The sequence below is a fragment of the Gordonia sp. (in: high G+C Gram-positive bacteria) genome, assembly GCF_049647785.1.
In the GTDB taxonomy this organism is placed as follows: Bacteria; Actinomycetota; Actinomycetes; order Mycobacteriales; family Mycobacteriaceae; genus Gordonia.
In genome coordinates this window covers 52,526-108,432 of sequence record NZ_JBARYI010000029.1, presented here as the reverse complement: position 1 = coordinate 108,432, position 55,907 = coordinate 52,526, and the positions used below count along the sequence as shown (strand labels likewise).

Here is a 55,907-nt window from a genome sequence, read left to right as displayed (position 1 = left end):
GAGGCGCGCAAGTCGCGTTTGGTGAGCTGCCCGTCGTTCTCGAAAACGCTGTCGGGCAGTCCGGCAACCCACGATCCGTGGGGCGGCCCGATCAGCTCGAGGCCGATCACATTGAGCCTCGACGACGGTCCGGTCCAGGTGGCGACGGTCCCGTCGCGTCGGCTGAAATCGGCCGATCCGAGGTCGCCCAGCACGTGCATAACGCTGGCGCCGTAGCCGAGGTTTCGCAGCAGGTCCGCCACTGCCGCGGGAGTGTTCTCGTCCGACGACAGCACCACCACCCGTCGACCCGCAGACAACTCTCGGACCACTAGCGAAACATCGCGACCCACCAGCGAGACGACCACACACGACTCGGCTGACCACCCCAACTCAGCCCGGGCCAACGCGACTGACGACACTGCCGGGATCACCCGCACACGGTCGGCACCGAGCACGTCGATCAATGTAGAACCGATCCCCGAGACCAGCGGATCACCCGACGCGAGCGCCACCACGGAGCCGCCTGCGACCTCGCCAAGAAAAGCCCCGAGCTGCTCGCGCAAAGGCGACGGCCAAACGTGCCGCCGCTGGTCGGGACGGTCGGGGAGCATCGACAAGTGTCGTGCGCCACCGATAACCACGCTGGCGTCGAGTACTAGTTTTTGCTGTTCAGCGGGCATCGCCGCCCAACCTTCGGCGCCGACGCCAACAACGGTGATCGGCGGCGGGGTCGCGGGGCTCGTTGTCTGGGACACGAACGCTGACGCTATCGTAGGCACTAGGCACGAGGTGCCTTGGAGGCTTCGGCATCGGAAACGGTGGCAACTGCCGACAAGGAGAATCTGGGAAGCCGGTGAGATTCCGGCACAGGCCCGCTGCGGTAAATCGGGCCCCTCCATGCGAGGGGATCCGACAAGTCCGAAGACCGGCCTCGCGCCCGACCCTATTGTGTGGCGGCGTTCTGAACGCCGACCACGTGTGCATGAGCGGGAGCCTCAAATGCCGGTGCAGTACCCCTTTTCTGCTGTCCTCGGATGCGAGACGGCCACCCCCGAGAACGCCGACGTCGGTCGCCGCATTGGCGATATGGGACTGGCGTTGATCCTCACGACAATCGCCCCGGAAATCGGGGGCGTCCTGATTCGTGGGGAGAAAGGGACCGCAAAGTCGACCGCAGTCCGCGCGCTCGCCGCCGTGCTGCCGCCGATCGACGTGTACGCGGCGGACCGCTTCTCCATCGACCCGGCCGACCCCGCAGCCACCTCACCCGACGCCCCGTTCGCTGATACGACGACTCTCACCCGGCCGGTTCGCCTCGTCGAACTGCCGGTCGGTGCCACCGAAGACCGCGTCCTCGGGTCCCTGCACCTGGAACGGGCACTGTCGGAAGGCAAGGTCGAGTACGAACCGGGACTCCTGGCCCGCGCGCACCGCGGCATCCTCTACGTCGACGAAGTGAACCTGCTGCACGACCACCTCGTCGACCTCCTCCTCGACACCTCCGCCATGGGACGCGCGACGGTGGAACGCGACGGCGTCTCGATTGAGCATGCGGCGCGATTTGTGCTGATCGGCACCATGAACCCCGAGGAAGGGGAACTGCGCCCCCAACTCCTCGACCGGTTCGGCCTCACCGTGGAGGTCGCGGCCCCGCGTGAGCCGACTCTGCGCGCCGAAGTGGTGCGGCGCCGGATGTCGTTCGACGCCGACCCCGCAGCCTTCAATGCCAACTACGCCGCCAGCGAGGCTGCGCTCACCGACGAGATCGCAGCGGCCCGAGAACGCGTTGGTGCGGTACGACTCGGCGATCCTGCGCTATTGAAGATCGCCGAAGTGTGCGCGGCGTTCGAGGTCGACGGGCTGCGCGCCGACATCGTGACTGCTCGCGCGGCCGTCGCACATGCTGCATGGTTTGGCCGCGACACCGTCACCAAGGCCGATATCCGCCAGGCAGCTCTGCTCGCGCTGCCGCACCGGCGACGCCGCAACCCCTTCGACGCTCCCGGCATCGACGAGGAACTTCTCGATCAGATCCTGGGCGATGATGAACTGCCTCCGGAACCGCCGGAACCCGAGCATCGTCCGGACGGTCCCGACAATCTCGACGAGTCGACGCAGACCGACGGGGCAGACAACGACCGGGCAGGCAAGGACGGGGCAGAAAAGGACGGAACTGACAGCGGTGAATCCACACCCGCGCCAGATCCCGCTTCCGACGACCAGCAGCCGTCACCGGGCTCGGTCGGTCCCGAGACCGTCGCTGCGGCGACGGACCCCTATCGACCAAAGCACCTGACTGTTCGCGGTATCGGTGCCGGCACAGCCGGACGCCGCAGTCGCGCAATCGCCACCACCGGCCGTCGTATCGGAGCCACCGTCGGCGCGACCGGATCCCTGCACCTGGTGGAAACCATCAAAGCCGCAGCGGGCAAACAGGCGGTACGCCGAGCGACCGACGATCGACGAGAGCGGATCGACCTGCGCGGTGAAGATCTGCGGATCGCCGTCCGAGAGGGGCGCGAAGCCAACCTGGTGCTCTTCTGCGTCGACGCCTCCGGTTCGATGGCCGCACGCAAACGCATGACGCAGGTCAAGACCGCCGTCCTGTCACTGCTGCTGGACGCCTATCGTCGCCGCGACAAAGTTGGCCTGATTTCGTTCCGCGGGAACGCCGCTGATCTCGCCCTACCGCCCACGCACAGCGTCGACGTCGCCGCAGCGCGACTGGACAACCTCCCGGCCGGCGGACGTACGCCGCTGGCTGAAGGACTCCTCGAAGCGGCGCGTGTGGTGACGCGCGAACGGTTGCGCGACCCGCGCCTGCGGCCGCTGTTGGTGATTGTGACCGATGGTCGTGCCACGAGTGGTGCCGATGCCGTCGCGCGGTCGCTGCACGCCGCCGACTACGTCGCGAGCCTCGGCGTCACGACCGTCGTCGTTGATGGCGAAAGCGGTCCGCTGCGCTTGGGCCTCGCCCGTCAACTCGCCGCACGACTGGGTGCCGAACATCTGCCGGTCGCCGAAGTGAGCGCCGAAGCGCTGACGGCCTCGGTTCGCCGGCACACCCACCACTTGAATGGAGCCGCCTGATGCCGCAAGGAGTACCAACGACGGTCCCCAACGACGGTCTCACCACTCGCCAGCGTCGAAACCGACCGCTGCTGATGGTCCACACCGGAGACGGCAAGGGAAAATCCACCGCAGCCTTCGGGCTGGGCCTGCGCGCCTGGAACCAGGGCATGAACATCGGGGTCTTCCAATTCGTGAAGTCCGCCAAGTGGCGCATCGGTGAACAGACCGTCCTGGAACGCCTCGGCCAACTGCACGAGGAGACCGGCGAAGGCGGGCCCGTGCAGTGGAACAAGATGGGCTCGGGATGGTCGTGGAGCCGCAAGCAAGGCGACACCGAAGACCACGCGGCCGCCGCCGTCGAAGGCTGGGAGGAGGTGAAGCGTCGGCTCGCCGACGAGACCCACGACCTGCTGATCCTCGACGAATTCACCTACCCGATGAAGTGGGGATGGGTCGACGTCGACGAGGTAGTGCAGGTCCTTGCCAACCGGCCGGGCCACCAACACGTCATCATCACCGGCCGCAATGCGGCCGCCGCGCTCGTCGACGCTGCCGACTTGGTTACCGAGATGACCAAGGTCAAGCACCCTATGGACGCCGGGCAGAAGGGGCAGCGGGGCATCGAATGGTGAGCCGATGAAGCTACCGCGACTGGTGATCGCGGCACCGTCGACCGGGCAGGGTAAGACCACAGTCGCCATGGGCTTGATGGCGGCGCTCCGTTTGGCCGGACAAGAGGTCAGCGGACATAAGGTGGGACCCGACTACATCGACGCTGGCTATCACTGCCTCGCGACGGGACGCCCGGGACGAAACCTCGATCCGCACCTGGTCGGGGAAGATCGCATCGTGCCGCTACTGCTGCACGGTGCGGCGGGCGCAGATATTGCGATCGTCGAAGGCGTTATGGGCCTCTACGACGGTCGGCTCGGCACCGGCGGATTTGCTTCGACGGCACATGTCGCGACGTTGACATCCTCGCCGGTGGTGCTGGTGATCGACGTGGCGCGACAGTCGCGGACTGTCGCCGCCGTCGCAGCGGGCATGGCGGCCTTCGACCCGACCATCAACATCGTCGGAGTGATCCTCAACCGGACCGGATCGGTCCGCAACGACGCCGAGATTGTCGCGGCCATGGAAACCGCGGGACTACCGGTTTTTGGATTGCTGCCGCGCGACGAGCAACTCGCCACGCCGTCCCGGCACCTCGGCCTGGTGACAGCAAGCGAACGGGACGACTCGGACGAGTTCGTGGACCTGCTGGGGCGCGTCATCGCCGCGCACCTCGACATTCCGGCGCTCCTCCACGCTGCCCGCACCGCACCAGACCTGGAAGCACAGGCGTGGAATCCGGGGACCGAGGTTGTCGCGGAGGGGACTGAGCGTCCCGTTGTCGCAGTGGCTGGCGGTCGTGCCTTCACCTTCCGCTACGCCGAAACCGACGAACTCCTTCGGGCGACCGGATGCGATGTGGTGGGTTTCGACCCGCTCGTCGACACCGCGCTGCCCGCCGGAACCTGCGGACTCTACCTCGGCGGCGGGTTCCCGGAGGTCTACGCCAGCGAGTTGGCCGCCAACCGTGAACTCCTCGCAGACCTGCGGGGTGCGGTCGAATCGGGAATGCCGACCGTCGCCGAATGCGCGGGGTTGCTGTACCTGGCGAACACGCTCGACGGCGCACCGATGGCCGGTGCCGTGCATGCCTCGGCGGAGATGTCGGGTCGGCTGACGCTGCGATACCCGGTGGCCACGGCCACCGCAGACTCCCTGTTGACACGCACCGGCGAGCAGGTGACCGGGCACGAATTTCACCGCACTCAAACCAGTCCGGCGAACGGGCCGGTCGCGGCATGGAGTATCGACGACGCGCCGACGGGCTTCGCGACCGACACCCTGCATGCGTCGTACCTGCACGTGCATTGGGCAGGGCACCCGCAGCTGGCGCAGCGGTTTGCCGACGCGGTGCATCAGCGCGCCGTGAATCAGCTCCGGCCGAGGATGCAGTCGGCGCAGTAACCGCCGCCGGGGATTCGGTAGTACAAGCAGCAGGAGCGCCGCACATAGCTCGGCGTTGTTCCTTCGCTCAGCGTCCCCTTCCCGACGAAAGGACCGTTGAGGAGGTGCCGTCCGACGGCGGTCGCAGCGTCAGCGAGTTCGGGGCGGACCAGATTAATCATGGCGATCGCGCCGAAGGCCGCCGAGGCGATGTTGCCGTCTAACACGGTCGAAGAAAGTGCGTAGTGCGCGGCAATCGCCTCGGCGAGGGGTCTCATCACCGTCGTCAACGCCGCCGAAATGTCGGGCACACCAACAGGTCCGGTGACGACGATCGGCCACGGGCCCGCGGCGGCCGGCTTCCAGAAAGTCGTGTCCAGATCGAGGGCGGGAATATCGATCCCCAAAACTGTTGCTGCGACCTGCGGCGCTAGTAGGCGGGCGAAAAGCCCCAGCGACATCGTCGACGCCGCGACCCGACGATCAATATCTGCTCCGGCCATCTCGGCCAGCAACGCCTGCGTGAATGTGACCCGTTCATCGAGCACGGCACCGTCTTCCACGAGAGCGCGGAGTGGCGTCCAGGTCGCATCGTCGACCGTGTCGTCGAGGGCAAAGAACCCGCCGAGTTCAGCGAGCTTCGATTGCATAGTGCCCAACTTGTATCCCCGACTTTCAACGTGAAGAGGCGCGCCGACCCCACGGGCTGGTCACGCGATCGCTGGGGATAGGATGCCAGGTGCAAGCATGCATGAGGAAGCCGGTGAGATTCCGGCGCAGTCGCGCTACTGTGACATCCCTTTTCGAGAAATCATCAGGGGTGAAGCCAGACCCGAATGCCTGTCACCACCCAATGATCAAGGGCGCATGAACCCTTGAGGAGGACACATGTCGCATTCTGTTGCGGTACCGGTTGCCGGTGCCATTCCCACGATCCCGTTGAAAGAACTTGCTCCGTGGGTAGTGTTTTTCGGTCTCCTTGCGATGGTGGTGATCTTTTTCGTCAGCACCACTCAGGGTGCAGTGTCGGTTCCGCCCGGCACCGGTGTCCACGAGTGGCTCCACGACGGACGTCACCTGCTCGGCTATCCCTGCCACTGAGTTGCGGAGGGATACGCCATGAACGCACGAGCATTTCTTGTCCGTGGCCTGATCGCGGGACTTCTCGCTGGCATCGCCACGTTCTTTGTGGCCTACGCGGTCGGTGAGAGCCAAGTCGAAACCGCGATCGGGATCGAAACAGCCGCCGAGGCCGGACACACCCATTCCCACGACGACAGCGCCGCTGAAGTCTCTCGGGAAACGCAAAAAACCTGGGGACTCTTGACCGGGACTGTTGGCGTCGGAGTCGCCCTCGGAGGCATCGTCGCGCTCATCGCGGCGGCTACTCTCGGTCGCCTAGGGAGACTTCAGCCTGGCGGTTCGACCGCATTGATCGCCGCGATCGGGTTCGTCGCCTTTGCTTTGGTCCCATTTCTGAAGTACCCGGCGACGCCACCGGCCGTCGGTAGCGGCGACACCATCGGCGGTCGCACAATTCTCTACTTCGGGTTCGTCGCGATCTCCGTCGCAGCCGCGGCAGGAGCCACCTACGCGGCAGTCAAATTGCGTGAGAAGTTTGGGACCTACACGGGAGTCGTCAGCGGAATCGCGATCTACCTGCTGGTGGTCGTGGTGGCGGGCAACCTGTTCAGCACGGTCAATGAGGTGGGGGATTTCCCAGCCGATACCCTGTGGTTCTTTCGTCGCGCATCTTTGCTGACCCTCGCCACCATGTGGGGCGTCATTGGTGTCGTGCTGACCGGGCTCGTATCACGGCTCTATGCCGAACAATCGGCGCAAATCCGGCGACAGGAGTTCGCGGCGAGCCTCTGACCCGGGCGGGTAGTTGCGTTGGTCTGGCTACTGAGTCAGCACCCAGACCAACGCTTCGTCGACCGTACTCACGGTGGCGACCCCGGAGGGGGACGGCGGTCGCGCGACAACTACGACCGGTACGCCGAGTTCGGCGGCGGCAGCCAGCTTCGGCCAGGTAAAGCTGCCACCGGAGTCCTTGGTGATGAGGACGTCGCTGGCGTGCGACCGCATCAATGCCCGCTCGCCGTCGAGCGTGTACGGGCCGCGGCTGGTGATTAGTTTCCACGACGACGGAATCGTCACGTCCGGTACATCAACCACTCGAGCCAACACGTGGTGCTCACCGAGGTCTGGAATGAACTGCGCCAACTCCTGCCGCCCAATTGTGAGAAAGGGGCGGCTGCCGAGACGCGCCGCTACGACAGCCGCGTCGGCGTGCGAATCGACATAGCGCCACGACTCCTGCGGTTCCCAACCGGGGCGAGCCAATCGGATCAGGGGCACGTTCTCCGCATCGCAGGCGAGTGCGGCGTTCGTGCTGATGCCGCGGGCGAACGGATGCGTGGCATCGACCACCGCGTGGTACTCGGCCAGCGCGCGCCGCAGGCCATCGACACCACCGAAGCCGCCGATCCGGACTTCGCCGACCGGCAGTCGTGGCCGCGCGACGCGGCCGGCAAGAGAACTGGTGACGTCGATACCGGTGGCGACCAGGTGTGACGCCAGCGCGCGGGCCTCACCGGTGCCGCCGAGCAGAAGCACCTTCATGGGGTACCTCCCGGCGGGAGAATCGGTTGCGACTTGGGTGCCCCAGACCTGGCCAATTCGATGAGTGCTTCCACGTCAAGGTGTTCTTCGACGAGATCACCGAGACGGTCGAGTCGAGCTTCGCGGGCCTGCGGAAACGACACCGTCGAGGGTGCGATACCGAGGGCCTCGCTTAAGAAGGCGCGGCGGAAGTCGTCGCCTTCTAAACTTCCGTGCCACATGGTGCCGAACACCTGGCCCCACCGCGCTCCGCCGAGGAAGTCCTCGCCGGACGCGACCGTCATGTGACCGTGGTGGATCTCGTAACCATTCGCGAGGGCACCCAAAGCGAAACCGCTCGGCAATCGCAGGTTCTTCTCTGCCTGGAACTCGGTCCGGACATCAAGGAGCCCCAGGCCGTCAACCGAGACACCCGCCCGGGATTCCACGCCGTGAGGATCTGCGATGGTGTGGCCGAGCATCTGAAACCCGCCGCAGATGCCGAGGAGCGGGCGGTTTTGCCCAGCGTGCTTCATGAGGGCCCGATCAATTCCGCGGGAACGAAGCCACGCCAGGTCGGCGATGGTTGAGCGTGTCCCCGGCAGCACCACGAGGTCGGCATCGGACACCTCGCGCGGGTCGGTGGTGAATACCACGTCAACGTCCGGTTCCAGACCGAGCGCGTCGACGTCGGTGAAGTTGCTGATCCGGGGGAGTCGGATCACGACGACCTTCCGCGCTCGATCGGTACGGGCGCGACGGCCCGCGAGATCGAGGGCGTCCTCGGAATCGAACCACAGGGTCGAATCCCATGGCAGCACGCCAAACACCCGTCGGCCCGTGAGCTGTTCCAGCGAGTCCAGTCCGGGCGTCAGCAGTCCGACGTCGCCGCGGAACTTGTTGACGACGAACCCGCTGACCAGCTGTTGATCTGCGGGTTCCAAGAGGGCAAGGGTGCCGAACATGGCGGCGAAAACCCCGCCGCGATCAATGTCGCCGACCACGATTGTCGGCAGACCGGCGTGTCGAGCCAAACCCATGTTGACGTAGTCGCCCGCGCGCAGGTTGATTTCGGCGGGGGAGCCGGCACCCTCGGCGATGACGACGTCGAAACGCGAGGCGAGGCCGTCGTAGGCGGCATGGGCCGCACGGGCGAGATGCCGTCGGCCGGTAGTCCAGTCGGCGGCATCCACCTCGCCAGCGGGCTGTCCCATCACGACGACGTGGCTGCGCCGGTCGGTACCGGGCTTGAGCAAGACCGGGTTCATCGCCGGTTCCGGCGGAACCCCGGCCGCCAACGCCTGGACCCACTGGGCACGACCAATCTCGGCGGTCGTGCCGTCGGTCGCCACGCACACCATCGAGTTGTTCGACATGTTCTGCGCCTTGTACGGGGCCACGGAGATGCCGCGTCGAGCCAAGGCTCGGCAGAGGCCGGACGTGACGATGCTCTTGCCCGCGTCGGAGGTGGTTCCGGCCACCAGCAAACCCGCCATCAGGGTGCCCTCAGCAGGTACACGTCCATTGCCCAGCCGACCTTCTGCTTGGCCCTTGACTTGGCCCGGTCGATCTCTTCGGCAACGTCGGCGACCCGCCCAGCGACCAGTTCTTCGGAGGCATCGCCCAAATTGGCACCCCACCAAATTGACCAGTCACCGAGCCCCGAAAGGTCCGGACTGCCGCCGAGCATGACGCACACATTCCGCTGACCGGCGGCGATGTCGTCATGCAACCGGCGGGCGGTCGTGATGTGGACGGGAACACCCACCGGATGCAGCACCATGCGATGCCGAGCCGCAAGCAGTTGCGGCGCGCTGATGCCGGGGAGAACGTCGTACTCCAGCGGCATCCGGTCGGCGAGTTGCTCCACGACGCGGATCGTCGAGTCGTAGAGCGAGGGGTCGCCCCACACCAGGAAGGCGGCGGTGCCGCCGCGTGCGCGCAACACCTTTTCGTAGGCATCGACGCGGGCCTCGTGCCAGTCGCGGACAGCGGTCACGTAGTCGCCGGAGTCGCCAGAGTCGCTGCGATCGCGCTCTGGATCGGGGACGGCCACCACGGGAATCCGCGATGACTGCGCGACGGCGCGGCGCACGGAAAGGAGCGGATCGTCGTCGGACTTCGCGGCGGCGATGACGTAATCGCAGGTCCGTAAGGCCTCGGCGACCTCGGCGGTTACCTGCGACGGACCCATCCCAATCCCGAGGATGCGTACTTTCGTCGCCGTCATACGTGTACTCCGTCCTCCAGATCGCCCTCGACTTCGAGGTACACCTCGGCCATCGCGGTGAGGGTGTCCGGGTCCGGGTCGGCCCACAGACCGCGCTCGGCCGCCTCATGTAGTCGTTCGACGATGCCGCGCAGCGCCCACGGGTTCGACGTGCGGAGGAACTCTCGGTTGGTCTCATCGAGGACGTACTCGTGCGAGAGCTTCTCGTACATCCAGTCGTGAACCACGCCCGCTGTCGCGTCGAAACCGAAGAGGTAGTCGACGGTCGCCGCCAGCTCGAAGGCGCCCTTGTAACCGTGGCGCTGCATGGCGGCGATCCACCGCGGATTCACCACGCGGGCACGGAAGACGCGGGCGGTCTCCTCACTGAGCGTGCGCGTCCGGATGGCGTCGGGCGTGGTGGAGTCACCGACGTAGGCCTTCGGGTCGCTGCCGGTGAGCGCGCGGACGGTCGCGACCATGCCGCCGTGGTACTGGAAGTAGTCGTCGGAATCGGCAATGTCGTGCTCCAGGGAGTCGACGTTCTTGGCAGCCACCGTGATGCGTCGATAGTTTGCGCGCATATCGTCGGCCGCCGGAGCGCCGTCGAGGTCACGTCCGTACGCGAAACCACCCCACGCGGTGTAAACCTCGGCGAGGTCAGCATCGTCGCGCCACGATCCGGATTCGATCACCTGCAGGATGCCCGCGCCATACGAGCCCGGCTTCGACCCGAAGATTCGCGTTGAGGCGCGGCGCTTGTCTCCGTGCACGGTGAGGTCGGCCAGATAGTTGGCCCGCGGGAAGTTGGTCTCGGCGTCCTCGTCCAGGTTGACCACCATCGCCACGGCGTCGTCGAGCATCGCCACCACGTGGGGGAAGGCGTCGCGGAAGAACCCAGAGATTCGGACGGTCACGTCGATCCGCGGGCGTCCGAGGTCGGCGGGTGAAATCACGGTAAGGCGACTGACGCGCCGCGAGGCTTCGTCCCATTCGGGGCGAACGCCCAGGAGTGCGAGGACCTCGGCGATATCATCGCCGGAGGTACGCATGGCGCTGGTGCCCCACACCGACAGGCCCACCGACTTTGGGTACGTCCCGGTCTCATCAAGGTGCCGGGCGATGAGCGAATCGGCCATCGCCTGCCCGGTCTGCCAGGCCAACCGCGAGGGGATAGCCCGCGGATCCACGGTGTAGAAATTGCGGCCCGTCGGCAGGACATTCACCAGGCCGCGCAACGGTGAACCGGACGGTCCGGCCGGGATGAAGCCGCCGTTCAAAGCGTGCGTGATCGCGTCGAGCTCGTCGGTGGTTTGCGCCAACCGGGGAACAACCTGCTCGGCCGCGAACGTCAGGACGCCCTGCACGCCGACGTCGTCGTGCAAGGAGGCGACGACCGTCGGATCCCAATTGGCTTGTTCCATCTGCTCAACCAACCGGCGAGCCTGCGCCTCCACGGCATTGACCTCCGCGAGTTCGGCGCCCTCAGCCAAGCCGAGGGCCGACCGCAACCCGGGCAGCGCATTTCCGACCCCGCCCCACACCTGTGCGGCCCGCAAGATCGCGAGAACCAGATTCACTCGGGCTTCACCCGTCGGTGCCGCACCCAAAACATGCAGGCCGTCGCGGATCTGGGCGTCCTTGATTTCGCACAGCCACCCGTCGACGTGCAGGAGGAAGTCGTCGAACTCGGTGTCTTCCGGGCGTTCCTCCAGGCCGAGGTCGCGATGCATTTCCGCAGACCGCATCAACTGCCAAATCTCGCCGCGGACCGCGGGCAGCTTCGCCGGGTCCATCGCGGCGATGTTGGCGTGCTCGTCGAGAAGCTGCTCGAGTCGGGCAATGTCGCCGTAGGCTTCGGCGCGCGCCATCGGCGGAATCAGATGGTCGACGATCACCGCGTGCGCCCGCCGCTTGGCCTGCGCACCCTCACCGGGATCGTTGACCAGGAACGGGTAAATCAGCGGCAGGCTGCCGAGCGCGGCATCCGGTCCGCACGACGCCGAGAGCGCCGCATTCTTACCCGGCAGCCACTCCATCGACCCGTGCTTGCCCAGGTGAATGATCGCGTCGGCACCAAAGCCGTGCTCAATCCACCGATAGGCACCAAGGTAGTGATGACTCGGCGGCAGGTCAGGATCGTGGTAGATCGCGACCGGGTTCTCACCGAAGCCGCGGGGCGGCTGAATCAGGATCACCACGTTGCCAGCCTGCAAGGTGGCCAAGACTAACTCGCCCGAGTCGTTGACGAACAAGCTTCCCGGCGACTCGCCCCACGCGTCGACCGTCGCCTCGCGGAGGTCGGTCGGCAGATCGGCGGTCCACTCGTCGTACTCGGCCTTGGTGATCCGCACGTGCGCGTCGGTGAGTTGTGCCGACGTCAACCACTCTTCGTCTTGCCCGCCCGCTGCGATCAGCGCGTGAATCAGCGCATCGCCAGCCCGGGTGTCGTCGTCGGAGTCGAGAAGTCGAGTGACGGGATTGTCGCCGCCGAGGTCGTAGCCTTCGTCGCGCAGGCGGCGCAGCACCCGAATCGCCGACACCGGGGTATCGAGACCGACCGCATTACCGATCCGAGCGTGCTTCGTCGGATACGCCGACAGCATCACGGCCAGCTTCTTCTCTGCGTTTCCCACAGCGCGCAGTCGTGCATGGTTGACGGCGATTCGGGCAACGCGGTTCGCCCGTTCGGGGTCGGCGACGTAGTGCGGGAGACCGCGGTCGTCGATCTCCTTGAAAGAGAACGGTGCGGTGATGATCCGGCCGTCGAACTCGGGGATCGCAATCTGGCTGGCCGAGTCGAGCGGGGTGACGCCGTCGTCGGAGGCCTCCCATTCGGCGCGGCTCGACGTCAGGCACAGGCCCTGCAGGATCGGGATGTCGAGGGCGGCCATGCGCGCGACATCCCATGCTTCATCGTCGCCGCCGGCGCTGGCTGTTGCAGGCACCGAGCCGCCTGCTGCCAAGACCGTCACGATCAGTGCATCGAGGGTGCCGAGTGCGTCGAAGAGGTCGTCCGGCGCGGATCGCAATGAGCCAGCAAAGATCGGTAGGCCAACAGCCTGTCCGGTCGCGTCGATCGCATCGGCCAAGGCGTGCGCGAACGCGGTGTTGCCGCTGGCCTGATGAGCGCGGTAGAAGAGGACTCCTACTCGTGGACGCTGGTTGTCGATGGGCTTCCGGTCGACGAATCCCCAGTTCGGGATGGGTTCCGGGGCCTCGAATCCTTCGCCCGTGAGGAGGATCGTGTCGGAAAGGAAGGCGTGCAGTTGGGCGAGATTGTTGGGGCCGCCTTCGGCAAGGTAGCGGTGGGCCTGTGCGGCAACGCCCATCGGGACGGTGGAGATTTCCATCAGTTCGGCGTTGGGTTCCTGCTCTCCGCCAAGAACCACCACCGGTGTGCCGCGGTCACGGACTGCGGCAAGACCGGGCCAAAGGTCGTGGGGCGAACCGAGGAGTCTGACAACGACTAAGTTCGCGTCTTCGACGGCCGCTGTCAGTTCGGCGTCGTTGCTGCGGGTCGGGTTGGCCAGTACATAGGCGGCATCGCTTGCGCGCGCCGAGAGCAGATCGGTGTCGGACGTGGACAGCAGCGCAATGCGTGCCGAGGGCACACCAGTTGATGCCATGGCGGCAGTTCCTCCTCCGGGGTTCGCGCCCCGTCGTATGTCGGATCAACCCGCGCGCAGTATCTGGCTTCGTCGACAATGCGACGTCACAGTGGCGGAACCGCCCCGGATTTGAACCGGGTTCCTGCCGCGCGGGAGCAACCTGCAGCCTACGTCAGACCGCTATCGCCACCCCGCGCCGCCCTTCTCGCATGATGCGTTGATTCCCGCACTATGTCAGACGTAGTGCGGGAATCAACGCATCATGCGAGAACCAGTTAGCGCGGGGTTGGGCTGGGCATTGCCTGGGCGACGATGGCACCCACCGCGAGGAAGGCGACCATGATGGCGAACGACGCGCGGTAGCCGGCTTCCAAACCGTGGGTGGTGCCAACGCTGCTGTAGACAGTGCCGATTACGGCCGCACCAATCGCGACCGACAACGCCTGCACGGTATTGAAGACGCCCGAGGCGGCACCGGCGAGATTGACCGGCACCTCGTCGAGCACCAGAAGGCCTGCCGATCCGACGATGGCACCGAACCCGAGGCCCGAAACAGTCAACGCGACGGTGAACCAGAGCGCCGGATGCGCCGAAGACTCGGCGAAATCCATCGTCAGCATGCCCGCAATGAAGACGACGGCACCGTATTGCAAGACGCGCTTGCCGAAACGCGGGGCCCACATCGTGGCAGCCAAACCAGCCGAAGCGGGAACCGCGAGCGAGAACGGGATCCACATCAATCCCGTGTGCAGCACCGACCAGCCCAGGGCAAGCTGCACGTGCAGCGACTGCACCAGAAAATAGCCGCCGGTCGGGATCATCAATGCGCCGAACGTTGCAAGGCCCGCGCTAAACGATCGCGTTTGGAACAGGGCTGGCGGAATCATCGGCTCAACGCCGCTTCGCTGCGCGTTGATCTGCTGCTGGGCAAAGACGCCCAAACCGAGAACTCCGGAGCCGATGAGTCCGAACCCCCAGGCAGGCCAATCGTTCTCCGGGCCGAGCGTTATCGGCAGCATGATCGCCGCCAACGACAAACCGAGGACGATGGCCGATCCGGCGGTGATGGGTGCCGGTTTGTCGGCGCGAGTCTGGGGGACAAAGGCGCGTGCGGCGATGATCGCGAGGACTGCCAACGGCACGTTGATCAGGAAGATCGGCCGCCACGACATGCCGAACCAGTCGCCGCTCGTGATGAACGCACCCAAGACCGGGCCGCTGACGGCGGCCAGCCCAATGATCGAGGTGAACAGGCCCATCGCCCTGCCTCGTTCTTCGGGGGCGTACATCACCTGGATGCTGGTCAGGACCTGCGGCACCATGAGTGCTGCGGCGACTCCCTGCACGATCCGGAAGGCGACGAGTTGGGTGGGATCGGCGGCCAGTCCGCAGGCGAGCGAGGCGGCCCCGAACGCGGCGAGCCCGATGATGAAGAGGCGGCGTCGGCCGAACCGGTCCCCGAGGCGAGCACCGAGAATCAGTCCGACGGCGTAGGCCAGGGGGTATCCGGCAACAATCCACTGCAGGGCGCTCGCTGAAGCACCGAGGTCGTCGGTCATCGTGTGGAGGGCGACGTTGACGACGGTGGCATCCATCAACTCCATGAATGAAGCCGCGAGCAGGCAGATCAACGCGATGGTCCGGGCCCGCGGACTGAGTGTCGGTAGCGCAGTCTGAGACGTGGTCTCAGTGAGCTTCGCGATGGGTCCGCTTCTTGCGTCTTCCTCGGACGTGACAGTCATTTCGGGCTCCTTTGGTCGGATCGCAACTTGGTGTGACCATGACGTTAGGGACCTCAAAGGACAGGAAGTGTCCGCAATCAATTTCAGCTTTCCGGACAGTTTCTGTCCGCTGAATCCGGCACCATGAACCCATGGCCGCTACGACGACACGCACCCTTAAGCTGCTCGCGTTGCTTCAGGCACATCGACTGTGGGCCGCAGCGGAACTCGCCGCGCGGCTGGAGACCACCGAGCGAACGGTGCGCCGCGACGTCGAACGTCTGCGGGAGTTGGGGTACCCGGTGGAGTCGGTGCGTGGCACGGGCGGCGGATACCAGTTGGCACCGGGTGGATCAATGCCTCCGCTAGTGGTCGACGAAGCCGAAGCCGTCGCAATCGTCGCGGCTTTGCGGAGCGCGGCCTCGGGGTCTGCGGCAGGGGTGGCGGAAGCGTCGGTGCGCGCGTTGGCGAAGGTTACGCAGGTGCTGCCGCCGAAGCTTCGCAAGCGCGCCGACGCTTTACGCGCGATGAGCGTCGCCATCCCCGGACAGTCAGCGCCACCGTTGGACGCCGAAGTCATCACGACGGTGGCGCTCGCCTGCCGCGACACCGTCGAAATCGAATTCGACTATGCCCCCGCTGCGCGGGCTGGCCGTACGCCCGGCCGTCGTCGCGTGGAGCCGAACCGCCTGGTCCCGGTAGGTCAACGATGGTATCTGCTGGCCTACGACCTGGGTCGCCAGGATTGGCGAACCTTCCGGCTCGACCGGTTGAAGAATGCAACACCGGGCAAGCGGAGTTTCCGGCCGCGGGCGATTCCCGGTGGTGACGCAGGCGAGTTTGTTCGCGGCAGCCTCCGCGCCGTCCACCAATCGCACGAGGTCACCGCCGTGGTCCATGCCTCGCCCGAGGTGGTACGGGCGAAGATCGGCCGCTGGGCACAAGCGGCCGATCATCCCGAGGGTTCTTTGGTGACGCTGCACGTTGAGGACGCCCGCTGGGTGGCGATGGCGTTCGGTTCGCTTGACGCCGACTACGAGTTCGTCAGTCTGCCGCCGGAGTTGCTGCACGACCTCCGCGGCCGCAACGCCCGTGAGTCACGAGCCCTCTACCTGATGGAACGTGAGCGTCAGGCCGACTAGGGGGCACCGTTACGGGCGGAGGCCGCGTTGCCATGACGACTCCAATCGTGCGAGCGACTCGCGGAATCCCGGATTCGGGTTAGCTCCGGAGACGGCGGCAGCTACTGCTTCGGTCGCTGCTTGGCGGTTCACGCCCTTGGTAATTGCGTACGCAATACCGACCGCCGGGGTCCGACTTTGCGCGGCGACGCAGTGCACCAGTACCTCGCGTCCCTCGCTGCGCAGCGCCGCTATGGTGGCGGCCGCGTCGGCGAGGACGAAGTCGAGGTTGGGGTTTATCTGTGCACCGGGTTCGTCGATTAGGCGGAACGGAATGTGCTCGACATCGGGTGCGATCTGGTCTGTTCCGACGAGGCAGAGGCTGATCACCGCGCTGACGTCGGCGGGGAGCGCGCCCAGCGCGGTGACGTCCCCGAGCCACACGCCATCGTCGTGCGGGTGTTGGACGAGAATCGGCGGGCTGGCGGGGTAGTCGATCCGGGTGGCGGTGGGCCATCCGTGCGATTCGGGTCCGCCGGTGGCGGCCAGGTGTACGAGACCGACGAGCTGTTCGCCGCTTAGTCCCGGGTAGCCGTGGAGGATGCGACGCCACCGTGCTGGTACAGCGGATGCACCCCACCGGGCACCGAGGAGGGCGCCGGCGATCGCGGCGACGGTATCGGTGTCGTTGCCGATGCGGATGGCGGTGGTCAGTGCTTCTCCGAAGTGTCGGCACGGCTGATCGATAGGTACCCGGGTGTGGACGATGGCCGACCATGCGGCCTGAAACGCGGCAACCACCCAGCCGTTCGGGGTGAACTCCGCGGGCTCGCGCTGTTCGGCTTCGTCGATGCGCTCACTCCAATAGGCGGCGGCCTCGTCGTCGAGGGAGTTCAGGCCGGCGCGCACGTCGAACCTGGCGTCGACAACCGCGCAACGAATGGCCAACGACCACAACGTGCACGCCTCCTGAGCGCGGCGGTCGTAGTGCGTCAGCGCGCTGACTTTCCGCGCTGCGTCGGCGACGGCGGCGGGGTCGTGCAGGTATGGAAGTGCGACGGCGGCGGTGCGCATGAGGGATCCGTTACCGCCGGAGTGAGTGACAGACTTGCAATGCTCGATGGACGCGGCAGTGGCGGCTGTCCCTGTCGGGTTTGGCCCGACAGCGCGCAGTACCGCGCGGGTTTGGTTGCCGATGTCGGCGGGCCCGGAGTCGTACCAGTCACGGAAGCGGCGGGCGACGGCGGTGAGGCCTTCCTCGGAGCGTAGATCGAGACCGGATGCCGATGTGTCCAAGATGGCCCAGGCCATCGTCGTATCGTCGGTCCACTCGCCCGGGGCGAAGTTCCCGAGGCCACCGCCGAGCATCTGCGGGCCGTCGGGGCCTGGCCGCAGGTAGTCGAACTCGTAGGGTGCGCCAAGTGCGTCGCCGACGGCCGAACCGAGGACCGCGCCACAGGCGCGATCGAGTTGTGCGGGAGTCAATTTCATTTAGGCCACCTCCGAGCCGGTGCGATAAGCGAGGTCATCGCGGGTTGACGTCATGGTTGAGAAGAACTGGTCGAGCAGTAGCGATAGGTGCTGTGGAGCGAAGGGCGTGCAGATCATCGCACTTTCCAGCCAGATGGACCGATTGACCAGTGTCCACTTGGTGACCACGCTGCGGCGGTTGAGAATTCCCAGTTCCACCTCGGTCGCTCGCCGTGAGTACACACCGTGCGCGACACGGCTGAAGGCAACGATGAGCGGGGCGTCCGGAAGTACCCTGACCCACACTTTGTGGCCCAGATGGTCCAGGACGCAGTCGCCGTCGTCATCGACCAACGGTTGCTGCCCGAACTTGTCCCGCAGGGTGTCCTTCACCAGTCCGATCAGATGGTCTCGGTTCCTTGGGTGGTGGGCCGCGGCTTCGGATTTGCGGTCGGCCGCCTGGAAATCTGCCCACAGTGCGTCGCTGCTGCCGTCGCGCTCGAAATTCTTGTCCTGCGTCATCCCAACTCCTTTAGCATGTCATCATAGCTAAACATTAGCACTCGATACGCGCTAATGTCTTGGGGGTGGCGAACAGTGCATTGGAGAAGTACCCGCGACCAGGCGTGACGGTCGACTTAGCGATTCTCACGGTTGTCGGTGCGACAGCGGCAATCCCTGAACTGCGCGTGCTAATCCAAGACCGCACGGACCCGGATGGTCGGGCGCTCCCCGGAGGATTCGTGCGCGAACGCACAACCGTTGCCCAGACCACCGCCGAGGTTTTTCGACGCAAGGTGGGGGTCGAGTTCGGCAGAGAGGTGCACCCAAGACTGCTGCGCCTGTTCGACGACCCGAACCGCGACAGTCGTTCCTGGGTGATCTCGGCGGCACACGCCATCTCGGTGCGGGAAGCGGATCTGACTTCGGCGCATGGCCATCTGGTTCGAGTTGATCACGACGGCCGACTCGACGGGGAGAGCCCACTGCAGTTCGACCACGACGAGATCGTTGCTGACGCAGTCAGGGAACTTCGCTCGCGTTACGAGTTTCGCCACCGGTACGCCGATACGCTCCCGGATCCGGACGGCTTCCTCGACGAGCCATTCACTCTCCATCAACTACGCAAGGTGCACGAAGCCGTGATTGGCGAACGCCTTCACAAGGACAACTTCAACCGCCGCATGAAACCGCTCCTGGACCCGGTCCTTCTCGACGGCGAACCAGTATTGGCGGAGAGCCTAAGGGGGCGGCCTGCTGCGTTGTATCGGCGGCTGACAGAAGCTTGACCGGGAATCGGCGAATCGTCTTTAACGCTAACCCCGGGCCACGATGATCAGCGGAGTTCGTGACACCAGCGGCGTCCAATTGTCGTAGGTCGGGTCTATGTTGTTGAGCATCGGGGCACCGGGAACGACGTAACCCCGGCGATGTGGCTTGTCGCCAGGGATCGTTCCGGGGTCTTCGTCAACCAACGATACGGGGGTGTTGGGAGATGTCAACGACTAATCGGTGGGGCGCGCCCACAGGGCTGACCGGTGTGCCACGACTGCTCACCGCGGTGCGGTTGCGGTCGTATCTAGACGCCGCGCGTGGCGACATTGCTGCGGCACTCCGGCTCTACGATTGGAACATCATGGCGTCGGCTGCCGTGATGGCGACTGTCGCGATGGTCGAAGTGGTGACCCGCAACGCGATGGACACGCAATTGGTGGATTGGGCGCGCCACCGAGGCGACGACTCGTGGTTCGAGATCATTCCGATCGAAGCGCGGGGGCTCGAAGACCTCGATCGCGCACAGCGCAGCGTCGAGAATCGCGGGGTGAGCACCGAGTACCACGACCAAGTTGTTGCCGAACTGACCATCGGTTTCTGGCGTTACCTAGTGGCGCAGCGCTACCTGACATCGCTGTGGGTGCCCGCTCTCCATAAGGCCTTTCCCTCCGGTTACCGGGACATTCGGGAACGCCGCAGGGGCGTCGAACGCCACCTCACCACACTCGCTTTCGTTCGGAATCGGGCCGCTCACCACGAGCCGATCCATCGGCGAGACCTACGCGCTGACCTGCGGGCCGCCGTAGAACTGGCCACCTGGGTGCACGTCGATGCCGGCGACTGGGTTGCCCGGCGCTCGCCACTGGAAGCGGTAGCTGCCCGCCGCCCCCGCGTCCGTTAGGTGCCTACTCGGCGGGGTGACGATCGGCGTCGACTTCGGCACGACGCTGTCCGCGCCACCACCAGAACAGCACTCCGCCCACGGCGAGCACGATCAACGCAATATCGACTTCCGGTCGCGACAGCGTTTCGGCAATCGTCGCCAGTTTGTCCGTGACGCCGCCGCCCACCGGGTCGGCGACGCCGACGAATCCGTCGGTCAGCCAATAGAACAAACCGGCGGCGATCAGCAAAATCCCCGTCAGAACCGACGATGTATGCCACGTTCTGCCCAGCGCGGTGAACTCGCGTCCACGGATAATCGCCCGACCACGGTCCGACAACCGTTGCCAGGTCAAAGCCAACAGCATCATCGGAACCACAATGCCCGCCCCGTACACGGCCAAGAGAATACCCGCGCCAACTTCATCGCCCTGAGCGGCAGCCAGCGTCAACACGGCACCCAGAATCGGGCCGGTACAGAACGTTGCGGCTCCGGAAGCCGCACCGAGGACCGCGCTCTTAACTAACCCCGACCGGTTTTGCGCGGCGTGGCGTAATCGGTCCACTCCGGGCATCTTGCCCGCCAAATCGAAGCCGCGACCGAACATCGCAATGACGCCGAACACGACCAACGCGAGACCGGTGAGTGCGACGATCGCCGATCGATGCTCCACAAACATGCGCCCCGCGGCGCCAATGCCAATTCCCACCGGAACCAGGGTCAGCAGCAGCCCAGCGTAGAAGACACTCGTGTGGAGAACTAGGCGCGCCCCAGATCCGACCGCCGACGCAAAATAGGCGGGCAAAAGCAGCGCGCTGCACGGGCTAATCAGACTGAGGGCACCACCGAGAAACGCGGTCGCGAGTCCAATATCCACAGGTCGCCGCTAGTTTCCGGAAGCGTCGAGCACGCTGTCGATTTTGTCGGTAAAGACGCTGGTCGGCTGCGCACCAAGAATCGGTTGGTTCGCCAGGATGAAAGCCGGTGTCGAGACGGTACCGGCGGTAAAACCGTCGCTCGCCTTGTCACGAATAGCTGACAGCACCCGTCGTGAACCGTAATCGGTCTTGAATCGTTCGACGTCGAGTCCGGCCTGGCTTGCCAGGTCGGCCAAGGCGTCGTCGTTCAACTGGTTCTTGGGGCGATGCTTGCCCTCCGGGAACAGGAGGGCGTGATACTCGCGGAGTTTGCCCTGCAAGCCGGCCGAATAGGCGGCGCGGGCAGCCTGCTCGGATTCGGCACCGAAGATGTTCATTTCGCGGAACTCAATGCGGAGCTTGCCGTCGTCGACGTATTTCAGGAGCTCTGGGAGGGTCTCATGTGACCACTTGGCGCAATACTGGCACTGGAAATCACTGAAGACGACGAGCCCGACGGGCGCATCAACGTCGCCAAGGGCCATCGGGTCTTCCGGGTCGCGGTGCTCCCACTCTGATTGTTCGACCGCAGCAAAGCCGTGGTCGGACTGTTGCTTGGCGGCTTCCTCCTTGTCCGATGCCTGGAAGAGGACGAACGCAACCGCAGCAATGCCCACGATGACGGCGACCAATGGCACGAGACGAGAAGAGCGCATCCAAGTTTGTTGGGGGGCCATGACTGCACCGTAGCAACGGTCCGCCGTAGACAGCCAAAGCCGACGGTGCGCGAACTGTTAGGTTCTGACTCATGACATTGTCGCTCGCGACCCAAGTCGGAATGATCGCAGCCGGCCTCATTTTTCTTTGGGCCTTGCTCCTCGGAGTGTGGAAGTACTGGCAGATCATGCACAGTGCGACGGGGCAGGCGCACATCTACGTCGACATCGCCCACCGGGCAGCCCTGATGTACTCCTTCGCAACCGCGATGCTCGCAATTTTTGTGCAGTTCAGTGCCTGGCCCAGTGTCGTGAATGTCACCGCTCTGGTCATCGTGGTGGCGTTCTTCGTCAGCGCGATCGCCGCGTACTGCCTTCACGGATACAAGCAAGACACCACGAACCAATTCCATCCGACATCGCCAGCCCTATCGGCGTCGATGGTGGCGCTGATCATCGCCGAAATCGGCGGCAGCGCGGTGATCATCGTCGGATTTATCGTCGAACAAGCCCGCACCTGGGGATAGACCGACGCCTAGGGCAGTTCGAAGAGTTGGTTCTGGTGCGGAACCACCGCGGGCCAGCCGAGATCGTGGTCAAGTCGGTGACGGAGGGACTCTGACGCATTGGGTTCGCCATGCACCAAGAATGTCCGCTTGGGTGGATGAGCGAAGCCGCGCATCCACCGGATGAGTTCGTCCGCGTCGGCGTGCGCCGACAGCATGTGCAGATTTTCGATCCGTGCGGAAACTGGAATCCACTCGCCATACAACTTGAGGTAGCGGGCACCGTCGGCCAACGACCGTCCCCGGGTTCCCACCGCCTGGTAGCCGACCAGCACGATGGTGTTCTGCGAGCCGGGTGCGAACGCCGCGAGGTGGTGGAGGACGCGCCCACCGGTCGCCATCCCGCTGGCCGACAGCACGACCTTCGGTTTGCGATCGGCGGAAATGGCCTTCGACGCTTCGGGGTCGCGGACGTAGGTGGCGATGGAAAACATGTCATCGGTGTGGGCGACGTCAAGGCGATGCGCGGCCGGGTGTGTGCGCATCAGTTCGCCCGCGTTGATCGCCATGGGGCTATCGACGTAAATCGGCACATTGGGCAATTTGCCTGCGCGTTTCAGCGTCCACAGGTAGTACAGAATCATCTGCGTCCGGCCGACTGCGAAAGCCGGGATGACGACTGTCCCGCCGCGGTCGGTGGTCGCAGTAATGATGCGGCCCAGTTCGATGGCTGGGTCGGCTGCGTCGCGGAGACGGTCGCCATAGGTGGATTCGCATACGAGGTAGTCGGCGCTCGGAATGGGTTCCGGGTTGTACATGAGGGGATCGTCGTACCGGCCAAGGTCGCCGCTGAAGGCGACGGTGACCCCGCCCCACTCGATTTCCAGTGTCGCTGCACCGAGTATGTGCCCGGCACCGCGGTATAGGGCGCGAACGTCACGGATGGGTGCGAACGACTTTCCGGCTGCGCGCGTGTGGATCTGGCTGAGGGTTTGCTCCACGTCGGCGACGTCGTACAGCGCTCTGGCGGGGGAATGCTTGGTGGACTTGTGCTTGTTGGCGAGCATCGCTTCGCGTTCTTGCAGGTGAGCGGAGTCGCGCAGGATGATCTCGGCGACGTCGCGGGTCGCCGGGGTCATGAATATGGGACCGCGGAAGCCGTCGCGGATTAGCCGAGGTAGGTAACCGGTGTGGTCGAGATGCGCGTGCGTGATGACGACGGCGTCCACGGCAGTCGCGTCGATGGGGAGCGGACGCCAGTTGGCTTCGCGGAGATTCTTAATGCCTTGGAACAGTCCACAGTCGACGAGAATTGTCGCGCCGTCGCGCTGCAGGAGATGTTTGGACCCGGTGACGGTGCCCGCAGCACCGAGACTCGTAAACGAGAGCGTCGACATGATTGGCCTGACCTTCTCCCACTCGTGCTGGTTGTCCTTCGACCATAGGTCAAGCAAGAAGCATGCGGTCTAGACAGCGTTGAACCCGGCCGCGCCGTGCGCGACCGGGTTCAACCAACGAACTAGTTTTGGTGCTTACAGGTAGGCACCGCAGGTAGGCCATGCGCCTGCGCCCTGGGTAACAAGGACGTTCTCGGCAATGCGGATCTGCTCTTCGCGCGAAGCGTTCGCAGCGTTGCCGGTACCGCCATTGGCTTCCCAGGTGCTCTGCGAGAACTGCAGGCCGCCGTAGTAGCCGTTGCCGGTGTTGATGGACCAGTCGCCGCCCGACTCGCACTGTGCGACAGCATCCCAGTTGTGGCCGGCGTCAGCCGAGGCGACACCTGCGGCGAGGGTCAGCGGGGCAATGGCGATGGCGCCAGCGATAGCGGTACGTGCAGCAAGCTTGGTGAAGCTCATAAATCAATTCCTCCTGGGGCGCGGCTGGCGTAAATTCATGCCGCGTTCGTGGACTGAAGTGACAGTACTGGCTGCAAAACCCGAGGTCACGCCGAAAAAATGTGGCTGCCATCACATCGGGCCGACAATTGCAGGCGTGTAATTTGGGAGTATCGCCTGGTCGCCGCGCAAACGGGCTGTTATCGATCCGTGACCAAAAATTTAGTGAATGTGAGCGGTTCCACGCTCAAAAAGTGATGGCCATCACCGATGGATTAGTACCGTGGCGTGCATGGCCAACTACGCAGACGCCTTTGCGCGCAGTATTGACGACCCCGATGGCTTCTGGCTTGAAGCGGCCTCCGCGATCGACTGGATGACCCCACCCACGAAGGCACTCGACGATTCCGCTCCGCCCATTTACCGATGGTTCCCGGACGGCACCCTCAATACCTCCAGCAATGCCCTTGACCGCCACGTCGCCGCCGGCCGTGGCGACCGTGACGCCCTTATTTGGGATTCGGCGATGGTCGGCGAGAAGCGCACCTATACCTATGCGCAATTGCTTGATGAGGTCTCCCGGTTCGCCGGTGTGCTGGCGGGGCAGGGCGTCTCCAAGGGTGACCGCGTCATTATCTATATGCCGATGATTCCCGAAGCGGCGATCGCCATGCTCGCCTGCGCCCGCCTCGGCGCGGTGCACTCGGTGGTGTTTGGTGGATTCGCTGCCCCCGAACTTGCCACGCGCATCGACGACGCCGCTCCCGTTGCCATCGTCACCGCATCCGGTGGTCTGGAACCGGGGCGCACCGTCGAATACCTGCCGATGGTTCGCGATGCGCTGGGACTGTCGGAAATGGCGCCGAGCACGGTGATCGTTAAAGACCGCCCGCAAGTTAGTGGATCGGCCACGGACTTCGGCTGGCTCGACTGGGATCAACAGATGGCGACCGCCGAACCGGCCGACGCCGTCGAAGTGGCAGCCACCGATCCGCTGTACATCCTCTACACGTCCGGCACCACGGGTAAGCCGAAGGGCGTGGTCCGCGACAACGGTGGTCATGCCGTGGCGCTGGCGTGGTCGATGCGGTACGTCTACGACGTCTCGCCCGAGGACGTGTGGTGGACGGCGTCCGACGTCGGCTGGGTGGTCGGACACTCTTACATCGTCTACGGTCCGCTACTGCTGGGCGCGACCACCGTGATGTACGAAGGTAAGCCCGTCGGAACCCCTGACGCTGGCGCGTTTTGGCGCGTTATTGCCGAGCACGGGGTATCGGCACTGTTCACCGCACCCACCGCGATCCGCGCGATTCGAAAGGCCGACCCCGAGGCCGCAGAACTCGCGAACTACGACATGTCGAAGTTCACGACGTTGTTCGCTGCGGGAGAGCGCCTCGATCCGGACACCTTCGCCTGGGCGTCGGCCAAGCTTGGCGTCCCGGTCGTCGACCACTGGTGGCAGACCGAGACCGGGTGGGCCATCGTGGCGAACCTGCGTGGCCTGGAACCCATGCCGCTCAAGCCTGGTACCGCGACTGTCCCCGTACCCGGCTTCAACGTGCAGGTTGTCGACGCCGACGGCAAGCAGGTCGCGGCGACGGCCGAAGGCAACATCGTCGTGAAGCTGCCGTTGCCTCCGGGCACCCTGGCTGGCCTGTGGCAGGACGAAGCCCGCTTCCGGTCGTCGTATCTGCAAGCATTTCCCGGCTACTACCTGACCGGCGACTCCGGGTACATCGATGAGGACGGCTACGTGTTCGTCCTCGGGCGGTCGGACGACGTGATCAACGTTGCCGGTCACCGACTGTCCACGGGAAGTATCGAAGCGGTCGTCGCCGCGCACCCGGACGTTGCCGAGTGCGCCGTCATCGGCATCCACGATGACCTCAAGGGGCAGCGCCCGAGCGGCTACGTGGTTCTGAAAGCGGGCGCAAACATCTCCGACGACGCCCTTCGCGCCGACCTCGTCAAATTGGTGCGCGACGAGATTGGTGCCGTCGCGACATTCCGCGACGTGACCGTCGTGCAGGGGTTGCCGAAGACTCGGTCGGGAAAGATCCTCCGCAAGACGATGCGTCAGATCGTCGACGGCGAAGAGTATTCCGTCCCGTCAACCATCGAAGACAAGTCCGTCCTCGACGCACTCGTGGAGCAACTCGGCCAGGAATAGGTGCGGCGCGCGTCGTCGTACGGCGTACTCCGGGCTGCCGGGCGCCCAAATCTCCTCATTTCTGTCACATCTGCGAGTTTTGCGTCTGCCTAACCATCACCGATTGACCCGATCGGTGATGGTTAGTGCCGAATCGTGACAGAAATGCGCGACGAGCGGAGCGAGGAGGCGGGCATGAAAATGGGTGAGGGCGGTGCTCACTTCAGGCGGTCGCGGGTCCAGTCGATGAGGGGCGTGATGGCCGGTGAGTCGCTGGCGACCATGGCCGGGTGGTCGATACCGGGGTAGGTGCGATAGTCGACGGGGGTGCCTACGGCGCGCAACTGGTTGACGTAGCCCGTTTGTGCCCTCTCGGCGATGAACTGGTCGTCGCCGCCCTGGAGAATCAGCAGTGGTGTGGTCGAGGTGCCGACGGGCGTGTTCTCGGCCAGACGACGGCCCATCGGGCCGGTATCGAGATCCTGCGAGTACGGATTGGTGCCGACCGCAATGGACTGCGTTAAGGCTGTCGCGAATCCCGGCGCGGTGCGGCACTTGTCCTGCAGGGCCTCCATTGGCAGTCGGGCCTGGAGACGCAGGTAGCGATCGGGATCCACATCGGGGTAGACGTGCGAATAGGCGTCCAGGAGGTAGGCACCGAACGCTGCGGTGCCGCGCGCGGACGGCAAATTGTGGGCGATCGCCCGCAAATCCGATGCGGGTGCCAAGGCAGCGACTCCCGACAGTGGGACGTCCGGAGCGTAACTCGGTGCCGTTAAATCCGTCCAGAGCGCGGCATGCCCGCCCTGCGAGTAACCCCAAACTACGGTCTCGTTCGCCAACGAGAGGCCGTCGACCGAGCGAGCCGCACGTACGGCGTCGAGCGTGGACCGTGCCTCATCTTCGCCGATCAGATAAGGGTGTGGGCCCTGGGTGCCCAGTCCGATGTAATCCGGGGCGACGACCGCCCAGCCTTCGTCGATCGCCCGCGACAACGCAGGCATGGCGCCGGCGGTAAACGGCTTCTCCAGCAACGACGGCGCACATCCTGCGGCAGTGCCGGTGGTTCCATGCGCCCACGCGATGACCGGGTGTGCGGTGCCCGGCTCACCCGATGGGGCAACCACAATCCCACTGGCCAGGGCCGGGTGATCGCCGCGTCGAGTGGTGTAGAGGATCCGCCAGGCCTTGCTGCCTTTACCGATCTCGCGGTTGAACGGTTCCACCCGAAGGAGCGTTCCCGGGGGTCCTTCGGCCGCACCCTCGTAGAAGTTGTCGGCCACGGGAGTGCCCTGACGTGTCTGAAAGCTGACCGCCGCGAGCGGGACTGCTACGACAACCGCGAGCAGGGCGGCAGCAATGCGGGGGACAGGTGTGGGAGAAAGTAGCGGACTTCGACTAAACACCGAAACGGCCGTGGCGACGGCGTACCAGATCAGCGCGATCCCGATTGCCAGCGCCACTGCGAAGATGCTGACGCCCGGCGTGGCATAGGCGACGTACGACAGAGCCAAAGCTGCGATGCCGATCAGACCGTCCGCTACGCGCGGACTGCCGGTCCCGCGAACACCGTCGACGAGGCGCGAGACCGCGAAAGTCGCGAGGCCCGCGGTGGTTGCGGCACTGATTCCGAACGACGTGAGGCCCGGCCAGATTGCCTCGATCATTCCGCACGCGATCATGATGTAACCGCATGCCGTGGAGAAGGTGCTGTGCTGATCTCGATCGCGGATGATCTCAATGACGCCACCGAGAATGAGGGCAAGGCCCAAGGTAACGGCGAACCAGGTGAGCGAGTCAAACGGCCGCAGAATCAGCACGATCCCGATGAGGAACGATGCTGCCGCGAGCAGCGCACGGCGGACCCGATATGGGGCATTACCCGATACTAGGGTTGGGCCATTTCCCGTCCGCGGTTCGTTTCCAGATTGACATTGATCAGACGACGAACTGATTCAATTCCGGGGATCGTTGTCACCGAGCGGATGGGCAATTCGGTGTGGTGGGCGCCCCGTCGAACCGAGCCTGCGTCCACGACAACAGGTCGGGAACGGCGGGGGAGTCGTCCTCGATCAGCGTCATATGCCCCAGCCCCGGATACGTTCGATACTCCACATTGCTGCCGGTTGCACACTGGTCGGCCACGAAAGAATTCTGGGAACCCGGGCTAATCACCTCGTCAGACAAGCCCTGACTGATGAGCGTCGGATACGGGAGTTTGGCGCTGGGTGTGTTCTCAGCGAGCCGCACCCCAAGCGGTCCCGAAGTGGGCGGCTGGGAGTAGAAGTTCTTGCCGAGGAGCAAGGCTTCGGCGAGTGACACCGGTAGGGCCTTCGACGACAGGCAGCGCGAGGCCATTCCGCGGATCGGCAGTCGTGCCTGGACCTTCACATAATCGGCGTACGAGACGTCTGGATAGGCCTGTGCGTAGCTTTCCAGAACATACGACGCGAGTAGCGAACCACCAGCCATCGTCTCCATCCCCACCGCAAGGTCCTGCAGGTTCGCCGCGGGTGCTTGCGCGGCGGTGCCGATAATCGTCACTTCGGGGGCATACGACGGTGCCAGCAACTCGGTCCACAGCGCGGCATGCCCACCTTGCGAATGGCCCCACACCACAGTCTGATTGCTGAGGGTCAGATCGGGGAGCGACCTGGCTGCGCGGACGGAGTCGAGAACCGATCGCGCTTCACCCTCACCAATCACATACGGCGACGGACCCTTCGTTCCCAATCCGATGTAGTCGGCAGCAACCAGGGCCCACCCGTTAGCGATCACCTGCTTCAGGCCGGGAATGTGACCGAATGGTTCGGCCATCATGGACGGCGCGCAATTCTCGGCGACGCCCGTGGTGCCGTGGGCCCACGCGATCACCGGTCGCGGGCCCGACTTGGCCGGTGCAGTGTCGGGAATCAGCACGGTGCCGCTCGCGAGTGCCGGTGAGTTGCCGCGCATCGTCGAATAGAGAATCCGCCAAGCGCGGGCACCGGTCGGTGTGCCCTGGGTCGATGGTTCGACCCGCAGCAGGGTTCCCGGTGCAGTATTGGTGGGGAGATCGGCCTGGTAGAAGGGTCCGGGGACCGGTGCGGTGCCGCGAACGACGAAGGTCGCGATAGCCAGTGGCACCGTGATTGCGACGGCCACGAGGGCGGCGACGGTGCCGAGGAAGGTACGCCAGCGACTGACCGAGTCGGCAGCCTCGACCATCTTGCGGCGATTACGAACCACGCGAATCAGTTCGGCCCCGCCGCGCCAGATAAGTGCAACACCGACGGCTTGCACAGTGAGGAACACGCTGACGCCCGGCCACGACAGGGCCAGGACCGCCGCGGCGATCGCCGCCACACCCATAAGGACATCGACCCACCAGGCGTGCGCACCCCGCGCGGCGCGGAGCCACCGACCAATGCCCCAAACACCCAACGCAATGGTGGCGGCGACGGCGATTCCGAAGATCGAGAGACCCCGCCATGCCAGCAGCACCACGCCGACGATGGGGAGCGCCACCGCGACTGCGAGACGCACGGGATTTCGGCGAAGCTCGGCATCCATCAGGTCAAGGACGCCGACAACGATCAGCGCAATGGCCAGGATGGCGGCCATCCACGGAATGCTGGGGAAGGGCCTCAGGAGGAGGAGTGCTCCCAACGCGATTGCGAGGATCGCGAGAACGCCGAGTTCAATCCGGCGCCTGGGCGAAATCCCTTGGGGAGCAGTCATGGCCAAAGCCTAGAGGGAAGCCACCCTAACCAAGTACGCCTCGGTGCAAAAGGGTGCGCATGGCGCGCAGAGTGTCGTCGCTGGTGAGTTCCGGTGAATTCGACTGCGCGACAGTAATTGTGTTGACCGCGCCGATAAACCCGGTCCACAGAAGGGGGTCGGCCGGTTCGGTGATCAAGCCGCGGTCGATGCCGATGGATGCGACCGCGGACAACAGATCTGCCCACCGGGTCCGACGCTCGGCGCGGTAACGTTCAAACTCGGCGCTCACGCCGACTACTTCCACGAAACACAGTCGCGTCCGCCGCGGATCGGCCGCGAAGTGTTCCACGAAGACACTGATACCCGCGTCGAGCACCTCGTCAAGGTTGCCGCCCGCCTCGAACGCGGCGGTGACAGCGGCCTCCACCTTGGTCGACGCGGCATCCTCGATCTGGTCGTAAATAGTGCGTAGCAACGACTCTCGATCGTCGAACTCCACGTAAAACTGACGCGATGACAGCGAGGCATGTTTGCAGACGGTGGCGACCGACGTCGCCGCGAAACCGGCCGTGCCAAACAGTGCGAGTCCGGATTCGCAGAAGCGACGACGGCGGTCGAGCCGCCGATCTTCGATCGACTGCCCCCGGTACAGCCTCGGTTCGCTCACCCCTCAACATTAACCGTGGGCGACCGAGACCAACCGGGGACGCCCGCTATCGTCCCGCGCCCAAGGCCTTACCGAAGAGTCCGGCGAGGTTGGTGCCGATGGTGGCGGAGAACGTCGGCCACCACTGTGCGTCGGAGGCCATCGTCAACTCATCGCGCGTGGTGCAACCGGCTTTGGCTGGCTTGCCGTCCAGTCGATCCTTGAGCCATAGAAACGCCATCGGTGCGCCCGAGATCTCGCCAATGAGATGCTCCGACAAGTGATCTCGCGTGTAGGTGACTTGAGCTTCCGGATTGCGGCAGTACGTCTTCACCAGGGTGTCGACCTGATGGATGGGCACGATCTCGTCGAGCGACGAGTTCCAGATGTACATCGGCATATCGGGCAGGGACTTACCCATCTTGGTGTCGTTCAATAGGCGTTTGACCGCCGGTGCGCGGAGGGCACCACCCGGCCACTGGATGAACCCGAGATTGTTCATGAACGGGAAGGTCATCGACTGGTACTGCACGCAGAGCGGAGCTTTGAGTGCCATGACGGCCTTGCCCACCGGGTTGACGTGTCGGTTGGTGAAGTCGCGGAAATAGTCGTACTCGCGGGTCAGGCCGACAACGGCACCGAACACCAGGCCGCTGGTCGCGCCGTTCTGGGCAGCCAGCAGGAGTTCCTTTAGGTCGGCGGGAACGCCGCCCTCGGCCGCACCGACGATGTTCAGTTCCGGTGCGTAACTCTTCTTGAGTTCGGCCGCGTGGCCGGTAACGATGGCGCCGCCCGAGTAGCCGTAGAGGCCGATCGGGGATGCTTCGGTGATGCTCGACGGGGCAAACGCTTTGACTGCGCGCAGGCTGTCGAGAGTGATCCGTGCCCCGAGCGGGCCTGCCGCGTAGGCGTGATTGGGGCCCTCGTGGTCGGGCAGGACCACCGCGTAGCCCTGGTCGAGGAAACCTTGCGCAATCAACAGTTCGGCGGGAGCAACCACCTGTCCGAGGAGCGAACTCGCGTTGAACTGCTGCACCGCGTACGACACCGAGCAGTGGCCGGCGGTCGAGTCCTCGGCAATCTGCATGGAGATCACCTTGCGGGCACCACCGCGCTTCATGTCTTTGGTGGTGCCGCGCGGCTTCAGCACGGTGGTGACTGCCGGAATTGCGCGGCCCTGGGTGTCGGTGGAGCGGAACGTGAGTTGCCATGCGTCGACATTGATCGGCACCAAGCCGAAGTTGGCTGGAGTGATCTTCCGTGCCCGCAAGATTTCGCCGGGCTTGGCGGCGGCGACCTTTGCTGCAGACGGTCGGTAGAAGTCTCGATCGAGTTCTGATGGGAGCGGTAGCAGTGGCGCGGGTGCGACCTTCACGGCCGGGTTGGCGCTGGCCGGTGCAACGATCAGCGCTGGTGCCGCGGTGATGGCGACGAGCGCGCTCAGTGCGGCGGCCGCATAGCAACGAATTCTCACGGATTCCCCTTTTTGTCCTCACACATCCATCCGGCCCTAACTCCCGGTGTGAAATGACTTCATTTCACAAGATGGATTGAGACTACCGTCTCAGTAGTGCTGATCACAATCCCGACCGAAAAGTTGATCCGATCGCGACCGCCACTTCCGCTTTTCTGTCACAATTCGGCCAAAGCGTCACGACACGCCACGATCGGTGATGGAACGGTCGGAAGTCGGCGTGTCGATGTGACAGAAAAGCGCCGGTCAAATGAAGAAAAATCGGGGCCGAGAGTTCCCGTGAACTCTCGGCCCCGATGCCTTACCGTCGCTGCTCGACTACTTCAGTTCTGAGCTGCTCTTGCCCAAGATGCGGCGCGCAATGATCAGCTGCTGGATCTGCTGGGTGCCCTCGAAAATGTCGAGAATCTTCGAGTCGCGAGCCCACTTCTCCAACAGTGAGTGCTCCGAGTAACCCGCCGTCGACGCCAGTTCCACGGCCTTGTTCGACACGTCGGTGCCGGTGCGTCCGGCCTTGGCCTTCGACATCGACGCTTCCAGTGAGTTTGGCTGCTTGTTGTCGGCCATCCATGCCGCGCGCAGCGCCAGCAGGTACGAAGCCTCGTAGTCGGCCTCCATACGGATGAACTCGGCAACAGCGGCAGGCTGATCGGAAGTCGGCCGATCGTAGTCGATTTCCAGTCCGGCGCCTTCGAGGACGGCGCGCAGTTCTTCGAGTACGGCGCGGCTCAAGCCCACAGCCATCGCAGCCACCATGGGGCGGGTGTTATCGAAGGTCTGCATCACGCCGCCGAAGCCCTTTTTGACGTCGACTTCCGGCGAACCGAGGAGGTTCTTGGCCGGAATGCGGCAGTCTTCAAAGCGAATGACGGCGGTGTCGGAGGCCCGGATGCCGAGCTTGTGCTCAAGCCGAGCAATCGTGACGCCCGGATGGGTGCGCGGCACCACGAAGCTCTTGATCGCGGCGCGACCGAGGCTGCGGTCCACCGATGCCCACACCACGATGTGGCTGGCACGACTGCCAGCGGTCACGAAGATCTTTTCGCCGTTGAGGACGTATTCGTCTCCGTCGCGGATCGCGGTGGTGGTGACGGCGGCCGAGTCCGAACCGAAGCTCGGTTCGGTGATAGCCATCGACGCCCAGACCTCGCCGCCGAAGCTTTCGATCTGCTCGTCTGTTGCGACCGCAGCGATCGCAGCGTTGCCGAGTCCCTGATACGGGATCGACAGCATCAGTCCGACGTCGCCGTACGACGCCCACATCGCATTGAGGACCGACTGCATGTTGCCGCCGTTGGCGACGTAGCCTTCCGGACGCTCCTTGGTGTCACCGCGGCCACCGGCCGCGCCGGCACCGGCCTGACCTGCGGCGGCGAGACCGTTGTAGAGGCTCGCCAGCGTGTCGAGCTCCACCGGGTAGCTGTGCTCGGCAAGGTCGTACTTGCGCGAGATCGGCCGGAAGATCTGCAGCGCGGCGTCGCGGGCCTGCTCGATGGTGCTGTGCAGTTTGGTGGGCAGTTCGAGATTAATTGCCATTTCAGACTCCTTGGACTGGCTCGTCGTCAGAGGACGACGATGCCCTCGCCGATGCCTGCGCCACGCAGGTCGCGGTACCAACGCTCAACCGGGTGTTCCTTGGTGAAGCCGTGTCCACCGAGGAGTTGCACGCCGTCGAGCCCGATCTGCAGGCCCTTGTCGATGGTGAGCTTGCGGGCGAGTGCCGCCTCGCGGGCGAACGACAGTCCCTGCTCGGCGCGGGATGCGCCGCGGAGCGTCACCAGGCGGAGGCCGTCGAGTTCGGTGGCGATGTTGGCGACCATGAAGGCCACGGCCTGCCGGTTCGAGATCGGCTCACCAAAGGCTTCGCGCTCGTTGACGTAGGGAACCACGTAATCGAGCATGGCCTTGCCGGTGCCTGCGGCCAGTGCGGACCAGCCAAGGCGCGACAGGCGAACCACGTCGCGGTAGGCGGCGAAAGACTCGTCAGCGTCGCCTTCGCCCAGGACTGCGGAGGCGGGGACCGCCACGTCGTTCAACAGCAGGCGACCCATGCCTGCGGCGCGCAGACCCATGCCGGGGTCAGCTTCGACGACCAAGCCTTCGGAGTTCGATTCGACGATGAACAGCGCCGGGCGGCCGTCGAGCTGGGCGCCGATGATGAACAGTTCGGCGCTTGCGGCGGCGGGGACAAACGATTTGACGCCCGAGAGGCGGTAGCCGCTGGGAACGCGCTTGGCCTTTGTCTGCAGGTCGAAGGCGTCGAACAGGGGGCGGGGCTCGGCGATGACGACGGCCGACGTCGGTACATTCTCGCCGGCGAAGTCGGGCAGGTAGGTGCGCTGCTGCGCGTCGCTGCCGAAGTTGGTGAGGGTGGTGGCTACGCCGCTGGGGGCGAGCAACGGCAGGGCCAGGCCCATGTCGCCGTATGCCATGGCCTCGGCGACGAGCGCGTTGGTGACAACGCCGCGATCGGTCGCGGCACCGTCGAAGGCCTCCGGCACATTGATCATTGTGATGCCGAGTTCTGCCGAACGCTTCAGGATGTCTTCGGGAGCGGTTGCCGCTGCGTCTGCGTCGTAGGCTGCCGGGCGCAGGATCTCGGTGGAGAACTCCTTGACGGTCTCGGCGATCATCGCCTGCTCTTCGTCAGGATTCAGGTTGAAGAAGCCCTTGGATGGCGTCGCTGGGCGTTGCGGCTTTCCGGTGCTGGAGACCTGGGTGAAGGCGCGGTTTGCGGCGCCAAGGGTCTTGAAGCCGGTCTTGGTGGCTTCGTATGCAACACGGTTGATCGGCTCGCGGAGCTTGTACTTCTCGGCGAGGGGGGAGCCGGTGATCGTGGTCAGTACCCGCATGGCGGTACCGATGGCGCTGCGCTTGTGCGGCTGCGCACCGACGGACGAGGTGTCGCGGGGTTCGGTATTAGTGGTCATTTCCTCACCAGTTCTCGAAGTTTCTTCGGCTCGGAGTTGGGCCCTGGAGCGGTGGTGCGGTGCACCGCCGACACGCGTTATTACTCCGTAGTAAGAACGAACCTTACTCCTCGGTAAGAAGCTTGTCACGTGGGAGCGCGAACTATTGTGGATGTCATGGTCGTCACACACTTTGGACACTCCTGCGTACTGCTTGAAAACGACGGCACGCGAATCCTGTTCGATCCGGGCACCTTCTCCAACGGCTTCGAGGATTTGCGTGATCTCGACGCCATTCTCATCACTCACCAGCATCCTGATCACGCGGATCCGGCACGACTGCCCGCGCTGGTGGCGGCTAATCCCGGCGCCGTTCGGTACGCCGATCCGCAGACCGCGAAGCAGTTTGCCGAGCGGACCGACGTCGGTAGGTGGGAGGTGATGGCACCGGGTGCGTCGGTCACGATTGGCGCGCTGACCGTTCGCGGCACCGGTGGCCGACACGCGGTGATTCATCCGGAGCTACCGGTTATCGACAACACCGCTTACGTGGTGGATACGGCCGATCGGACGGGTGCCTTTATGCATCCCGGTGACAGTCTCTATATTCCGTTTGAACGCATCGATGTGCTGGCACTCCCGGCGGCCGCCCCGTGGCTCAAGCTGAGCGAGCCCGTCGACTATCTCCGCGCCGTCAACCCCCGAGTCGCGTTCCCGATCCACCAGGCGGTGCTGTCGGACGCCGGTCGCACGATCCACAATGCCCGGATCAGCGAGATGTCCCCGGCGGGGACGAGTTTCGTCGTACTTGACGAAGGCACCGCGACCGACCTGTAGGCACCAAGCACCCCCGCCGCCGTCGTTCCCGCATGATGCGTTAATTCCCGCACTATGTCAGACGTAGTGCGGGAATCAACGCATCATGCGAGAACGGCAGGGCGGGGGTGCGGGGCGGGGGATCTGCTGACTACTTCGGGAGGGGGCTGTAGAAGACGAGGCCGTTGCCCTTGTTGTCGTAGACGACGGCACGACGTTCGTGGGCGTCGTTGTAAGCCTGAGTGACGATGCCGCCGCCGTTGGCCTCGACCGCTTTCGCTGCGGCGTCGACATCGTCGGTCTTGATACCGACGACAACCTGGCCGTGAATGGGATGGTCGACGGAAGTGGCAAGCGCGACGGTGATGGCACCGCCGTCAAGGGCCGCGAAATGGGCGCCGTCGCGGAACTTCAGCGGCATCCCGAGCGTGCCGCTGTAAAACTCGATCGACTCGTCGAGGTTGTCGGTCGAGAGGATAATCATCTTCACTTCGTTGCTCATGAACCGGACATTACTCCCGGCTTAGCGACTTGAGAACCCGTTCGTGCAGTAGTGAATTCGTTGCGACGGCACTGCCGCCCGACGGGCCGACAGCGCCCTCGAGCGAGGTGAACGTGCCGCCAGCTTCGCGAACCAGAATGTCGAGCGGTGCCAAATCCCACAGCGACACTTCCGGCTCCGCCGCGATGTCGACCGCGCCCTCGGCGACGAGGCAGTAGTTGAAGAAGTCGCCGTACCCGCGGACCCGCCACACGGCGTCGGTGAGGGCGATCAGTTCGTCACGGATACCGCGGTCGGCCCAGCCGGAAAGGCTGGAGAACGCCAGCGATGCCGAGTCGAGGTTGCCGACCTTCGAGACGGAAATCGGCCTCGGGTCGGAACCGTTCGCGGTCGCGAACGCTCCGAGCCCCTCGGCGGCCCACCACCGTCGAGCCAAGGCAGGCGCGCTAATGACACCGACTGTCGGGACACCGTCAACGAGGAGCGCGATCAACGTCGCCCACACCGGAACGCCGCGCACAAAGTTTTTGGTGCCGTCGATCGGATCGATCACCCATTGGCGACCAGCGAGAACGGCGTCGCCGCCAAACTCTTCGCCGAGGACCGCATCGTCGGGGCGCGCAGCGGCAATCTGCTCGCGGATCAGCCGTTCGGTCGCCAAATCGGCGTCGGAGACCGGCGTCAGATCAGGTTTGGAGTCGACCTGCAGGTCGAGCGCACCGAACCGCGACAGCGTGAGGGCGTCGGCGGCGTCGGCCAAGTCGAGAGCAAGCTGCAAGTCCGGATTCATAGCCACAATGTTCGACGCTATCACCGCGACGGCCACCTCCCCGGCGTCGGCAACGGTAGGCTCCCAGGCATGCCTTGGTGGATTTCTGTGGTGTTCATTCTCCTTATCCTGACGACGCTCGCCGCGATGTTCATGCAGCGGAGCGGTCGCCGAATGTTCGGCGGTCAGGGGGCTGGCGGCGACGGATATGTGCAGGGCACGCTCACCGTGACCGGTGTTGGCAGGCTTAACGAGCCCGACAAAAACGGTCGTCGATACTGCACCTTGAGCGGCACCATCATCGGCCCGGAGATCAACCCCACCGAGGTGTATGGCACCCAAATCCTGGCAACCAATGTTCAGACGCCCACCGTTGGCGCCGACCTTCCGGTGATGTACCGCCCCGGCAAGGTCGATTCCACCTGGTCGTTCACCGCGTAGCTGGTCACTGCCGCATTGAGGTTCGTGCCGGGTGGCAGAGGGTAACCTGGTTTCTCGTGCACCCAGATGTCTCTGCTGATCTCGAATCGCTCAACACCACCCTCACCACCGTTGAGAAGGTGATGGACCTCGATGAGCTGCGTCGCCACATCGACGAACTGGAGATGCAGGCCTCCGACCCCGAGTTGTGGAACAACCAAGACCACGCTCAGCAGGTCACATCCCAGCTCTCGCATGCGCAGGCGGAGTTCCGTCGCGTCACCGAATTGCGTTCGCGGCTCGACGACCTGCCGATTCTCTACGAGTTGGCGGAGGCCGAAGAAGGTGACTCGGCTGCCGCGGCGATCGAAGACGCCGAGGCCGAACGCACCGAACTGCGCAGCGACATTGAGGCGATGGAAGTCAAGACGATGCTCGGCGGCGAATACGACCAGCGTGAGGCGCTGATCAATATTCGGTCCGGTGCCGGTGGCGTCGACGCCGCAGACTGGGCGCAGATGCTGATGCGCATGTACATCCGGTGGGCCGAGAAGCACGGGCACGGTGTCGAGATCTACGACACGTCCTATGCCGAAGAAGCCGGCCTCAAGTCGGCAACGTTCGCGGTCAAGGCGCCGTACATGTACGGCACCCTCTCGGTTGAGCAGGGCACACACCGTCTCGTCCGGATCTCTCCGTTCGACAATCAAGGCCGCCGCCAGACGTCGTTCGCCGAAGTTGAAGTGCTGCCCGTCGTTGAGACCACCGACCACATCGACATCGACGAGAACGACCTCCGCGTCGACGTGTACCGCTCGTCAGGTCCCGGCGGCCAGTCGGTCAACACCACCGACTCCGCCGTGCGCCTGACTCACGTCCCGACCGGCATCGTCGTGACCTGCCAGAATGAGAAAAGTCAGCTGCAGAACAAGGTTGCCGCCATGCGCGTGCTCCAGGCCAAGCTGCTAGAACGCAAGCGACTGGAAGAGCGCGCCCAGATGGATGCGCTCAAGAGTGACACCGGCTCCAGCTGGGGCAACCAGATGCGGTCGTACGTGCTGCACCCCTACCAAATGGTGAAGGATCTCCGCACCAACGTGGAAAGCAACAACCCCTCGTCGGTGCTCGACGGAGATCTCGACCAGTTCATCGAGGCGGGTATCCGCTGGCGGATGGACGAGGGCGAGTGATCGTATCGACACTCCGACATATTTAGTCGACGAGCTCGGCCTGCCGGGCTGGATGCGGTCGTGGGAGAAGTGGCTGGCTGTCGATTTCGTCGACATCATGCTGTGGGTCGTCGGCGCACTGCTGGTTGTTCGGTTTTTCCGATGGCTCGCGAACCGCTACAGCAAGCACATCCTCCGACAGTTTGAGTCGAGCGACGACATCGTCCAGTCCGAGGACATGAAGCACCGGCGGGCGCTCGTCGAAGTGATCACGTGGACATTGGTGGCGTTGACCGTAGTGATTGCGGGTCTGCACGTGTTGGGGACGTGGGTTCCCGGCAGCAGTTTGGTCGGCCTCAGTGCCGTCGTGGGTGCCGCCCTCGGTTTTGGCGCACAGCGGGTGGTCCAGGACCTGCTGGCGGGCTTCTTCATCATCGCCGAGCATCAGTACGGCTACGGTGACGTCGTGAATCTGACGGTGACCGGTGGGCTTGCCGCCGAGGGCACCGTCGAAGATGTGACGCTGCGCGTGACGCGCCTCCGGAACTCCGAAGGTGAACTGATCATTGTGCCGAACGGGCAAATGATCAAGGCCACCAACCTGTCGAAGGATTGGGCGCGGGCGGTCGTCGATGTGCCGGTTCCGCTCGATGCCGACATCAACGAGGTCAATGCGGCCCTGCGTGAAGTCGGCCAGGCGTTCTACGAGAAGAAGGAGTGGAATCGACTCCTCTTGGACGCCCCGACCCCGCTGGGTATTACGAAACTTGAACTGGAATCGGCGACCGTCCGCATGGTGGCGCGCACGCTCCCCGGGCAGCAGTTCGCGATTGGTCGCGCCCTGCGCGGCGACATTATCGCGGGCTTGGCCAGTCACGGAATTTTCGTAACGAGCGCCCAGGCTCAGGGCGTTACGCGCACTGCCGCTGAAATGGCAGGCGAACCTGGTGGCGGGGTGAACCTTGACGGGTGAAAATGCAACGACGGGGGCTGGCGTCCAGGAGAATGATCCGCTCGACACGCCCGAGTCGAAATTATCTCGCTTGATGTCGCGGATGCAGCACGTGTATCGGACCCGTGTCCGCACGACTACCGTCGTGCTGGTCATTGTGTGGCTGGCGCTGTTGGCGTTCTACGGGTTCAGTAGCCAGCATTACGAACCGACCCGCAACTCGCCGGGACAGGTAACTCAGACACCGCAAGTACAGCCGACCAGGACGACTGTCCCGCAGACAACCACACCCACGACCACCAGCGCTCCGGAGTCATCGACAACCGACGGTCGGGGCTCGGCGTCGACTAGCGTCGACGAGTCTGTTGCCCCGACGTCGGGTCCGGCGACAGGTCAGCGTCATCAGGCACCGGAAACCACGACGGTGGCACCGCAGCAGTCCACGCAGGTGCCGGAGAGCGTCGGAGGATAGGGCGGGGCGGTCAGTACACTTGGCTAACGTGATCACCCTGACGAATGTGACGATGCAGTACAAGGCGTCCTCTCGACCCGCGTTGGACGATCTGTCCGTGGAAGTGGACAGAGGCGAGTTCGCATTTCTGATCGGCCCTTCCGGCTCCGGTAAGTCCACGTTTTTTCGGCTCCTGCTGAAAGAAGACAAGCCGACCGCCGGTGACGTCTTCGTTGGCGACATGCATGTCAACAAGTTGCGAAACCGGGACGTCCCGAAGTTGCGCCAGTCCATCGGTTGCGTCTTCCAGGACTTCAGACTGCTGCAGCAGAAGACGGTTGCCGACAATGTGGCTTTCGCTCTCGAAGTGATCGGTAAGCCGTCTTCGACGATCCGCGAGGTGGTGCCACAGACCCTCGAATATGTGGGTTTGGAGGGCAAAGCCGATCGGATGCCTCGGGAATTGTCGGGTGGCGAGATGCAGCGGGTGGCGATCGCACGCGCCATCGTGAATCGTCCGGCCTTACTGCTCGCGGATGAGCCGACCGGCAACTTGGACCCGGAGACCAGCGAAGAGATCGTCGAAGTGCTCGACCGGGTTAACCGCGGCGGTACGACCGTCGTCATGGCCACCCACGACCGCTCCATCGTCGATGCGATGCGGCGCCGCGTTCTCGAATTCGACAACGGCAGACTCGTCCGCAACGACGAGCACGGCGTTTACGGAATCGGCTAGGCACGCAGAGAACTCGACGAGACGAAACAGGGCAACACATGCGCTTGAACTTCATCATCGGCGAAGTCCTCAACGGATTCCGCCGCAACCTCACCATGACCGTCGCCATGGTCTTGACGACCGCAATCACGCTCGGCATGTTTGGCGGCGGACTGCTGGTGATTCAAATGGCTAACAAGAGCCAGAACATCTTCCTCGACCGCGTCGAGATGCAGTTCTTCATCAATGACGCTGTCACCGCGAAGGACCCCAACTGCTTGGAAGCGCCGTGCACCACCTTGCGCGCCGATCTGGAGTCCGAACCCGGCGTCGCGTCGGTGACGTTCATCAGCCAGGATCAGGCGTTCAAAACGGCTAAGGCATCCTGGGAGAAGGAATCGCCGGAACTGGCCGACTTCATCCGCAAGGAGGCCTACCAGGGCGCATTGCGCGTCAAGATGGCTGACTCGGACCGGTTCGGTGCGGTCCTCGACAAGTTCTCGCGCGCCGAGGGCGTCGATGGGGTGTTGGATCAGCGGGATTTGGTGAAACGTATCTTTAGCGTGCTCGACGGCGCGCGCAACGCGGCGTTTGCAATAGCTGCGGTACTGGCGGTCGCCGCGATCTTGCTGATCGTCAACACCGTGCAGATTGCCGCGTATACGAGACGAACGGAAGTCTCGATCATGAGGTTGGTTGGTGCCACCCGCTGGTATACGCAGTTACCGTTCTTGCTGGAGGCGGTGATCGCGGCCCTTGCCGGCGCGCTGCTCGCGATCGGTGGGCTGTTCTTGGCGAAGGTTTTCTTCTTCGACAAAGCCCTCGCGGACCTTTACGGTGTGAACATCTTGGCGCGCATCACGTCGGCTGACGTGTGGTTTGTGTCGCCGTGGCTGATCCTGGGCGGCATTGTCCTCGCCGGTGTCACCAGCTACGGCACGCTGCGCGTCTACGTTCGGGAGTAAATTCACCCCGAGCTTTTGTCACTAGTGGATTTGGAGGTCTGCCGTGCCCAGGGAAAAGGGTAAGTCGGTAATTGCGACGAACCGAAAGGCTCGGCACAACTACACGATCCTCGAGACATTCGAGGCAGGCATGGTGCTGCAGGGCACCGAAGTGAAAGCCCTGCGTGATGGGAAGGCGTCACTGGTGGACGCATTCGCAACGATCGACGATGGCGAAGTGTGGCTCAACGCCGTGCACATTGCCGAATACGGCAGCGGAACGTGGACGAACCATCCGCCGCGCCGCAAGCGCAAACTGCTGATGCACCGTCGCGAGATCGATGGCCTGATCGGCAAGTTGCGGGACGGCAACATGACGCTGGTGCCGCTGTCGATGTATTTCTCCGACGGTTACGCGAAAGTCGAGCTCGCCCTCGCCAAGGGCAAGCAGGACCACGACAAGCGCCGTGACATCGCCGAACGCACTGCCAAACGCGAAGTCGAACGCATCGTCGGACGGCGCGTCAAGGGGATGTAAAGCCCCTGCGCCGCAGGGCCGATTAATCTCCCGACGGATATCGGGATGATTCTGTCGGTGGTGTTGGTTAGTATTAGATGTCCGGCAAAGAAATTTGGCGGGCACCACCTAGGGGCCGATCGGTTTCGACTACGTGCATCGAGGTGGGGGAAGCGTGTCGGTGCAGGCTAGAGACCACCGTAAGCGTCGCAGCAACCAATTAAGCGCCGATTCCAATCAGCGCGACTACGCCCTCGCTGCCTAAGCACCGAGGCTAGTCTGTCGGCCCGGATCTAAGTTCCCGGAACCGGATGCCGGCATCAGCTAGGGGACTTACTATCGTCGCCGGTCGCGGACGACGCTAGGACACCTAACAGCGACTGGGATCGTCATCCCGGCTTGTTCGCGAGCCCGGGAGATCCAAGTAGAGACACAGCGGACTGCACACGGAGAAGCCCCACCAAAGTGACGGAGGACCCGGGTTCAATTCCCGGCGGCTCCACGAAAACCTCCCACCTGAGAAACTCAGGTGGGAGGTTTTTCATTGAGATGAGACGCGAACTCCGTTGTGCCAAGGCGTGGTTCACGATCGGCAAGACGGTGCCCGGCGGTTGTGGCAAGGTGATGCGATGGGCATGGTCGGGAACCCAGAATTCTTCTATTGGCTCAGCGTCATCGTCGTCGTGATTGCAGCCTTGGCCTTCGCGTGGCGCAAGTACCTACTGTGGCGAAAACGCGAGATCGAACCGGGCCGCGAGCTCACCCCCACCGAAGTCGGATGCCTGTATGGGCATCGGCGGGCCGCTGCTGTCGCGCTGCTATGGCTCGACGAATCCGTGGACGACCGAGGCCGTCGCTCCGCGGACACGGTCAATGGTGACGCGTACACCGCGCATGTAGCCCGACGCGGCAAGTCGCTCACGGCACCGACAGTCGAGGCCGTCCGCGAAGCTACCGGCGACCGACTCGACGAGATGACCGATTACCTCATCTCGCGGCGCCTTCTCGCCAGCAGGCACGACCGTCGGCTCGCGCTCGCACCGCTTCTGGCGACGGCGGTGGTGCTGTCGGTGCTGACCGTTGCGGTCGTGATCAACGGTGGCGGCGTGAGTGCGCTCATCCCGTTCGCGTTGGCGGTGGGAATGGTCGCGGCGGCGCTGGTGATTCGGGCACGCTTCGGGCGGACACGGGCTGGGGACACCTATCTGGCACGACTTTCGGAGGCATACCAACCAGAACTGGTCTCCGATCCGCGGGCTTGGGCGTATGCGGTGGCGATTCATGGGCCAGCTGCGCTGGGAACCAATACCGGAGACCACGGCCGATGGCATCTCTCGTCTGTCGATGCCCTCCGGACCGACGACTACCGCAGACAACCGGTCGCGAGCGCTTAGAAAGCAAAAGCGCCGCGTCCGAAACCGGACGCGGCGCTGGTAAAGCCGAGGGACTATGCGACCCCGGAGAACACAGTCTTCAGAAGTTCGAAGACGTGCGGGTTTTCAGTGATAGCCGTCCACAATGCTGCATCCATGAGAATCTCGCTTCCTTGTCGATCGTTCAAATTACCCAACACGACGTTACGCGGTTAAGCGATGGCGTGCTTGGCGAAGATCCGGAGGGTGTCCAAATAACCGGGTGCGTACACGCTCGTTGGCGCGAATAACGTGCGTGCGGACACGCGAAAGTCGTCCCGGTATTCGATCTGATTGCGGGTGATGATGTGTGTGGCATCGGCGAAAGTCTTGACAGTTAGCAGGTCGGAACGCATTTTGCTGCGATAGAGGTTTTCTGTCTGAGCAATGTCGACTGCACGATCTTCGCCACCGAGCACGAGAAGGAGCGGCGTCGAGATCCGTGCCACAGCATTGGCGGCATCGGCGCGGAAGTTTCGCTCAGCGAAGGCGAACGCGGGCGCGAGCATCGGTGGCGAATCGATGCCCGACCGCACATAGGTCTGATAGTTGGAGCCGCTTTCCAAGAGGGTGAAGAACCGGTCTCGGCGATCGACGGCCACCGCCACCTCGGTGGCGCTGTCACCGCGGGCCGTCAGATCGGCGCGCACGGCAAAGAGGCGATCGTGGATCCAGTTCGTCGATGGGCCGACGAGGGTCGCGAAACGTATGTCGCTGCGCGCCGCGAGCACCTCTGGCACGACGAACCCCGCCTGGCCTTCACCCCAAATCCCGATACGAGTCGTGTCCAGGTCTGGCCGTTTGTAGGCCCAGGAGATGACCGACTGCACTTCGGAGACCCGATCGTGAATCGTTTGGTTGAGCCAGTTGCCGGGAGCACCGTCGACTCCGGGCTTATCCCAGCTGAGAACCGCGAAACCGGCTTTGGCGTATGCGTCCCAGATGGGTCGGTAGGTGCCGGTGTCCGCATCGTTCGGTCCGCGGTCCTGGACAAAAATCACGACACCGTGCGGGTTGGCATCTTGGACTGGTTTAGCGAGGACGGCGTGGAGCTCACTACGCGGACCTTCGATGGTCACGTGTTCTTCGGCAATCGCATAGTCCTTCGCGACCAGTAGCCAAACCACGAGGCCTAACGCCAGCGCCAGAATGGTGCCGAGTGCCGCGAGGGCCATCTTCTTGCGACTCACTCACGCGAGTCTAGACCGAGCTCCGGAGATGTGAAGAGCCCGGTTACCGCGAGGGTAACCGGGCTCTTCACGGGGCAAATTGTCGGCCGTTTACGTCACTCCTGCGGCTGGCCGAGGATCTGGTAGTCGCCCTCCGCGTAGTGCTGGCGCACACGCTTCTTATCGAACTTGCCGACCGACGTCTTGGGGACCTCGGTGACGAACGACCAGCGCTCGGGGATCTGCCAGCGAGGAACCAGGTCTTCGAGGTAGGCGCGCTGGGCATCGACGTCGGCGTCGTCTTCGCTGCGGACCACAGCCAACACAAACGGGCGCTCGTCCCACTTGGCGTCGGGCACGCCGATGACGGTGGCTTCGACGATCGTCGGGTTCGAGGCGATGACATTCTCAAGTTCGACCGACGAAATCCACTCACCACCGGTCTTGATCATGTCCTTGGCACGGTCGACGATCGTCATGAAGCCGTTCGGAGTGACGGTCGCGACGTCGCCGGTGCGCAGCCAGCCGTTGTTGAACTTCGCCGGGTCGGTGACGTTACCGTCCGGCTGGAAGTACGAACCGGTAATCCAGGGACCAGCCACTTCGAGTTCACCCTGGGCAATGCCGTCCCAGGGGAGTTCTTCGCCGTTGTCGCCGATGATGCGCGCGGCCACCGGAGCCGGGAAGCGTCCCTGCGTAACGCGGTACGGGAAGGCGTCGTCGCCCTCAATGCCGGCCGGCGGGCGAGCGATGGTGCCCAACGGCGAGGTTTCGGTCATGCCCCATGCGTGCACAATCGGGACGCCATAGCCGTCGAACTTGGTGATCATCGACGGCGGAACCGCGGCACCGCCCACAATGACCTCACGCAGGTGCGTGATGTCCTGCGGGTTCGCGTCGAGCATCGCCGAAACACCAGCCCAAATGGTCGGGACGGCAGCGGCGAGGGTGGGCTTGGTGGCGGCCATCATCGCCAACAGCGGCTCCGGCTGCAGGAAGCGGTCAGGCATGACGACGGTGGAACCGGCAAACATGGCGGCGTAAGGCAGGCCCCACGACATGACGTGGAACATCGGAACGATGGCCAGCATCGAGTCCCGGTTCGACAGTCCCATGCCGGTGGTCGACGTCACCAGCAGCGAATGCAAGTAGATGCTGCGGTGCGAGTAGACGACGCCCTTCGGGTCGCCGGTGGTGCCCGACGTGTAGCACATGACGGCGGCGGCGTTCTCGTCCAACGCGGGCCAGTCGTAGGTGGTGGGTTCGCCCGCGATCAGGTCGGCGTAGGCGTGCACGGTGATGTGGTCGGGCGCGGTGAGGGCTTCGACTGGGCCGTTCACGACCACGACGTGCTGGAGGTTCGGCGTGCCCTGAAGGTACGGCGACAGCAGCGGCGCCACAGAGGCGTCGACAAAGATCACCTTGTCGTCGGCGTGGTTGATGATGAAAATGGCCTGCTCGGGCGAGAGACGCAGGTTCAGGGTGTGCAGGACTGCGCCCATCGACGGGACGCCGGCGTACAGCGCTTGGTGTTCGGCGTTGTTCCACATGAAGGTGGCGACACGATCGCCGACGCCGATTCCGAGCTTGGCGAGTGCGTTCGCGATCTGGGCACCCTGATTGCCGATGTCGGCAAACGATGTGTCGCGAGCACCATTTTCAGTCCAGGTGACGATCTTCGCCTCGGGGAAGACTTTCCGGCTGTACTCGACTAACCCCGAGATCAAAAGATCTCCGTGCTGCATCGTCGTCTCAATCATCTATGTCTCCTCTGTCCGCCGTCGCACTTCTGATGTGCCACCGTATTTGCTCCAACATGGGCCAGGTCACTCACCCATAGGATAATGTTCCTGACTATAGGAGATTGTGCACCATTTTGCCGAAATGGTGCACGGCGCGTCGGAGTGCAGTGTCGGGGAGGAGGCGAGTGCGGAATGATCGATCACGGTGCCATCCTCGTAGCAGCGCGCGAGGCATTCATTGCGCGTGGACGCATCGAGGTCGGCGAACTCGCGCAGATTGTCGGGGTCAACCGCAGCACTATCTACCGCCGTTTCAAGGGTCGCGACGGGTTGCTCGCCGAAGTGATTTGGTCGATGTGTGAGGTGGCTCTCGACACATCCGAGCAACGTGCGCCGGGTGTCGGCGCCGTCAAAATCGCCAATACGCTCGGCGAGTTTGCGGCGATTGCCAACCGAGATAGTGCTTTTCGCGCATTTTTGGCCCGCGAGCCTGAACGGGCCTTCAAAGTGTTGACCACGCGGGCCGGTGGGGTGCAACCGCGCATTGTCGGTCGGGTAGCCCAAATGTTGGACGAGCAAGGACACGCTGGCGAATTGGAGCCGGGTTTGCCGATTCCCGATCTGGCGTTGATTTTGGTGCGCATCACCGAGACCTTTGTCTATGCGAACCTCATTACCGGCGAAGCGCCGGACGCGGTGAAGGTTCAGCAGGCTTGCGCAGCGATGCTCGGTGCTCCCGCTCGCAACACAGAAATTCGGAGGGCTGGCTGATGGAACTGTCGTTGCGTGGGGTGTACGACGCCGTCGAGAAGCGGCTAACGCCGGTGGTCGAAGACGTCGTTCATTCGGATGAGTTTCGTACGGCCAACTCGGTGGTCGGTGGACTGCAGCGATCGATCGTCCGCGGGGTTCACGATGCCGCCGCATCGGTGCTGCACGCGGTGAACCTGCCAGCGGGCACCGACGTCAAGAAACTCCGCAGACAGATCGGCGAATTGGACTACGAAGTGCGCCGACTGCGGATGGAACTCGAGGCGCGCGAGGCAAAACTGCGTGACCGGCAATGAGCATCATCGATCGGGTGCGGCGCGAGGTGGAACGCAATGCGCTGCGTGCCCGTAACGGAATCAAGATGGCAGCTGGTATCTCGAGTGTCGAGACTGGCCAGACTCCTCGCGATCTCGTGTGGCGCAACGGTCGAGCGAGCCTGTATCGGTACCGAAACGACGACATTCGCTACCGCCCTCCGCTGCTGATCGTGTTCAGCATGATCTCCAAGGCGTACATCCTCGATCTCGCGCCGGGAAACAGCTTCATTGAGCATCTCCTGCACGGCGGGTTTGACGTGTATCTCCTCGATTGGGGAGAGGCCGATGAGCGGGATGCCCTCAACGGTTTCGAGTACTACGTCGATGGCGTTATCCCGGCAGCGGTCCGCGAAGTCTGTGACCGCTCGAAAGCCGACGAGGTGAGCATCCTCGGCTACTGTTTCGGCGGCGTCTTCACCCTGCTTCACGGCGCCCATCACCCGGATTCGCCGGTGCGAACGCACACCGTGATGGCCTGCCCAGTGGACCTGGAACCCATGGACATCGGCGTCTCGATGCTGGGCGGCGCTGACATCGAGGAACTTCTCGATGACAACGGCAACGTGCCCGCAGACGTCGTGTACTCCGCTTTCCGGTCGCTCACTCCGACGGCCGACATCACCGGTTACGTCGATCTGTTGGAAAAACTGTGGAACGACGACTACGTCAAGGCCTATCAGGCGATGAATGGGTGGGCCAGTGACCATGTGCCCCTCGCCGGAGAGCTCGCACGCCAACTTGTCGATCAGTTGCTCGAACGCAATGCCTTGGTCAATGGGACGTTTGTCCTCGACGGCGACCGAGTCAGTTTGAAGGCCATCAAGGTCCCGTTCCTGGCGGTACTCGGGGAGAAGGACCACATCGTGCCTGCTGCTGCCGCCTCCCCGGTCATGGATCTCGTCGGCTCAGAGCAGAAAACGGAGCTACGGTTGCCCGCCGGGCACATCGGACTCGTGGTTGGCCGCACGGCGGCCAAGACGACAGTTCCAACCATCATCGACTTCCTCCAGAAGCAAAGCGAGGAGCTGTAGAAATGTCTGTTGAAATCCGCACGATCACCGCAGATGACATCGGCCGACTGGGAGCCATGTTCGCGCGACTATCGGACCTCGACCTCACGTTGATCCGTGAGAACGTCCACGACATCGAACATGTCGCAGCCCTTGCGACCGGATCAGATCTGCGATGGGTCGCTGTCAACGGCGACCAAGTCGTCGGGTGGGCTGCGGTCAATCGGTTGCCTGGTTGGTCCGATCACGTCGGTGAACTACGGATCGTCGTCGACCCGGCCGCCCGCGGTGGCGGCACCGGCCGAGACTTGGCCAAGCAGGCGTTGCGGTCCGGATTCGGTGCGGGCCTGGGCAAAATCGTCATCGAACTCACCACTGATCAGGAACCGATCATCGAGATGTTCTCGAGGCTCGGATTCACCGGTGAAGCTCTGCTTCGGGACCACATTCGCGATCGCGACGGGGAACTGCGCGACCTCATTGTCTTAGCGCACCATTCGCGCGAAGGCCTCGATACCCTCGGGGCAATTGGAGTCGTGGACGCTCTCGGATGAGAGCCTTTGCCGACCGCCTTTCAACGTAATAGTTCGAAACTGATCAGGAGAACCTTTCATGTCTGCAGTCCTCGACAGCTTCCGCCTGGACGGCAAAGTCGCCCTCGTGACCGGCGCATCGAGCGGTCTGGGTGTCGGCTTCGCCAAGGCGCTCGCCGGTGTTGGTGCCGACGTCGTACTGGCGGCCCGACGCGCAGACCGTCTCGAGGAGACGAAGGCGGCCGTGGAGGCACTCGGCCGTCGCGCCGTCGCCGTCAGTACCGATGTGTCTGACCCCGATCAGTGCACCGTGGCCGCCGAAGCCGCCATCGCCGAATTCGGTCGCCTCGACATCCTCGTCAACAATGCTGGCGTCGCCAGTTCGGTGCCCGCGCTCCGTGAAGCACCGGACGACTTCCGCAGGGTGATGGATATCAACCTAAACGGCACCTACTGGATGGCGCAGGCGTGCGCGAGGGTGATGCAGCCGGGGAGTTCCATCGTCAACATCGCGAGCATCCTCGGAATTACGAGCGTCCTGATGCCGCAGGCCGCGTATTCGGCAAGTAAGTCCGCTGTCATCGGACTCACCCGAGATCTCGCTCAGCAATGGACGCCGCGCAAGGGGATTCGCGTCAACGCCCTCGCTCCAGGCTTCTTCGAATCCGAGATGACCGGCGAGTTCGAGGACGGCGTCCTGGAGAAGTACGTGGTGCCGCGCACCCTCTTCGGTCGCTTGGGCGACGCAGGCGAATTGGATTCGGCACTGGTTTTCCTCGCCAGCGATGCCAGCAGCTACATGTCGGGGATTACGTTGCCGGTCGACGGCGGAATGTTGACCAACTAAAGGTAGGAATGTCATGCACGGACTGACACGGAGCGACCCGCGGGCGTCGGCACCCAAACCGGGGCTGGCTTTGACGTCGACGGACTTTTCGCGGTCATTGTGGGAACTAGCTGGCTACGCCTGGACTTGGCCAGCCATGACGACCGCTCCAGTCAGTTCCGATTCCCAGCCCGTCCTGGTTCTGCCGGGGCTGGCGACGTCGGACCTGACCACCGCCCCCTTGCGGGCCACCCTGGCCAATCTTGGGTACCCCACGTACGGCTGGAAGTCGGGCGTCAATCTCGGCCCGACCACGCGGATCTTGGATGGTATGCGCGCGCGACTCAATGAGGTGTACCGGCGGCACGGGCAGCCGGTCAGCTTAATTGGGTGGAGTCTCGGCGGTATTTTTGCCCGCGAACTCGCGCGCGAGACTCCAGAGATGGTCAGGCAGGTCATTACGCTGGGGAGTCCGTTCCGCATGCAGACGCACAATCAGAGTCGCGCGAAGCCGGTGTACCAGTTGCTAACCCCACTGCATGCCCGGCGGCTCGAAACACCGCTGGAGGCTGATGCCGAGCCACTATCGATGCCTACCACCTCGTTCTACAGCAGACTGGATGGGGTCGTGGCGTGGCAGGTCTGCCGCGACGACCCGTCGAACCTGCACGAGAACATCGAAGTTCTAAGCTCGCACCTGGGTTTTGGCCATAATCTGGCGGCCGTGTGGGGCATCGCCGATCGCCTCGCTCTTCCGTCAGCGACGCCAGCGCCTTTCCGTCCGCCATCCTGGTTGCGGTACGCGTTTCCACAGCACCGGGAATAGAGCTTGGGATCGTGCCTTAGGTGACCCCGAGGTCGGCCAACACTGCGACCAAGGTGGGGACTTCGCTGCGGTCGGGGTCCTTCATGGCGGTCGCAATCTCGACGTCGCCCGCCTTCGCCAACTCCACGAGTTCGGCGAGGGCATCGGCTTGTGGGCCGGGGGTTGCCAACTCGTCGCGGTAGCGCTCGGCAAACAAGTCGTACTGGTCGGTGTTGGCGTGATACCACTTGCGAAGGTCGCTCGACGGTGCCACTTCTTTGAGCCACCGGCCAATCCGCGGATCGTCTTTCCGGATACCTCGCGGCCACAGTCGGTCGACTAATACGCGGTTACCGTTCGGGGGGTCGTACACGCGGGCAATGGAAATCGTCATGATTGCGCCTTTCGTCTACCTGACTCTGACGCTACCCGTGAACAGCGACGTTGGGCGTCATCGGAGTAGCTTTTGCGGAGCACAGGACGTCGGTCGTGGGCGTCATGTTTCGGGACGGCCACGGTTGGGTACCCACGTTCCATCACAACGTGTGATGAACCGAAAGGTGGCGATGGCCGTGCGACGCAATAGCGGAATCTTGGGCGTGATCGTCCTCATCTGGCTGGTGATCGGCGTGGTCGCGGCAGTGCAGCGCGATTACTTCAAAGAATCGGACGCGAATTGCGCGACCGCGGGGACGATCGCGTTGACGATCGTCGCTGGGCCGCTGAACTACGCGGGTGTCAACCCCAAGGTCGATGACTGCGATGTCCAGATTCCGCAGCCGAGTGAATGAAACGGCCGACCAAATAAAATAGCCGAACTCTGCGTCGGCGGAATGGAAACGTAATGATTCTTCTTGGAGTTTTACTTCTGATTCTGGGCTTCGTGTTCTCGATCGCGATCTTGACCTACGTCGGCGTCGCGCTCATTGTCATTGGAGCGGTTCTCTGGGTTCTCGGAGCCGTCGGTCGCCCGATTGCGGGACGAAAAGTCTGGTACTGACGGCTCCGTTCGGACGATCGGTCGCGAGTGAACGAGGGAGTTCGGCGAGGCATCGGCCTGTCGGCCGAGGGCTGCCAACGGGTCGCTATGCCACCCGCACACCTTTGGCGAGTTTGTGCGCGGGGACGCGCAACCGGCGGCTCGCGACCGACAAACCGAGTGCGCCGAGGACCATGTTGAAGATCAAACCGATGTACCAACTGGTGCCGATAAAACGGGTCTCATGGACCTGCCTGCCGTATCGGTAGTCGCCGTATTCTTCCAGGCAAACGCTCCCCTTGAGGTACGGGCCGGACCGAGCGATCGACAACCCCGCAGCGGGGAGCGATGAAGCGGACTCGCCGTATTCTGCCGGTCCGCGTTCGACGCCGCTGGCGATTGCATCGGAGACGATCAGGAGGGGGTTGGCGGCCAGCAGCCACCAAGTCCGTTCGGTATGCAGAAAATCTTGGTTGACCTGGGCATTCGTGCATTCGCCAGGCGTTTCCGGAGAGTGGCTAGAGGTTGTCACCTCATGGCTCTGCGTGACTAGCGGCAACGTCATGCCGAATAGGATGGGCAGGCCCACGAGCAAGAGAAGGACCGTCGACTGCGTCAGCATTGCCGACGCAGCAGGACGTGCGGTGAGCGATGAGAAACCCAAACCAATCGCGCAATAGCAGCCGAGCAAGATCGCCAGCACAACGATGCCCAGCACCGCACCCAGCAGTGAGACTGGCCCGGTAAACACACCCCAGAGGAGATACGGTGCGGCGACTGCGATCAGTGCGAGCGAGGCCAACCACGAGCCCAACCACTTGCCGACCGCCAATTCCGTCGATGTGATGGGGGTGGCCTGGATGACGGCGAGGGTGGCATCACGCCGGTCGCCATTAATTGACGTCGCAGACATCGTTGGGGCGGCGACCAAACCCAGGAAGAGCACAATGCCGAGGGCAAGGTCGAACAGGAACCGAGACCACGCCGCGTAGGTGCCGCCCACCATGAGGGTGAGTCCGAGTGAGCCGAGGATCAGTAAGCTGATGAGGGCAAATAGGATGCCGAGCGTCCATTTCCACTTGGTGGAGCGGATGCGCTGGCGAATTTCCAGGCTGGCGATCGTGGTGGCGGCCGAAACGTTGAATGGCATGTCAGGTCCGATCCGCGTCGAGGTTGAGGTAGGCCTGTTCGAGGCCGCTACCGGTCCTTGAGAACTCGGCGACCTGATGGCCGGCGGCCACCAGCCCGGCCAGGTAGCTGGCGGCAGCGGCATCGTCGCGCAGTTCGATGGTTGCGACTTGGTTGGGGGCTTGTCCCACCAGGCGAATCCGCCAACTCGTTGCCCGTGTGGGCGGCGGAACCTGGGTGGTGCCGTGCGTCATCATGACGATGTCGTCGGACATTTCATCGAGTTCGGCCAGAATGTGCGACGAAACCAGTACCGCCGCTCCGGAGTCGGCGACTGCGCGGAGCAAGGATCGCAATTCAATCCGTGAGCGCGGATCCATCCCGGACGCGGGTTCGTCGAGGAGGAGAATCCGCGGCGCATTGATGAGGGCCCGCGCAAGTCCCAGTCGCTGCTTTTGTCCACGAGAAAGGCCGGAGGCCGGATGATCGGCGAACGGTTCCAAATGCACCCGTGCGAGGAGATCGCGGGCGCGGGCATCGCAGGCCGACTTGTCGATGCCGTAGAGGCGACCGAAGGCGACCAGGATTTCATGGGGCGTCAACGATTCCCACGTTCCGAAGGTATCGGGCATCCAGCCGATCGCGGACCGCAGACGCCGGTGGTCGACAGGTTCGTTGTCGAGCATGATGGCTCCGCCATCGGGTGCGAGCAGTCCGGCAAGCATCAGCAAGAGCGTCGTCTTGCCTGCGCCGTTGGGTCCGACGAGGCCGGTAATACGGCCCGGGTGGAGCGCGATATCGACATGGCTGACGGCCCGATGCTGCCCGAAGGACCGTGACAGCGCCGAGGTGGCGAGGACCGGGGACATTCCCGGCGGGGGCGGAGTGGTCACGGGCGATCTCCCAGCGTGTTGGCGACAAAGTCGAGAGCTTGACGTTGCCACAGCCCGACGTGGTCGAGCATGGGGTGACCACCGCCGGGAATGGACACAAATTCCGCGTCGAATCCGCGGGCCGCCAACTCGGCGATGCCTTTGCGGGTGCGAGGCGCGCGGGTCACGGTGTCGGCGTCGCCGTGGATGGCACGCACGCGGACACCGTCGCGAATGTATTGCCAATCGGCGAATTGCCACCATGGGGCCAGCGCGAGAATGCCGGTGACTCGGGGATCGGCACCCAAGTGCGCGGCAATCCGCCCGCCCATCGAGTGTCCGATCACGATGACGGGCACATCCGGGTAGCTGTTGGCGAGCCGATCGAGAGCCGCGCGGGCATAAGGCATAGGGCTCGCTTGCTCGCCGTTCCACCCGTAGACGCGGTACTGGGCTTGGCGAACGCGGACCCGAGGACCGAAGCGGGCCTGGATGGATGCGGTAAACGGGTACATGCGCACGGCGCTGCCCTGGAGGGGCGAAAACCGGCGGTAACTGAAATCAGTACCGCCGGGCAGCACCAGCACGGCAGCTTCGGGTGCGGGCAGTGCTGAGCGCACGGGTGCTAGCAAGGCATTGGCCATGTGCAACAGCATCCTCTGGACTTTCGGTGGACGTGGCCGGGCGGCCTGTTGAACGCCAGCGTATCCGGAAAGTACGACATACCGGCTGCGCGACGCCGTGTCAGTTGGGCCGCGGTGGGGCAGAATCGGGTGCTATGGCACACCCGAGAGCAGGCACCCCCGCAACACCTGACGATCTCATTGATGTCGCGGCGGTGGAGCGCGCGTACTACGACATCGCTCCCGATCCGACGAACGTCGACCAACGCGTGGCTTTTGGCACTTCTGGACACCGGGGATCGAGCTTGAACGGCGCGTTCAACGAGGCGCACGTGTTGGCGATGACGCAGGCGATCGTCGAATTTCGGGAACGCGCGGGTATTTCCGGACCGGTGTTCATCGGGTTCGATTCGCATGCGCTGTCGATTCCGGCGTGGCGGACGGCGCTCGAAGTCTTAGTCGGCAACGGGGTTTCAGTGTTCACCGCCGACGGTGACGGGTTTACCCCAACACCTGCTGTCTCTCGTGCGATCCTGCGCTTCAATTCCGAGATCCCCGGCGTGATGGCCGATGGAATCGTCGTGACCCCGTCGCACAATCCGCCCGCCGACGGTGGCTTCAAATACAACCCACCCAGCGGGGGACCCGCCGATACCGACATCACGTCGGTGATTGCGTCCCGCGCGAACGAAATCCTTGAAGGTGGGCTCCGCGACGTTCAGCGGGTGCCCTTTGAACGGGCACGGACGTCGGATCTCGTCATCGACTACCCGTTCCTCGGCGAGTACGTCACTGCGCTGGAGCAGGTCGTCGATATGGATGTGATTAGGGCGGCCGACGTGCACATCGGCGCTGATCCGCTCGGTGGGGCATCGGTCGAATACTGGGGCGAGATCAAAGACTTCTACCGCCTGGATTCGATGACCGTCGTGAACCCCAATACTGACCCGGCGTTCGGGTTCATGACCCTCGACACCGATGGCAAGATCCGGATGGACTGCAGCTCACCGAATGCAATGGCGTCGCTGATCGCCGCGCGGGAGTCGTACGATATCGCGACCGGCAACGACGCCGATGCCGACCGCCACGGGATCGTCACCTCCGATGCGGGGCTCATGAATCCGAACCATTATCTCGCGGTTGCGATCGACTACCTGTTTACGCACCGGGAGGACTGGCCGGCCACCGCGGCGATCGGGAAGACGCTGGTGTCGTCGTCGTTGATCGACCGCGTCGCTGCCGGAATCGGCCGCAAGTTGGTGGAAGTGCCCGTCGGGTTCAAGTACTTCGTCGACGGGTTGCTCGACGGCAGCATCGCCTTCGGTGGAGAGGAAAGCGCCGGGGCGTCATTCCTGACGATGCACGGCGGACCCTGGTCCACCGACAAGGATGGGCTCATCATGAACTTGCTGGCCAGCGAAATCTTGGCCGTGACGGGACAGTCGCCGTCCGAACGTTACGAGGAACTGGCAGAGCAGTACGGTCGCACCGCGTACGCGCGGATCGATGCGCCAGCCAATCGTGATCAGAAGGCACGACTCTCAGCGCTGTCGGCGAGCCAGGTGAGCGCGTCGGAGTTGGCGGGGGAGCCAATCACCGCGATCCTCACCGAAGCACCCGGAAACGGCGCGGCGATCGGTGGACTCAAGGTCACGACCGACAACGCATGGTTCGCGGCCCGGCCGTCGGGCACCGAGGACGTGTACAAGATTTACGCGGAGTCGT

The 55,907-nt window shown here is 64.0% G+C and carries 55 protein-coding genes, 1 other RNA gene and 2 riboswitches (2 of these 58 running past the window's edge); of the genes, 29 read left to right on the top strand and 27 right to left on the bottom strand.

Annotation, left to right across the window (positions count from 1 at the left end; translation table 11 throughout):
• Positions 1 to 737 carry the 5' portion of a precorrin-6y C5,15-methyltransferase (decarboxylating) subunit CbiE gene (cbiE, locus tag WBA38_RS04645; RefSeq protein ID WP_424322199.1) on the bottom strand. The gene continues 490 nt to the left of window position 1, outside the view, so only the first 737 of its 1,227 coding nucleotides appear in the window; the start codon lies at positions 735 to 737; its stop codon lies beyond the left edge, outside the window.
• Between the two features lie 46 nt (positions 738 to 783).
• Positions 784 to 930: riboswitch (cobalamin riboswitch) on the top strand.
• Between the two features lie 51 nt (positions 931 to 981).
• Between cbiE and WBA38_RS04640 the strand changes: the two genes are divergently transcribed.
• Genes WBA38_RS04640 through WBA38_RS04630 form a run of 3 tightly spaced genes read left to right on the top strand, consistent with a single transcriptional unit; the run spans position 982 to position 5,070 of the window.
• Positions 982 to 3,072: a VWA domain-containing protein gene (locus tag WBA38_RS04640; protein ID WP_424322198.1), complete on the top strand. Its 2,091-nt coding sequence runs from the start codon at positions 982 to 984 to the stop codon at positions 3,070 to 3,072.
• Positions 3,072 to 3,686 (top strand): cob(I)yrinic acid a,c-diamide adenosyltransferase, encoded by a 615-nt coding sequence (gene cobO, locus WBA38_RS04635; protein WP_424322197.1) that lies wholly within the window; start codon positions 3,072 to 3,074, stop codon positions 3,684 to 3,686. Before WBA38_RS04640 ends, cobO begins: the two co-directional genes overlap by 1 nt.
• 4 nt (positions 3,687 to 3,690) lie before the next feature.
• Positions 3,691 to 5,070, top strand: a complete 1,380-nt coding sequence (locus WBA38_RS04630; RefSeq protein WP_424322195.1) for a cobyrinate a,c-diamide synthase — start codon at positions 3,691 to 3,693, stop codon at positions 5,068 to 5,070.
• On the opposite strand, the gene WBA38_RS04625 is transcribed toward WBA38_RS04630, so the two are convergent.
• Positions 5,037 to 5,699: a (2Fe-2S)-binding protein gene (locus WBA38_RS04625; protein ID WP_424293906.1), complete on the bottom strand. Its 663-nt coding sequence runs from the start codon at positions 5,697 to 5,699 to the stop codon at positions 5,037 to 5,039. The genes WBA38_RS04630 and WBA38_RS04625 overlap by 34 nt on opposite strands.
• A gap of 238 nt (positions 5,700 to 5,937) precedes the next feature.
• Here WBA38_RS04625 and WBA38_RS04620 point away from each other — a divergent pair, with 238 nt between their 5' ends.
• Positions 5,938 to 6,150, top strand: coding sequence for a CbtB domain-containing protein (locus WBA38_RS04620; RefSeq protein ID WP_424293907.1), 213 nt, complete (start codon positions 5,938 to 5,940; stop codon positions 6,148 to 6,150).
• Between the two features lie 18 nt (positions 6,151 to 6,168).
• Entirely contained in the window at positions 6,169 to 6,924 is a 756-nt protein-coding gene (locus tag WBA38_RS04615) for a CbtA family protein (protein WP_424293908.1), read from the top strand.
• 27 nt (positions 6,925 to 6,951) lie between these two features.
• On the opposite strand, the gene WBA38_RS04610 is transcribed toward WBA38_RS04615, so the two are convergent.
• The 5 genes from WBA38_RS04610 to WBA38_RS04590 form a co-directional block, all read right to left on the bottom strand.
• A complete protein-coding gene (locus tag WBA38_RS04610; RefSeq protein WP_424322194.1) occupies positions 6,952 to 7,674 on the bottom strand; it encodes a cobalt-precorrin-6A reductase in 723 nt (240 codons plus the stop codon).
• Positions 7,671 to 9,149 (bottom strand): cobyric acid synthase, encoded by a 1,479-nt coding sequence (locus WBA38_RS04605; protein ID WP_424322193.1) that lies wholly within the window; start codon positions 9,147 to 9,149, stop codon positions 7,671 to 7,673. Before WBA38_RS04605 ends, WBA38_RS04610 begins: the two co-directional genes overlap by 4 nt.
• Complete coding sequence (gene cobF / locus WBA38_RS04600) at positions 9,149 to 9,883, bottom strand: precorrin-6A synthase (deacetylating) (RefSeq protein ID WP_424296324.1); 735 nt, start codon at positions 9,881 to 9,883, stop codon at positions 9,149 to 9,151. The genes WBA38_RS04605 and cobF overlap by 1 nt, the downstream gene beginning before the upstream one ends.
• On the bottom strand, positions 9,880 to 13,491 hold the full coding sequence (cobN, locus tag WBA38_RS04595) for a cobaltochelatase subunit CobN (protein ID WP_424322191.1): 3,612 nt from the start codon (positions 13,489 to 13,491) through the stop codon (positions 9,880 to 9,882). Before cobN ends, cobF begins: the two co-directional genes overlap by 4 nt.
• A 57-nt stretch (positions 13,492 to 13,548) precedes the next feature.
• Positions 13,549 to 13,618, bottom strand: a riboswitch (cobalamin riboswitch).
• Positions 13,619 to 13,748: 130 nt separating this feature from the next.
• On the bottom strand, positions 13,749 to 15,215 hold the full coding sequence (locus WBA38_RS04590; protein WP_424295100.1) for an MFS transporter: 1,467 nt from the start codon (positions 15,213 to 15,215) through the stop codon (positions 13,749 to 13,751).
• A gap of 131 nt (positions 15,216 to 15,346) precedes the next feature.
• Here WBA38_RS04590 and WBA38_RS04585 point away from each other — a divergent pair, with 131 nt between their 5' ends.
• Entirely contained in the window at positions 15,347 to 16,336 is a 990-nt protein-coding gene (locus tag WBA38_RS04585) for a helix-turn-helix transcriptional regulator (protein ID WP_424295102.1), read from the top strand.
• Positions 16,337 to 16,345: 9 nt separating this feature from the next.
• Here WBA38_RS04585 and WBA38_RS04580 read toward each other — a convergent pair whose 3' ends face one another.
• Complete coding sequence (locus WBA38_RS04580; RefSeq protein WP_424295103.1) at positions 16,346 to 17,806, bottom strand: ADP-ribosylglycohydrolase family protein; 1,461 nt, start codon at positions 17,804 to 17,806, stop codon at positions 16,346 to 16,348.
• Positions 17,807 to 18,307: a T3SS (YopN, CesT) and YbjN peptide-binding chaperone 1 gene (locus tag WBA38_RS04575; protein WP_424295105.1), complete on the bottom strand. Its 501-nt coding sequence runs from the start codon at positions 18,305 to 18,307 to the stop codon at positions 17,807 to 17,809.
• A gap of 65 nt (positions 18,308 to 18,372) precedes the next feature.
• Between WBA38_RS04575 and WBA38_RS04570 the strand changes: the two genes are divergently transcribed.
• Together WBA38_RS04570 and WBA38_RS04565 are read left to right on the top strand one after the other, a co-directional pair.
• The gene (locus tag WBA38_RS04570) at positions 18,373 to 19,074 is read left to right on the top strand and encodes an NrtR DNA-binding winged helix domain-containing protein (RefSeq protein ID WP_424295107.1); all 702 of its coding nucleotides are present in this window, start codon (positions 18,373 to 18,375) and stop codon (positions 19,072 to 19,074) included.
• Positions 19,075 to 19,280: 206 nt separating this feature from the next.
• Positions 19,281 to 19,961, top strand: a complete 681-nt coding sequence (locus WBA38_RS04565) for a hypothetical protein (RefSeq protein ID WP_424295109.1) — start codon at positions 19,281 to 19,283, stop codon at positions 19,959 to 19,961.
• 4 nt (positions 19,962 to 19,965) lie between these two features.
• On the opposite strand, the gene WBA38_RS04560 is transcribed toward WBA38_RS04565, so the two are convergent.
• A complete protein-coding gene (locus WBA38_RS04560; protein WP_424297255.1) occupies positions 19,966 to 20,820 on the bottom strand; it encodes a cytochrome c biogenesis CcdA family protein in 855 nt (284 codons plus the stop codon).
• A gap of 9 nt (positions 20,821 to 20,829) precedes the next feature.
• Complete coding sequence (locus tag WBA38_RS04555) at positions 20,830 to 21,537, bottom strand: DsbA family protein (protein WP_424297253.1); 708 nt, start codon at positions 21,535 to 21,537, stop codon at positions 20,830 to 20,832.
• Positions 21,538 to 21,608: 71 nt separating this feature from the next.
• On the opposite strand from WBA38_RS04555, the gene WBA38_RS04550 reads away from it, so the two are divergent.
• The gene (locus tag WBA38_RS04550) at positions 21,609 to 22,043 is read left to right on the top strand and encodes a hypothetical protein (protein WP_424297251.1); all 435 of its coding nucleotides are present in this window, start codon (positions 21,609 to 21,611) and stop codon (positions 22,041 to 22,043) included.
• An 8-nt stretch (positions 22,044 to 22,051) separates the two neighbouring features.
• Here WBA38_RS04550 and WBA38_RS04545 read toward each other — a convergent pair whose 3' ends face one another.
• Entirely contained in the window at positions 22,052 to 23,419 is a 1,368-nt protein-coding gene (locus tag WBA38_RS04545) for an MBL fold metallo-hydrolase RNA specificity domain-containing protein (protein WP_424297249.1), read from the bottom strand.
• A 135-nt stretch (positions 23,420 to 23,554) separates the two neighbouring features.
• Positions 23,555 to 23,878: a transglycosylase family protein gene (locus WBA38_RS04540; protein ID WP_424297248.1), complete on the bottom strand. Its 324-nt coding sequence runs from the start codon at positions 23,876 to 23,878 to the stop codon at positions 23,555 to 23,557.
• A gap of 271 nt (positions 23,879 to 24,149) precedes the next feature.
• Here WBA38_RS04540 and WBA38_RS04535 point away from each other — a divergent pair, with 271 nt between their 5' ends.
• Positions 24,150 to 26,030, top strand: a complete 1,881-nt coding sequence (locus tag WBA38_RS04535; protein ID WP_424322190.1) for a propionyl-CoA synthetase — start codon at positions 24,150 to 24,152, stop codon at positions 26,028 to 26,030.
• 197 nt (positions 26,031 to 26,227) lie between these two features.
• Here WBA38_RS04535 and WBA38_RS04530 read toward each other — a convergent pair whose 3' ends face one another.
• The 6 genes from WBA38_RS04530 to WBA38_RS04505 all read right to left on the bottom strand — a co-directional run bounded on the left by WBA38_RS04530 (position 26,228) and on the right by WBA38_RS04505 (position 34,761).
• Positions 26,228 to 27,862 carry a lipase family protein gene (locus tag WBA38_RS04530; protein WP_424322220.1) on the bottom strand — a complete coding sequence of 545 codons (1,635 nt, stop codon included), beginning with the start codon at positions 27,860 to 27,862 and terminating at the stop codon, positions 26,228 to 26,230.
• Positions 27,863 to 27,983: 121 nt separating this feature from the next.
• Positions 27,984 to 29,729, bottom strand: coding sequence for an alpha/beta fold hydrolase (locus tag WBA38_RS04525; protein ID WP_424322189.1), 1,746 nt, complete (start codon positions 29,727 to 29,729; stop codon positions 27,984 to 27,986).
• Between the two features lie 25 nt (positions 29,730 to 29,754).
• Positions 29,755 to 30,378: a TetR/AcrR family transcriptional regulator gene (locus WBA38_RS04520; protein ID WP_424293792.1), complete on the bottom strand. Its 624-nt coding sequence runs from the start codon at positions 30,376 to 30,378 to the stop codon at positions 29,755 to 29,757.
• A 46-nt stretch (positions 30,379 to 30,424) separates the two neighbouring features.
• Complete coding sequence (locus WBA38_RS04515; protein ID WP_424322219.1) at positions 30,425 to 31,825, bottom strand: lipase family protein; 1,401 nt, start codon at positions 31,823 to 31,825, stop codon at positions 30,425 to 30,427.
• A 324-nt stretch (positions 31,826 to 32,149) separates the two neighbouring features.
• Positions 32,150 to 33,367 carry an acyl-CoA dehydrogenase family protein gene (locus WBA38_RS04510; RefSeq protein ID WP_424293711.1) on the bottom strand — a complete coding sequence of 406 codons (1,218 nt, stop codon included), beginning with the start codon at positions 33,365 to 33,367 and terminating at the stop codon, positions 32,150 to 32,152.
• Positions 33,368 to 33,393: 26 nt separating this feature from the next.
• Positions 33,394 to 34,761 (bottom strand): acyl-CoA dehydrogenase family protein, encoded by a 1,368-nt coding sequence (locus WBA38_RS04505; protein WP_424293712.1) that lies wholly within the window; start codon positions 34,759 to 34,761, stop codon positions 33,394 to 33,396.
• A 156-nt stretch (positions 34,762 to 34,917) separates the two neighbouring features.
• On the opposite strand from WBA38_RS04505, the gene WBA38_RS04500 reads away from it, so the two are divergent.
• On the top strand, positions 34,918 to 35,577 hold the full coding sequence (locus WBA38_RS04500; protein WP_424293713.1) for an MBL fold metallo-hydrolase: 660 nt from the start codon (positions 34,918 to 34,920) through the stop codon (positions 35,575 to 35,577).
• A gap of 130 nt (positions 35,578 to 35,707) precedes the next feature.
• Here the strand turns inward: WBA38_RS04500 and WBA38_RS04495 are convergent, their stop codons facing one another.
• Both WBA38_RS04495 and hisN read right to left on the bottom strand, forming a co-directional pair.
• Entirely contained in the window at positions 35,708 to 36,058 is a 351-nt protein-coding gene (locus WBA38_RS04495) for a VOC family protein (protein WP_424322188.1), read from the bottom strand.
• Between the two features lie 10 nt (positions 36,059 to 36,068).
• Entirely contained in the window at positions 36,069 to 36,848 is a 780-nt protein-coding gene (hisN, locus tag WBA38_RS04490; protein ID WP_424322218.1) for a histidinol-phosphatase, read from the bottom strand.
• Between the two features lie 69 nt (positions 36,849 to 36,917).
• Here hisN and WBA38_RS04485 point away from each other — a divergent pair, with 69 nt between their 5' ends.
• The 9 genes from WBA38_RS04485 to WBA38_RS04445 all read left to right on the top strand — a co-directional run bounded on the left by WBA38_RS04485 (position 36,918) and on the right by WBA38_RS04445 (position 43,389).
• Entirely contained in the window at positions 36,918 to 37,268 is a 351-nt protein-coding gene (locus tag WBA38_RS04485) for a hypothetical protein (protein WP_424294191.1), read from the top strand.
• Between the two features lie 56 nt (positions 37,269 to 37,324).
• The gene (gene prfB, locus WBA38_RS04480; protein WP_424322187.1) at positions 37,325 to 38,437 is read left to right on the top strand and encodes a peptide chain release factor 2; all 1,113 of its coding nucleotides are present in this window, start codon (positions 37,325 to 37,327) and stop codon (positions 38,435 to 38,437) included.
• A gap of 52 nt (positions 38,438 to 38,489) precedes the next feature.
• Positions 38,490 to 39,389 (top strand): mechanosensitive ion channel family protein, encoded by a 900-nt coding sequence (locus WBA38_RS04475; protein ID WP_424294189.1) that lies wholly within the window; start codon positions 38,490 to 38,492, stop codon positions 39,387 to 39,389.
• A gap of 73 nt (positions 39,390 to 39,462) precedes the next feature.
• Positions 39,463 to 39,840, top strand: a complete 378-nt coding sequence (locus tag WBA38_RS04470; RefSeq protein WP_424294188.1) for a hypothetical protein — start codon at positions 39,463 to 39,465, stop codon at positions 39,838 to 39,840.
• Positions 39,841 to 39,868: 28 nt separating this feature from the next.
• The gene (gene ftsE, locus WBA38_RS04465; RefSeq protein WP_424294187.1) at positions 39,869 to 40,555 is read left to right on the top strand and encodes a cell division ATP-binding protein FtsE; all 687 of its coding nucleotides are present in this window, start codon (positions 39,869 to 39,871) and stop codon (positions 40,553 to 40,555) included.
• 38 nt (positions 40,556 to 40,593) lie between these two features.
• Entirely contained in the window at positions 40,594 to 41,499 is a 906-nt protein-coding gene (ftsX, locus tag WBA38_RS04460) for a permease-like cell division protein FtsX (RefSeq protein WP_424294186.1), read from the top strand.
• A gap of 43 nt (positions 41,500 to 41,542) precedes the next feature.
• Positions 41,543 to 42,016 (top strand): SsrA-binding protein SmpB, encoded by a 474-nt coding sequence (gene smpB, locus WBA38_RS04455; RefSeq protein WP_424294185.1) that lies wholly within the window; start codon positions 41,543 to 41,545, stop codon positions 42,014 to 42,016.
• A 111-nt stretch (positions 42,017 to 42,127) separates the two neighbouring features.
• Positions 42,128 to 42,500, top strand: a transfer-messenger RNA (tmRNA) gene (gene ssrA, locus WBA38_RS04450).
• A gap of 130 nt (positions 42,501 to 42,630) precedes the next feature.
• Positions 42,631 to 43,389 (top strand): TIGR04222 domain-containing membrane protein, encoded by a 759-nt coding sequence (locus WBA38_RS04445; RefSeq protein ID WP_424322185.1) that lies wholly within the window; start codon positions 42,631 to 42,633, stop codon positions 43,387 to 43,389.
• Between the two features lie 191 nt (positions 43,390 to 43,580).
• Here the strand turns inward: WBA38_RS04445 and WBA38_RS04440 are convergent, their stop codons facing one another.
• A complete protein-coding gene (locus WBA38_RS04440) occupies positions 43,581 to 44,597 on the bottom strand; it encodes an alpha/beta hydrolase family protein (protein WP_424322184.1) in 1,017 nt (338 codons plus the stop codon).
• A 95-nt stretch (positions 44,598 to 44,692) separates the two neighbouring features.
• Positions 44,693 to 46,336, bottom strand: a complete 1,644-nt coding sequence (locus tag WBA38_RS04435) for a long-chain fatty acid--CoA ligase (RefSeq protein ID WP_424293827.1) — start codon at positions 46,334 to 46,336, stop codon at positions 44,693 to 44,695.
• A 174-nt stretch (positions 46,337 to 46,510) separates the two neighbouring features.
• On the opposite strand from WBA38_RS04435, the gene WBA38_RS04430 reads away from it, so the two are divergent.
• The 6 genes from WBA38_RS04430 to WBA38_RS04405 are packed head-to-tail and all read left to right on the top strand — an operon-like array spanning position 46,511 to position 50,601.
• Positions 46,511 to 47,089: a QsdR family transcriptional regulator gene (locus WBA38_RS04430; protein WP_424293828.1), complete on the top strand. Its 579-nt coding sequence runs from the start codon at positions 46,511 to 46,513 to the stop codon at positions 47,087 to 47,089.
• The gene (locus WBA38_RS04425) at positions 47,089 to 47,385 is read left to right on the top strand and encodes a hypothetical protein (protein ID WP_424293829.1); all 297 of its coding nucleotides are present in this window, start codon (positions 47,089 to 47,091) and stop codon (positions 47,383 to 47,385) included. Before WBA38_RS04430 ends, WBA38_RS04425 begins: the two co-directional genes overlap by 1 nt.
• A complete protein-coding gene (locus tag WBA38_RS04420) occupies positions 47,382 to 48,437 on the top strand; it encodes an alpha/beta fold hydrolase (RefSeq protein WP_424322183.1) in 1,056 nt (351 codons plus the stop codon). Before WBA38_RS04425 ends, WBA38_RS04420 begins: the two co-directional genes overlap by 4 nt.
• A gap of 2 nt (positions 48,438 to 48,439) precedes the next feature.
• Complete coding sequence (locus WBA38_RS04415) at positions 48,440 to 48,970, top strand: N-acetyltransferase family protein (protein ID WP_424293831.1); 531 nt, start codon at positions 48,440 to 48,442, stop codon at positions 48,968 to 48,970.
• Between the two features lie 58 nt (positions 48,971 to 49,028).
• Positions 49,029 to 49,796 carry an SDR family NAD(P)-dependent oxidoreductase gene (locus tag WBA38_RS04410; RefSeq protein WP_424293832.1) on the top strand — a complete coding sequence of 256 codons (768 nt, stop codon included), beginning with the start codon at positions 49,029 to 49,031 and terminating at the stop codon, positions 49,794 to 49,796.
• Positions 49,797 to 49,809: 13 nt separating this feature from the next.
• The gene (locus WBA38_RS04405) at positions 49,810 to 50,601 is read left to right on the top strand and encodes an alpha/beta hydrolase (RefSeq protein WP_424322182.1); all 792 of its coding nucleotides are present in this window, start codon (positions 49,810 to 49,812) and stop codon (positions 50,599 to 50,601) included.
• A 16-nt stretch (positions 50,602 to 50,617) separates the two neighbouring features.
• Here the strand turns inward: WBA38_RS04405 and WBA38_RS04400 are convergent, their stop codons facing one another.
• Positions 50,618 to 50,974, bottom strand: a complete 357-nt coding sequence (locus tag WBA38_RS04400) for a DUF488 domain-containing protein (protein WP_424293834.1) — start codon at positions 50,972 to 50,974, stop codon at positions 50,618 to 50,620.
• A gap of 154 nt (positions 50,975 to 51,128) precedes the next feature.
• Here WBA38_RS04400 and WBA38_RS04395 point away from each other — a divergent pair, with 154 nt between their 5' ends.
• Positions 51,129 to 51,371 (top strand): hypothetical protein, encoded by a 243-nt coding sequence (locus WBA38_RS04395; protein WP_424322217.1) that lies wholly within the window; start codon positions 51,129 to 51,131, stop codon positions 51,369 to 51,371.
• A gap of 53 nt (positions 51,372 to 51,424) precedes the next feature.
• Positions 51,425 to 51,580: a hypothetical protein gene (locus WBA38_RS04390; protein WP_424293835.1), complete on the top strand. Its 156-nt coding sequence runs from the start codon at positions 51,425 to 51,427 to the stop codon at positions 51,578 to 51,580.
• Between the two features lie 85 nt (positions 51,581 to 51,665).
• Here WBA38_RS04390 and WBA38_RS04385 read toward each other — a convergent pair whose 3' ends face one another.
• Genes WBA38_RS04385 through WBA38_RS04375 form a run of 3 tightly spaced genes read right to left on the bottom strand, consistent with a single transcriptional unit; the run spans position 51,666 to position 54,203 of the window.
• Positions 51,666 to 52,709, bottom strand: a complete 1,044-nt coding sequence (locus WBA38_RS04385) for an ABC transporter permease (protein ID WP_424293836.1) — start codon at positions 52,707 to 52,709, stop codon at positions 51,666 to 51,668.
• A 1-nt stretch (position 52,710) separates the two neighbouring features.
• The gene (locus WBA38_RS04380) at positions 52,711 to 53,580 is read right to left on the bottom strand and encodes an ABC transporter ATP-binding protein (protein ID WP_424293837.1); all 870 of its coding nucleotides are present in this window, start codon (positions 53,578 to 53,580) and stop codon (positions 52,711 to 52,713) included.
• Entirely contained in the window at positions 53,577 to 54,203 is a 627-nt protein-coding gene (locus WBA38_RS04375) for an alpha/beta hydrolase (protein WP_424322181.1), read from the bottom strand. Before WBA38_RS04375 ends, WBA38_RS04380 begins: the two co-directional genes overlap by 4 nt.
• A gap of 134 nt (positions 54,204 to 54,337) precedes the next feature.
• Between WBA38_RS04375 and pgm the strand changes: the two genes are divergently transcribed.
• Positions 54,338 to 55,907, top strand: partial view of a phosphoglucomutase (alpha-D-glucose-1,6-bisphosphate-dependent) gene (gene pgm, locus WBA38_RS04370; RefSeq protein WP_424293839.1) — the 5' portion only. 77 nt of this gene lie beyond the right edge of the window; the window shows 1,570 of its 1,647 coding nt (coding positions 1-1,570); the start codon lies at positions 54,338 to 54,340; the stop codon falls past the right edge of the window.

Excerpts from the sequence above, each read along its gene's own strand:
- WBA38_RS04590 (WP_424295100.1), bottom strand. The coding sequence starts at position 15,215 with ATGACTGTCACGTCCGAGGAAGACGCAAGAAGCGGACCCATCGCGAAG.
- WBA38_RS04585 (WP_424295102.1), top strand. The coding sequence starts at position 15,347 with ATGGCCGCTACGACGACACGCACCCTTAAGCTGCTCGCGTTGCTTCAG.
- WBA38_RS04550 (WP_424297251.1), top strand. The coding sequence starts at position 21,609 with ATGACATTGTCGCTCGCGACCCAAGTCGGAATGATCGCAGCCGGCCTC.
- WBA38_RS04415 (WP_424293831.1), top strand. The coding sequence starts at position 48,440 with ATGTCTGTTGAAATCCGCACGATCACCGCAGATGACATCGGCCGACTG.
- WBA38_RS04640 (WP_424322198.1), top strand. The coding sequence starts at position 982 with ATGCCGGTGCAGTACCCCTTTTCTGCTGTCCTCGGATGCGAGACGGCC.
- hisN (WP_424322218.1), bottom strand. The coding sequence starts at position 36,848 with ATGAATCCGGACTTGCAGCTTGCTCTCGACTTGGCCGACGCCGCCGAC.
- WBA38_RS04500 (WP_424293713.1), top strand. The coding sequence starts at position 34,918 with ATGGTCGTCACACACTTTGGACACTCCTGCGTACTGCTTGAAAACGAC.
- WBA38_RS04470 (WP_424294188.1), top strand. The coding sequence starts at position 39,463 with ATGTCGCGGATGCAGCACGTGTATCGGACCCGTGTCCGCACGACTACC.
- WBA38_RS04565 (WP_424295109.1), top strand. The coding sequence starts at position 19,281 with ATGTCAACGACTAATCGGTGGGGCGCGCCCACAGGGCTGACCGGTGTG.
- WBA38_RS04405 (WP_424322182.1), top strand. The coding sequence starts at position 49,810 with ATGCACGGACTGACACGGAGCGACCCGCGGGCGTCGGCACCCAAACCG.
- WBA38_RS04435 (WP_424293827.1), bottom strand. The coding sequence starts at position 46,336 with ATGATTGAGACGACGATGCAGCACGGAGATCTTTTGATCTCGGGGTTA.
- cobF (WP_424296324.1), bottom strand. The coding sequence starts at position 9,883 with ATGACGGCGACGAAAGTACGCATCCTCGGGATTGGGATGGGTCCGTCG.
- WBA38_RS04505 (WP_424293712.1), bottom strand. The coding sequence starts at position 34,761 with ATGACCACTAATACCGAACCCCGCGACACCTCGTCCGTCGGTGCGCAG.
- WBA38_RS04510 (WP_424293711.1), bottom strand. The coding sequence starts at position 33,367 with ATGGCAATTAATCTCGAACTGCCCACCAAACTGCACAGCACCATCGAG.
- WBA38_RS04425 (WP_424293829.1), top strand. The coding sequence starts at position 47,089 with ATGGAACTGTCGTTGCGTGGGGTGTACGACGCCGTCGAGAAGCGGCTA.
- ftsX (WP_424294186.1), top strand. The coding sequence starts at position 40,594 with ATGCGCTTGAACTTCATCATCGGCGAAGTCCTCAACGGATTCCGCCGC.
- WBA38_RS04620 (WP_424293907.1), top strand. The coding sequence starts at position 5,938 with ATGTCGCATTCTGTTGCGGTACCGGTTGCCGGTGCCATTCCCACGATC.
- WBA38_RS04575 (WP_424295105.1), bottom strand. The coding sequence starts at position 18,307 with ATGACGCAGGACAAGAATTTCGAGCGCGACGGCAGCAGCGACGCACTG.
- WBA38_RS04540 (WP_424297248.1), bottom strand. The coding sequence starts at position 23,878 with ATGAGCTTCACCAAGCTTGCTGCACGTACCGCTATCGCTGGCGCCATC.
- WBA38_RS04410 (WP_424293832.1), top strand. The coding sequence starts at position 49,029 with ATGTCTGCAGTCCTCGACAGCTTCCGCCTGGACGGCAAAGTCGCCCTC.
- WBA38_RS04420 (WP_424322183.1), top strand. The coding sequence starts at position 47,382 with ATGAGCATCATCGATCGGGTGCGGCGCGAGGTGGAACGCAATGCGCTG.
- WBA38_RS04485 (WP_424294191.1), top strand. The coding sequence starts at position 36,918 with ATGCCTTGGTGGATTTCTGTGGTGTTCATTCTCCTTATCCTGACGACG.
- WBA38_RS04545 (WP_424297249.1), bottom strand. The coding sequence starts at position 23,419 with ATGTCGACGCTCTCGTTTACGAGTCTCGGTGCTGCGGGCACCGTCACC.
- WBA38_RS04580 (WP_424295103.1), bottom strand. The coding sequence starts at position 17,806 with ATGAAATTGACTCCCGCACAACTCGATCGCGCCTGTGGCGCGGTCCTC.
- WBA38_RS04430 (WP_424293828.1), top strand. The coding sequence starts at position 46,511 with ATGATCGATCACGGTGCCATCCTCGTAGCAGCGCGCGAGGCATTCATT.
- WBA38_RS04625 (WP_424293906.1), bottom strand. The coding sequence starts at position 5,699 with ATGCAATCGAAGCTCGCTGAACTCGGCGGGTTCTTTGCCCTCGACGAC.
- WBA38_RS04395 (WP_424322217.1), top strand. The coding sequence starts at position 51,129 with ATGAACCGAAAGGTGGCGATGGCCGTGCGACGCAATAGCGGAATCTTG.
- WBA38_RS04445 (WP_424322185.1), top strand. The coding sequence starts at position 42,631 with ATGGTCGGGAACCCAGAATTCTTCTATTGGCTCAGCGTCATCGTCGTC.
- WBA38_RS04475 (WP_424294189.1), top strand. The coding sequence starts at position 38,490 with ATGCGGTCGTGGGAGAAGTGGCTGGCTGTCGATTTCGTCGACATCATG.
- WBA38_RS04535 (WP_424322190.1), top strand. The coding sequence starts at position 24,150 with ATGGCCAACTACGCAGACGCCTTTGCGCGCAGTATTGACGACCCCGAT.
- cobN (WP_424322191.1), bottom strand. The coding sequence starts at position 13,491 with ATGGCATCAACTGGTGTGCCCTCGGCACGCATTGCGCTGCTGTCCACG.
- WBA38_RS04630 (WP_424322195.1), top strand. The coding sequence starts at position 3,691 with ATGAAGCTACCGCGACTGGTGATCGCGGCACCGTCGACCGGGCAGGGT.
- WBA38_RS04375 (WP_424322181.1), bottom strand. The coding sequence starts at position 54,203 with ATGGCCAATGCCTTGCTAGCACCCGTGCGCTCAGCACTGCCCGCACCC.
- WBA38_RS04615 (WP_424293908.1), top strand. The coding sequence starts at position 6,169 with ATGAACGCACGAGCATTTCTTGTCCGTGGCCTGATCGCGGGACTTCTC.
- WBA38_RS04610 (WP_424322194.1), bottom strand. The coding sequence starts at position 7,674 with ATGAAGGTGCTTCTGCTCGGCGGCACCGGTGAGGCCCGCGCGCTGGCG.
- WBA38_RS04385 (WP_424293836.1), bottom strand. The coding sequence starts at position 52,709 with ATGCCATTCAACGTTTCGGCCGCCACCACGATCGCCAGCCTGGAAATT.
- WBA38_RS04390 (WP_424293835.1), top strand. The coding sequence starts at position 51,425 with ATGATTCTTCTTGGAGTTTTACTTCTGATTCTGGGCTTCGTGTTCTCG.
- WBA38_RS04555 (WP_424297253.1), bottom strand. The coding sequence starts at position 21,537 with ATGGCCCCCCAACAAACTTGGATGCGCTCTTCTCGTCTCGTGCCATTG.
- WBA38_RS04525 (WP_424322189.1), bottom strand. The coding sequence starts at position 29,729 with ATGACTGCTCCCCAAGGGATTTCGCCCAGGCGCCGGATTGAACTCGGC.
- cobO (WP_424322197.1), top strand. The coding sequence starts at position 3,072 with ATGCCGCAAGGAGTACCAACGACGGTCCCCAACGACGGTCTCACCACT.
- WBA38_RS04495 (WP_424322188.1), bottom strand. The coding sequence starts at position 36,058 with ATGAGCAACGAAGTGAAGATGATTATCCTCTCGACCGACAACCTCGAC.
- WBA38_RS04400 (WP_424293834.1), bottom strand. The coding sequence starts at position 50,974 with ATGACGATTTCCATTGCCCGCGTGTACGACCCCCCGAACGGTAACCGC.
- WBA38_RS04605 (WP_424322193.1), bottom strand. The coding sequence starts at position 9,149 with ATGGCGGGTTTGCTGGTGGCCGGAACCACCTCCGACGCGGGCAAGAGC.